General features: G+C 56.3%; 47 protein-coding genes and 1 tRNA gene. 31 read left to right on the top strand and 17 right to left on the bottom strand.

Features of this window, described 5'->3' with window-relative positions; genetic code table 11:
- From PKC81_RS08990 to PKC81_RS08975, 4 genes are all read left to right on the top strand, one after another.
- Positions 1-1,035 (top strand): methylmalonyl-CoA mutase family protein (locus PKC81_RS08990; RefSeq protein WP_324335246.1); only part of this gene is annotated, 1,035 nt, incomplete at its 5' end.
- Positions 1,032-2,039, top strand: a complete 1,008-nt coding sequence (gene bioB / locus PKC81_RS08985; RefSeq protein WP_324335244.1) for a biotin synthase BioB — start codon at positions 1,032-1,034, stop codon at positions 2,037-2,039. The genes PKC81_RS08990 and bioB, both read left to right, overlap by 4 nt.
- Complete coding sequence (locus tag PKC81_RS08980) at positions 2,036-2,443, top strand: hypothetical protein (protein WP_324335242.1); 408 nt, start codon at positions 2,036-2,038, stop codon at positions 2,441-2,443. The genes bioB and PKC81_RS08980 overlap by 4 nt, the downstream gene beginning before the upstream one ends.
- A 3-nt stretch (positions 2,444-2,446) precedes the next feature.
- Positions 2,447-4,453, top strand: coding sequence for an acetyl/propionyl/methylcrotonyl-CoA carboxylase subunit alpha (locus tag PKC81_RS08975; RefSeq protein WP_324335240.1), 2,007 nt, complete (start codon positions 2,447-2,449; stop codon positions 4,451-4,453).
- Between the two features lie 115 nt (positions 4,454-4,568).
- Here PKC81_RS08975 and PKC81_RS08970 read toward each other — a convergent pair whose 3' ends face one another.
- Both PKC81_RS08970 and PKC81_RS08965 read right to left on the bottom strand, forming a co-directional pair.
- Complete coding sequence (locus PKC81_RS08970) at positions 4,569-5,246, bottom strand: DNA alkylation repair protein (RefSeq protein ID WP_324335239.1); 678 nt, start codon at positions 5,244-5,246, stop codon at positions 4,569-4,571.
- A gap of 5 nt (positions 5,247-5,251) precedes the next feature.
- Positions 5,252-6,622 carry a peptide MFS transporter gene (locus PKC81_RS08965; protein WP_324335237.1) on the bottom strand — a complete coding sequence of 457 codons (1,371 nt, stop codon included), beginning with the start codon at positions 6,620-6,622 and terminating at the stop codon, positions 5,252-5,254.
- 132 nt (positions 6,623-6,754) lie between these two features.
- On the opposite strand from PKC81_RS08965, the gene PKC81_RS08960 reads away from it, so the two are divergent.
- On the top strand, positions 6,755-7,159 hold the full coding sequence (locus tag PKC81_RS08960) for an MAPEG family protein (protein ID WP_324335235.1): 405 nt from the start codon (positions 6,755-6,757) through the stop codon (positions 7,157-7,159).
- On the opposite strand, the gene PKC81_RS08955 is transcribed toward PKC81_RS08960, so the two are convergent.
- From PKC81_RS08955 to PKC81_RS08945, 3 genes are read right to left on the bottom strand one after another with little or no spacing between them, the layout of a single operon-like run.
- Positions 7,156-7,923 (bottom strand): cyclase family protein, encoded by a 768-nt coding sequence (locus PKC81_RS08955; RefSeq protein WP_324335233.1) that lies wholly within the window; start codon positions 7,921-7,923, stop codon positions 7,156-7,158. The two genes, PKC81_RS08960 and PKC81_RS08955, sit on opposite strands and share 4 nt — an antisense overlap.
- Positions 7,920-8,996 (bottom strand): aminoglycoside phosphotransferase family protein, encoded by a 1,077-nt coding sequence (locus PKC81_RS08950; protein ID WP_324335231.1) that lies wholly within the window; start codon positions 8,994-8,996, stop codon positions 7,920-7,922. The genes PKC81_RS08955 and PKC81_RS08950 overlap by 4 nt, the downstream gene beginning before the upstream one ends.
- A complete protein-coding gene (locus PKC81_RS08945; protein WP_324335229.1) occupies positions 8,993-10,096 on the bottom strand; it encodes a hypothetical protein in 1,104 nt (367 codons plus the stop codon). Before PKC81_RS08945 ends, PKC81_RS08950 begins: the two co-directional genes overlap by 4 nt.
- Positions 10,097-10,219: 123 nt before the next feature.
- Between PKC81_RS08945 and PKC81_RS08940 the strand changes: the two genes are divergently transcribed.
- From PKC81_RS08940 to rnr, 5 genes are all read left to right on the top strand, one after another.
- Positions 10,220-11,809, top strand: coding sequence for an MFS transporter (locus PKC81_RS08940; RefSeq protein ID WP_324335227.1), 1,590 nt, complete (start codon positions 10,220-10,222; stop codon positions 11,807-11,809).
- Entirely contained in the window at positions 11,806-12,849 is a 1,044-nt protein-coding gene (gene alr, locus PKC81_RS08935) for an alanine racemase (protein ID WP_324335225.1), read from the top strand. The genes PKC81_RS08940 and alr overlap by 4 nt, the downstream gene beginning before the upstream one ends.
- 78 nt (positions 12,850-12,927) lie before the next feature.
- A complete protein-coding gene (gene phaR, locus PKC81_RS08930; protein WP_324335224.1) occupies positions 12,928-13,485 on the top strand; it encodes a polyhydroxyalkanoate synthesis repressor PhaR in 558 nt (185 codons plus the stop codon).
- A gap of 48 nt (positions 13,486-13,533) precedes the next feature.
- Complete coding sequence (gene proS / locus PKC81_RS08925; protein WP_324335223.1) at positions 13,534-15,060, top strand: proline--tRNA ligase; 1,527 nt, start codon at positions 13,534-13,536, stop codon at positions 15,058-15,060.
- Between the two features lies 1 nt (position 15,061).
- Positions 15,062-17,350, top strand: coding sequence for a ribonuclease R (gene rnr / locus PKC81_RS08920; protein WP_324335221.1), 2,289 nt, complete (start codon positions 15,062-15,064; stop codon positions 17,348-17,350).
- 182 nt (positions 17,351-17,532) lie between these two features.
- Here rnr and PKC81_RS08915 read toward each other — a convergent pair whose 3' ends face one another.
- Entirely contained in the window at positions 17,533-17,988 is a 456-nt protein-coding gene (locus PKC81_RS08915) for a universal stress protein (protein ID WP_324335219.1), read from the bottom strand.
- A 143-nt stretch (positions 17,989-18,131) separates the two neighbouring features.
- Here PKC81_RS08915 and PKC81_RS08910 point away from each other — a divergent pair, with 143 nt between their 5' ends.
- The 9 genes from PKC81_RS08910 to PKC81_RS08870 all read left to right on the top strand — a co-directional run bounded on the left by PKC81_RS08910 (position 18,132) and on the right by PKC81_RS08870 (position 27,012).
- Positions 18,132-19,460: a pyruvate dehydrogenase complex dihydrolipoamide acetyltransferase gene (locus PKC81_RS08910; RefSeq protein WP_324335218.1), complete on the top strand. Its 1,329-nt coding sequence runs from the start codon at positions 18,132-18,134 to the stop codon at positions 19,458-19,460.
- Positions 19,457-20,119: a hypothetical protein gene (locus tag PKC81_RS08905; protein ID WP_324335215.1), complete on the top strand. Its 663-nt coding sequence runs from the start codon at positions 19,457-19,459 to the stop codon at positions 20,117-20,119. The genes PKC81_RS08910 and PKC81_RS08905 overlap by 4 nt, the downstream gene beginning before the upstream one ends.
- Entirely contained in the window at positions 20,112-21,503 is a 1,392-nt protein-coding gene (lpdA, locus tag PKC81_RS08900) for a dihydrolipoyl dehydrogenase (RefSeq protein WP_324335213.1), read from the top strand. The genes PKC81_RS08905 and lpdA overlap by 8 nt, the downstream gene beginning before the upstream one ends.
- Before the next feature lie 150 nt (positions 21,504-21,653).
- Positions 21,654-22,955: an amidohydrolase family protein gene (locus PKC81_RS08895; protein ID WP_324335212.1), complete on the top strand. Its 1,302-nt coding sequence runs from the start codon at positions 21,654-21,656 to the stop codon at positions 22,953-22,955.
- Between the two features lie 121 nt (positions 22,956-23,076).
- The gene (locus tag PKC81_RS08890) at positions 23,077-23,427 is read left to right on the top strand and encodes a hypothetical protein (protein ID WP_324335209.1); all 351 of its coding nucleotides are present in this window, start codon (positions 23,077-23,079) and stop codon (positions 23,425-23,427) included.
- 451 nt (positions 23,428-23,878) lie between these two features.
- On the top strand, positions 23,879-25,030 hold the full coding sequence (locus tag PKC81_RS08885; RefSeq protein WP_324335207.1) for a hypothetical protein: 1,152 nt from the start codon (positions 23,879-23,881) through the stop codon (positions 25,028-25,030).
- Positions 25,031-25,068: 38 nt separating this feature from the next.
- Positions 25,069-25,986, top strand: coding sequence for a hypothetical protein (locus PKC81_RS08880; RefSeq protein WP_324335205.1), 918 nt, complete (start codon positions 25,069-25,071; stop codon positions 25,984-25,986).
- On the top strand, positions 25,986-26,618 hold the full coding sequence (locus PKC81_RS08875) for a DUF1629 domain-containing protein (protein ID WP_324335203.1): 633 nt from the start codon (positions 25,986-25,988) through the stop codon (positions 26,616-26,618). The genes PKC81_RS08880 and PKC81_RS08875 overlap by 1 nt, the downstream gene beginning before the upstream one ends.
- Positions 26,619-26,640: 22 nt before the next feature.
- Positions 26,641-27,012, top strand: coding sequence for a hypothetical protein (locus tag PKC81_RS08870; protein WP_324335201.1), 372 nt, complete (start codon positions 26,641-26,643; stop codon positions 27,010-27,012).
- On the opposite strand, the gene PKC81_RS08865 is transcribed toward PKC81_RS08870, so the two are convergent.
- Both PKC81_RS08865 and PKC81_RS08860 read right to left on the bottom strand, forming a co-directional pair.
- Positions 26,944-27,369, bottom strand: coding sequence for an Arm DNA-binding domain-containing protein (locus PKC81_RS08865; RefSeq protein ID WP_324335199.1), 426 nt, complete (start codon positions 27,367-27,369; stop codon positions 26,944-26,946). The genes PKC81_RS08870 and PKC81_RS08865 overlap by 69 nt on opposite strands.
- 137 nt (positions 27,370-27,506) lie before the next feature.
- Positions 27,507-27,596 (bottom strand) — tRNA-Ser (locus PKC81_RS08860).
- A 136-nt stretch (positions 27,597-27,732) separates the two neighbouring features.
- On the opposite strand from PKC81_RS08860, the gene PKC81_RS08855 reads away from it, so the two are divergent.
- The 9 genes from PKC81_RS08855 (at position 27,733) to mazG (ending at position 36,359) form a co-directional block, all read left to right on the top strand.
- Entirely contained in the window at positions 27,733-28,833 is a 1,101-nt protein-coding gene (locus PKC81_RS08855) for a lytic murein transglycosylase (RefSeq protein WP_324335197.1), read from the top strand.
- 4 nt (positions 28,834-28,837) lie between these two features.
- On the top strand, positions 28,838-29,785 hold the full coding sequence (locus tag PKC81_RS08850) for a septal ring lytic transglycosylase RlpA family protein (protein WP_324335195.1): 948 nt from the start codon (positions 28,838-28,840) through the stop codon (positions 29,783-29,785).
- 105 nt (positions 29,786-29,890) lie between these two features.
- Positions 29,891-30,970, top strand: coding sequence for a D-alanyl-D-alanine carboxypeptidase family protein (locus PKC81_RS08845; RefSeq protein WP_324335188.1), 1,080 nt, complete (start codon positions 29,891-29,893; stop codon positions 30,968-30,970).
- Entirely contained in the window at positions 30,967-31,596 is a 630-nt protein-coding gene (tmk, locus tag PKC81_RS08840) for a dTMP kinase (RefSeq protein WP_324335186.1), read from the top strand. The genes PKC81_RS08845 and tmk overlap by 4 nt, the downstream gene beginning before the upstream one ends.
- Entirely contained in the window at positions 31,593-32,549 is a 957-nt protein-coding gene (locus tag PKC81_RS08835; RefSeq protein ID WP_324335184.1) for a DNA polymerase III subunit delta', read from the top strand. The genes tmk and PKC81_RS08835 overlap by 4 nt, the downstream gene beginning before the upstream one ends.
- 31 nt (positions 32,550-32,580) lie before the next feature.
- Positions 32,581-34,140: a methionine--tRNA ligase gene (gene metG / locus PKC81_RS08830; RefSeq protein WP_324335250.1), complete on the top strand. Its 1,560-nt coding sequence runs from the start codon at positions 32,581-32,583 to the stop codon at positions 34,138-34,140.
- A 3-nt stretch (positions 34,141-34,143) separates the two neighbouring features.
- Complete coding sequence (locus PKC81_RS08825) at positions 34,144-34,926, top strand: TatD family hydrolase (protein ID WP_324335182.1); 783 nt, start codon at positions 34,144-34,146, stop codon at positions 34,924-34,926.
- A complete protein-coding gene (locus PKC81_RS08820) occupies positions 34,919-35,512 on the top strand; it encodes a TIGR02281 family clan AA aspartic protease (RefSeq protein WP_324335180.1) in 594 nt (197 codons plus the stop codon). Before PKC81_RS08825 ends, PKC81_RS08820 begins: the two co-directional genes overlap by 8 nt.
- A 73-nt stretch (positions 35,513-35,585) precedes the next feature.
- Entirely contained in the window at positions 35,586-36,359 is a 774-nt protein-coding gene (mazG, locus tag PKC81_RS08815; RefSeq protein WP_324335177.1) for a nucleoside triphosphate pyrophosphohydrolase, read from the top strand.
- On the opposite strand, the gene hflX is transcribed toward mazG, so the two are convergent.
- The 7 genes from hflX to dusB form a co-directional block, all read right to left on the bottom strand.
- Positions 36,356-37,672 (bottom strand): GTPase HflX, encoded by a 1,317-nt coding sequence (gene hflX / locus PKC81_RS08810; protein WP_324335175.1) that lies wholly within the window; start codon positions 37,670-37,672, stop codon positions 36,356-36,358. The genes mazG and hflX overlap by 4 nt on opposite strands.
- A complete protein-coding gene (gene hfq / locus PKC81_RS08805) occupies positions 37,669-38,166 on the bottom strand; it encodes an RNA chaperone Hfq (protein ID WP_324335173.1) in 498 nt (165 codons plus the stop codon). Before hfq ends, hflX begins: the two co-directional genes overlap by 4 nt.
- A 143-nt stretch (positions 38,167-38,309) precedes the next feature.
- Positions 38,310-39,707, bottom strand: coding sequence for a sigma-54 dependent transcriptional regulator (locus tag PKC81_RS08800; protein WP_324335171.1), 1,398 nt, complete (start codon positions 39,705-39,707; stop codon positions 38,310-38,312).
- Between the two features lie 9 nt (positions 39,708-39,716).
- Positions 39,717-41,957 carry an ATP-binding protein gene (locus PKC81_RS08795; protein WP_324335169.1) on the bottom strand — a complete coding sequence of 747 codons (2,241 nt, stop codon included), beginning with the start codon at positions 41,955-41,957 and terminating at the stop codon, positions 39,717-39,719.
- 71 nt (positions 41,958-42,028) lie between these two features.
- Positions 42,029-43,465 (bottom strand): sigma 54-interacting transcriptional regulator, encoded by a 1,437-nt coding sequence (locus PKC81_RS08790; protein WP_324335167.1) that lies wholly within the window; start codon positions 43,463-43,465, stop codon positions 42,029-42,031.
- Positions 43,462-44,565, bottom strand: coding sequence for an ATP-binding protein (locus PKC81_RS08785; protein WP_324335165.1), 1,104 nt, complete (start codon positions 44,563-44,565; stop codon positions 43,462-43,464). The genes PKC81_RS08790 and PKC81_RS08785 overlap by 4 nt, the downstream gene beginning before the upstream one ends.
- Complete coding sequence (gene dusB, locus PKC81_RS08780) at positions 44,555-45,550, bottom strand: tRNA dihydrouridine synthase DusB (RefSeq protein WP_324335163.1); 996 nt, start codon at positions 45,548-45,550, stop codon at positions 44,555-44,557. The genes PKC81_RS08785 and dusB overlap by 11 nt, the downstream gene beginning before the upstream one ends.
- Before the next feature lie 106 nt (positions 45,551-45,656).
- Here dusB and PKC81_RS08775 point away from each other — a divergent pair, with 106 nt between their 5' ends.
- The 3 genes from PKC81_RS08775 to PKC81_RS08765 are packed head-to-tail and all read left to right on the top strand — an operon-like array spanning position 45,657 to position 47,921.
- Entirely contained in the window at positions 45,657-46,823 is a 1,167-nt protein-coding gene (locus PKC81_RS08775) for a bifunctional 2-C-methyl-D-erythritol 4-phosphate cytidylyltransferase/2-C-methyl-D-erythritol 2,4-cyclodiphosphate synthase (protein WP_324335161.1), read from the top strand.
- A 10-nt stretch (positions 46,824-46,833) separates the two neighbouring features.
- Positions 46,834-47,415, top strand: coding sequence for a hypothetical protein (locus PKC81_RS08770; RefSeq protein WP_324335159.1), 582 nt, complete (start codon positions 46,834-46,836; stop codon positions 47,413-47,415).
- A 5-nt stretch (positions 47,416-47,420) separates the two neighbouring features.
- Entirely contained in the window at positions 47,421-47,921 is a 501-nt protein-coding gene (locus PKC81_RS08765) for a CinA family protein (RefSeq protein WP_324335248.1), read from the top strand.
- On the opposite strand, the gene PKC81_RS08760 is transcribed toward PKC81_RS08765, so the two are convergent.
- Positions 47,897-48,340, bottom strand: coding sequence for a type II toxin-antitoxin system RatA family toxin (locus PKC81_RS08760; RefSeq protein WP_324335157.1), 444 nt, complete (start codon positions 48,338-48,340; stop codon positions 47,897-47,899). The two genes, PKC81_RS08765 and PKC81_RS08760, sit on opposite strands and share 25 nt — an antisense overlap.
- A gap of 21 nt (positions 48,341-48,361) precedes the next feature.
- On the bottom strand, positions 48,362-49,120 hold a 759-nt coding region (gene lipA, locus PKC81_RS08755; RefSeq protein ID WP_324335155.1), incomplete at its 5' end, for a lipoyl synthase.

Genomic DNA, 49,120 nt, shown 5'->3' with positions numbered 1-49,120 from the left:
CGCAACACGCAGATCGTGATCCAGGAAGAGACGGGCATGTGCAATGTCGTCGATCCGCTGGGCGGCAGTTACTATATCGAAGCACTGACGCAGGAACTGGTCGACAAGGCGTGGGAGATTATCGAACGCGTCGAAAGCGAAGGAGGCATGGCCAAGGCCGTGGCCGCTGGCTGGCCCAAGGCGATGATAGAGGAGGCCGCCGCTGCCCGTCAGGCACGCGTCGATAAGGGCGATGACGTCATCGTCGGCGTCAACAAGTACCGCCTTGCCAGCGAGGACCAGTTGGAAACGCTGGAGGTGGACAATCACGCTGTCCGTGAAGGACAGATTGCCCGCCTGAAAAAGATGCGCGAGACGCGTGACGAGGCGAAATGTCGTGCAGCGCTTGCCGCCTTGGCCGAGGGCGCCAAAGGCAATGGCAATCTGCTCGAACTCGCGGTCGAGGCCGCACGCCACCGTGCTTCGCTTGGCGAGATTTCGGATGCGATGGAAACGGCTTTCGGTCGCTATGGAACGACGCCAACGCCAGTTAAGGGCGTTTATGGCGCGGCCTATGATGGCGATGCGCGCTACAATCAGGTGCTCGAGGGCGTCGCTGCCGTCGAACGCCGCCTTGGTCGCAAACCCAAGCTGCTGGTCGCCAAGATGGGGCAGGACGGTCATGATCGCGGGGCCAATGTGATCGCCTCGGCCTTTGCCGATATGGGTTTCGATGTCGTTTCCGGCCCATTGTTCCAGACGCCCGAGGAGACGGTGGTGTTGGCATTGAGCGAGAATGTAGACATTGTCGGCGCTTCGAGCCTTGCCGCCGGGCACAAGACGCTGATCCCCGAACTGATCAACCGCCTGCGAGAAAATGGCCGCAGCGATATCAAGGTGATCGCCGGCGGTGTCATCCCGCCGCAGGATTATGATTACCTGCGTGATGCAGGCGTGCAGGGCATTTACGGCCCCGGCAGCAATGTCGTTGAGTGCGCGGCCGATGTGCTCACCCTGCTCGGTCACAACATGCCGCCATTGGGAGAAGCGGCGTGACCGTTCGTAACGATTGGACACGCGAAGAAATCGCGGCGCTATTCGACCTGCCTTTTGATGAGCTGGTCTATCAGGCCGCGACCGTGCACCGCGCGCACCATGCTGTCGGGCAGATCCAGCTATGTACCCTGCTCAGCATCAAGACCGGCGGCTGCCCCGAAGATTGCGGCTATTGTAGCCAGTCGGTGAAGGCCGACAGCGGCGTTGAGGCCACCAAGCTGATGGAGGTGCAGCAGGTCCTCCAAAAGGCCGCGCAGGCCGCCGATGCGGGCAGCAAACGGTTCTGCATGGGTGCCGCCTGGCGCAACCCCAAGGATCGCGACATGCCTGCGATTGTCGAGATCGTAAAATCGGTCCGCGCGATGGGCATGGAGACCTGCATGACACTCGGCATGCTGACGCCCAAACAGGCGGATATGCTCGCCGAGGCGGGGCTCGATTATTACAACCACAATATCGATACCTCACCCGAGCGTTATAATGACATCATCACCACGCGCACGATGCAGGACCGGCTCGATACGCTCGATCATGTCCGCAAGGCGGGGATCAATGTGTGCAGCGGCGGGATCGTCGGCATGGGCGAAACGCGCGCTGACCGGGTAGGCTTCATCCACACGCTGGCAACATTGCCCCAGCATCCGGAGAGCGTACCCGTGAACGCGTTGGTTCCGGTGAAGGGTACTGTGTTGGGCGACATGCTCGCGGATACACCGCTAGCGAAAATCGACGATATAGAATTCGTTCGCACCATCGCGGTTGCCCGCATCACCATGCCGCTGAGCATGGTGCGCCTGAGCGCTGGCCGAGAGAGCATGAGTGAGGCAACGCAAGCACTCTGCTTCATGGCAGGGGCGAACAGCATCTTTACCGGCGACAAGTTGCTGACTGCCGCAAATGCGGGGGACGATAAGGATGCGGCGTTAATGGCTAAGCTCGGGCTGGTGCCGATGGAGACTGAGGAGCCTTTGCGGGCCTGCAAGGCATTGGAGGCTGCGGAATGAAACGAGCGGTTCTGGTCTCCTTTGTTGTCTTGGCCGGATGCGGCTCTGGCGACCCACTGCCCAAGGTTGCCGCCAAGTGTCCAGCTACCCTCGTCCAACAAAGGACCATTGATGCACAATCATCGGACATCGCAGTTGTTGGCAAATGGAAATCGCTGGGGTCAAACTTAGTTCCAGAAGCCGGTGTCGCAATTGGCAATATCGCAGTGTCACAGACATTGCGCGGAGCATTAGAACCGGATGAATTGGTTGGCATTGTGACCGGAGATATATCAGACCCGCAGGGCAAAACGGTTCAATGTGGACAAAAAGCACCCGCAGCAGATCAAGAATATATCTTCTACATTTCGCGCGGCGCGAACTCACTTCAAGTCATCGATTATCGACCGAACTCCGAAAGTTAAACCATGTTCAAAAAAATCCTGATCGCAAACCGCGGGGAAATTGCCCGCCGTGTTATCAAGACCGCCCGTCGCATGGGTATCCAGACGGTTGCTGTCTATTCGGATGCCGATGCACGCGCGCCATTCGTGCTCGATGCCGATGAAGCAGTGCATATCGGTCCTTCGCCCGCTGCGCAGTCTTATCTGATCGCTGAGAAGATCATCGAGGCATGCAAGGCAACTGGCGCCGAAGCAGTGCATCCGGGCTATGGCTTCCTGTCTGAACGCACGAGCTTTGCCGAGGCGCTGGCGGCAGAAGGCATCGCCTTTATCGGACCGCCGGTTAACGCGATTGCGGCGATGGGCGACAAGATTGAATCCAAGAAGCTCGCGATGGAAGCAGGTGTCAATGTCGTCCCCGGCTTTGTCGGTGAGATCGAGGATACCGAGCACGCCGTGCGCATCTCGAACGAAATTGGCTATCCGGTGATGATGAAGGCGTCTGCCGGCGGCGGTGGCAAGGGGATGCGGCTTGCCTATAGCGAGCAGGAAGTGCGCGAGAATTTCGAAAGCGTGAAGCGCGAGGGCCTCAACAGCTTTGGCGATGATCGCGTGTTCATCGAAAAGTTCATCCTCAATCCGCGCCATATCGAAATCCAGATCCTCGGCGATAAGCACGGCAATATCCTCTATCTCAACGAGCGCGAGTGCAGCATCCAGCGCCGCCACCAGAAGGTGGTGGAAGAAGCGCCGTCACCCTTTGTCACGCCGAAGATGCGCAAGGCGATGGGAGAACAATGCGTCGCCCTCGCCAAGGCGGTTGGTTATTACAGCACGGGTACAGTGGAATTGATTGTATCGGGTGCAGATCCGACCGGAGAGAGTTTCTACTTCCTCGAAATGAACACCCGCCTGCAGGTTGAGCACCCCGTCACCGAGTGCATCACCGGTATCGACCTTGTCGAGCAGATGATCCGCGTCGCCTATGGCGAGAAGCTCGCCATGACGCAGGATGATATCAAGATCGATGGCTGGGCAATCGAAAACCGCGTCTATGCCGAAGATCCCTATCGCGGCTTCCTTCCCTCCACCGGGCGCATCGTGCGCTACAATCCGCCGGTGCCGGGCTGGGCAGGGGATATAAGAGGCGTTGATGGCGTGCGTGTTGATGATGGCGTTGCCGATGGCGGCGAAGTCAGCATGTTCTACGACCCGATGATCGCCAAGCTGATCACCTGGGGCAAAACCCGCGACGAAGCCGCTGACAAGCAGGTTGCCGCGCTCGACCGGTTCGAACTCGAAGGCCTTGGCCATAATATCGATTTCGTCTCCGCAATCATGCAGCATCCGCGTTTCCGCTCGTGCGAGCTAACCACCGGTTTCATTGCCGAGGAATATCCCGATGGCTTCGCAGGCGCACCTGCGTCTGAAGACCTGATTCGTAAGTTATGCGCGATTGCCGGTGTGGTCGCGACAAGCAATTCTGAACGTGCGCGCCATATTGACGGGCAGTTGGGCGATAACTTGCCTGCGATCCGCAACTGGCTGGTGTCGGTCGACAAACAGAAGCATGATGTGATCGTCCACAACGGTCAGGTGACCGTCGATGGGCAGAAGATGGAGTTGCAGACCGACTATGTCCCCGGCGCGCGGATGGTGCATGCAATCGCCGACGGCGAAAGCCTTGCGGTCAAGGTTGCCAAATCGGGGTCGGGCTTCAAAATGACGACGCGCGGTGCCAGCCACAGCGTGGTCTGCCTGCCCGAACATGTTGCACCGCTATCGACGCATATGATCGAAAAGATCCCACCCGATCTCTCCAAATTCCTTATCTGCCCGATGCCAGGCCTGATCACGGCTGTGCATGTCGATGTCGGTGACAAGGTGGAGGCGGGTCAGCCACTCGCGATTGTCGAGGCGATGAAGATGGAAAATATCCTGCGCGCCGAGAAAGCTGGCGTGGTGAAATCGGTCAACGCCAAGGCTGGAGACAGCCTGGCCGTTGATGCAATCATATTGGAGATGGAGTAACCTCCGTCGACTGTTTAGTCCGCAATGCTGAGCCTGTCGAAGCACCCTCAAGGGTTTGGCCAACCTGTGAGACGCCTTTCGACAGGCTCAGGGCCACGGTATCACCAATCAAGACTCATAGATGTTTCAGGGCTTCACGCTTGCTGAGCGGGCTCAGTCGTTCTTCATTCGTCGTCACATAGCGCCGCACTTCGTCCGGATCGGTGCGCGCATATTGGCGCAGCACCCAGCCGATAGCTTTGCGCAGGAAGAATTCTTTTGAAGTGATAGACGGCTCGAAACAAGCGTAGAGCAGTTCGAGATCCATCTTCGCCTTTGCATGCAATTGGCACAATATGGCGCTGCGCCTGACCCACATATTATCGTCCTTGGCCCAAAGCAGCATGGTTTCCCGCATCGCATCACGCTCGGCTTCGAGAATGTCCCAAAGCCGGTGCGGTGCAATGGCGTCGATGATGTCCCACCAGCCACCGCTCTCGATCATCTCGCGGTACATGGGCAGCGCATCCATGCGTTGGAACGGGCGCGCATAGCGCATCCCTGCTAGCTCGATGGCGGCGTAATATTCCTCACGATAGTGCGCGCCGCGCCAGATCGCCAAAATGTCGGCGCGCCAGTCATCGGCAGTGGAATATTCCAGCCCGGCAGAGACCGCTCTTGCTGTTCGTCGGATGTCGGCAGACGCCACGCCCATATAGGGCATGGCTGACTTCATATAAGCCTGCATCGCTGGTGCGCGGGCACGGTCAGCCTTTTCAAGCAATCGCGCGCGCAATTCCGCCGCGAGCGACATGGATGTCAGCTGCCCAAAAGCCGTCTGGCGAGGAAAAGCTTGAAGATAACGAACGCAACCAGCCCGACTGCAGCGGTTCCGACATGGAACAGCCAGAAGGTCGGCGTCGCCATGGTTTCATACCATGTGCCGACTTCGCCCACGATCTTGTTCGCCGCGAAGAAGGACAGATAATAAATGCCTATGATCGTCGCGTTTAGCGCGCGCGGTGCCAGCTTTGTAAAGAAAGCAAGGCTGACGGGCAGGATATGCGCAAAACCTATGCTGTTAAAGATGTGGAACATCAGCGGCCAGAACAGACCAATCTTGCCGTCTCCCTGCGTGACTGCTGCCATATAAAGGCAAAGACCGCCCGCGATGGTGAAGAAGCTGCCGATGATCATCTTGCCGAGTTCGTCGGGCTCTTGCCGCCTTTTGCCATACCAGACGTAAAAAGCCGCAACCGCCGCCAGCATGCTGAAGCTGGCTATCGCATCGATGGTGATCATCCAGCTGGTCGGCAGCTTCTGGCCAAAAAAGGTCAGCTGGAACTGCGTGTCGGCCCATACCAGATATGCGTTGAAAATCTGCTGGTTGGTCAGCAGCGCCACGGCCAATATCGGGACCAGTGCTACCACTGCAACAATCCGCAGCCAGTCCTGACGTGTGAGCGGCTCTTTGACCGCCTTTGCCTCGCTGGCCTTAGCAGGGCGATTGTCAGCGGGCAGCCATGGCCCGGCCATGATGTAGAGGATCAGGCCAATCACCATCACGGCGCCTGCGGTTCCAAAGCCCCAATGCCAGCCCACCCGCTCTCCCAGCGTACCCGCGACCAGCGGCGCTGCAATCACGCTGACATTGATCGCGATGTAGAAAATCTGGAATGCCATCGCGCGGCGCAGGTCTTCGGGCTTGTACAATTCTCCGACCTGGCTCGCGATGTTGCCCTTGAAAAGGCCGACGCCGACGATCAGCGCCATCAGGGCGAAAAGGAAGCTACTTTCAAACGCCATCAGGAAATGGCCCAGCGTCATGAATAGCCCGCCTAGGATCAGCGTCGTTCGCCGCCCCAACCAGCGGTCGGCAATCAGACCGCCGGCTATAGGGGTCAAATAGACCAGCGAGGTGTAATCACCGAAAAGCTTCGACGCCAAGGGCTGACCATCAAGGCCATACCAACCCTTCATCCAGTCGAGACCGATTACCCCCGCAGCATTTTCCGGCAGCAGCAGATATTTGACCATGTACAGCACGAGCAAGGTCTGCATCGAATAATAGGAAAAGCGCTCGCAACCCTCGACAAAGGCCAGATAGCCCAGCCCCTTGGGATGGCCCAAAAAGGCGCGATCGGATCGGTCGGTCAGATCGATTTCGGGTGTCGCTTCGGCAATGGTCATTCTGTAACTCCCCCGAGTAATATTCTTTCATCCGCCATATCGTTTCGCGCAGCGTTTGCCAGTAAATTTCGATGATTGGCGTTGGCGGCATTAGCAGTTAAGCTGCAACGGTTATCAGGGGGAGACAATCACATGCCAGTTCCGGTTACCGCTTTTGTTGCAGCCATTTGTGCGCTGCTCCTTCTCCTCACCGCAATCGACACAGTTCGCCAGCGCATCCGCGCAAAGGCCGCCTTTGGCGATGCGGGTGATGCCAAGCTGATCAGCGCTAGCCGCAGTCATGGCAATCTAGCGGAACATGCACCGATCGTCATCCTGCTGCTCGCCTTCCTCGAACTCGCACATGCCTGGCATATGGGCTTGATGGCCATCGGCGCGCTCTTCCTCTTTGGCCGTGTGATTCACATTTGGGGGCTGTATTTACCCGCAAGCACCAAGCCGCCGCTGCCTCGCTCACTGGGCGTAATCATCACATGGCTGACACTGGCCATATTGAGCGGGTGGACGCTATATTTGCTGGCTACACAGAACCTCTAATCGATCAGAGCCACAGCCCTTATCCAGCCAGCGCTTGCGCGTTCTATCTTGACTGGAAAGCAGCTGAGCTTCCAACCGAAAGGCGGGAGCGAGGCTAAATTGGTCAACTTCTCGATCTGGTAGTAAGGCTGGATGCGTCCGGCCTTATGGCCTTCCCAGATGATCGACGGATCGCGCGTTTCGGCCCAGCGTCTGGCAGTGTGACTGAAGGGCGCGTCCCAGCTCCATGCATCGGTGCCGACGACTTTAACGCCGCGTTCGGTCAAATAAAGCGTGGCTTCTGCGCCCATGCCGCAACCCTGATCGGTGAAGTTGTCGGTTCCATAAACCGCACCCGATTGGACCAGCACAATGTCGAGCGGCTGCAGTTCATAGCCGATCCGCGCCAGTTCGGCTTCGACCTCGGCAGCGCTGACGACATGACCATGCGGTTTGTTCGAGAAATCGAGCTTTACGCCGGGACGGAAGAACAGGTCGAGCGGGGCCTCGTCTATCGAAGGGGCGGGGGAGGCCCCGCTGTCGGTGGTCGAATGGAAATGCCAGGGCGCATCCATGTGGGTGCCGTTGTGCGTGCTCAGCGTCAGGCTTTCGACTGCCCAGCCTTCGCCATCGGGCAAGTCGTCCTTATTCAAGCCCGGGAAAAACATCGCTATCTGCTCCCATGTATTCTCATGGGTCATATAGGTTATCTGCGGACGCATTACCGGCGGATCGGAAACCACATCATTGGTAATCGGTATCGAAAGGTCGACAAATTGGGTCATTGCGGCAGCGCCTTGTCGCCGTGGTCAAGTACCATAGCCGCCGAACGCCGTGCCATGGCGATGAACATGTCGTCGCCTCGATCGGTCCGTTCGACCACCATTGCAGCGGTTACACCCATCAGGAAGCCTGCGACCGCCGAGCGGCAATAATCGTCGTGAATATGAGCCAAGTCGGTCTCCGGCACGCCGCGTGCGATCAGTTGTGCTTTGTAGCGAGCGAGCAATTCCTCTTCGATGTCACGACGATGCCCCGCATCGAAGGCTGTGCCAGTATAATAGGCAATATCACCCACACCAATGCCCACGCCGGTTGTTTGCCAGTCAACGATCACGATTGGTTTAACCCGATCACCGACATTGAACAGCATATTGTCTGGCCTGAAATCGTTATGCGTCAGGCAGCGCGGGCTTTGGCGGGTGTCGTAATTGGCGTTGAGCTTGCCGAGGAAGGCCTCGCCCACCGTGCGCATATTGGCATCGACGCGATCGCCATAACGGTCGCAAAATGCGGGCCAGAACATGCCGAACAGCATATCGCTGTCGAGTTGTGGTGGAACCGCTTTGGTTCCGTTGGGCCAATCGAGCGTGTCGATCATCGGATCGCCCCACCATGCGGCATGAATGCTGGCAGCGGCATCGACCGCCAGCAATGCTTCTTCCCTGCTTGGCTCGCCGAGCTGGTTGCCCTGCACATGATGGGGCAGATCATGCATGATCAGCGTAAAGGCGTGGCTATCTTCATCAAAGGCAATGTAGAGATGGTCGGGTACCGCCATCGGCTTCTTGCCCGCAAAAGTCTGGTAAAAGCGGCTTTCGCGCAGATAAGTGAGGTGTGATTTGCCCGTTGTCCGGCTCAACTCATCATTGGACGGCAGTTTGGCGACAATCGTTGGTGGAAAACCGTCGGGATTTGCGTCAAAGTTCAAGGCGATACGATAGGTCGCACCTACCTGACCAGTGCCGATAGCTTTGGCTTCGATCGAAGCAATGGCAACGTCATGGCCTTTGCCGCGCAGCATCCCGGTGAGCCAGTCGGCGGTGATTTCATCGCGTGACAGGACTGGCAGACTCATGCGCCCGCCCCGTCGTTAAGCCCCTTGAAGCCGCTCGGGCCATGTGGACCGAAAACAAGCTGTTCGACAATGCCGATGCCTTCGGAACTTGCCCCGCCACCTTCGTGCCGCGCCCGCGCAACATGCTGGATATGCAGGTGGGGCATTAAGAGGGGATCGAGATCGGCAGGGCGGAAGTCTTCGCGTTCAACCGCCAGTTCTCCCTTGAATCCACCATGCGCCCATTCGCTATGGCCATAGCCGATACCCTTCATCATGAAGGTGTCGATTGGCTGCCAAGTTACAACATGATCGCGCCCGCCATCGTCACGAACGTCTAGTCTTGCGGCGGTCGCATAGCGTTTGCCTGCAGCCCAGTTCATTGTGAAGCGGTCGTCATGGAAGTGCATTCCGCCTTCCTGATTGGCTCCGTCCATCATCAGTGTGGCGCGACGGTTCCAGGCTTCTCCCTTTTCATCCTCGTTGACATGGGCATAAAGCGACAGGTTGGGGAAGTTGGTGGGCGCCCACAGCCAGTAAAATTGCGGCATCGTCGTGGGGATGGTCGGCTGCGGGTCGGCTGCACCGATCGGACGAACGCCCCAACTCCGGTCACGCGTGCCAAAGGCCCCTTCATAGGCTTCGCGCTTGCCATCGACTTCGACCCAGCCCGAAACATGGCAATTCACAGTGAAACGGGTGAGATCCATCATCATCCGCGAACCGTTGCGGCGTGTGAATCGCGGCTCCTGAATCGGCGCAGAGCGGACTTCGAAGGTCAAATCTGCTGAAATGCCCTCATGATTGTCAACAATGAGACGCACCGTCTTGAGCGGCTCGACAACCTCAATGCGGATCGGCCCGCAATGCATGTCCATCCGTTCGAAACCCAATATGCGCGAGGCATGGATGCAGTGTTGCGTACCATCCCTGATGATCGAGAAATGCGCATCAGCAATATTCAGGTGCGGATAGACGCCAAAGGCAGCGCCGAAATAGCCCGACCCGTCCGGACGATAACCGCAGAAAAAGAAGCGATCGTAAAAATTCCGGTCGGTGCCTGAAAAGGCAATTGGCTCAGCCGTCTGGTGGATCGGGTACTCGTCGCCCTTGGTCAGCATCTCTCTCTCCTTAACTCTCTCGCACAAGTTGTTAATCGCTCGATTAAACAAACGCAACAAGGCTTGAACGCTACGGCGTTGCAACTAAGAGGGAGCGAAAGGCGAGACAGGGAGGGGGAACCCATGGCGAGTACAGCAGAGGCTGACGAAATCGTAATTGATCCCAAACGCGATCGGCTGGTGATTACCGCATCGTCACTGGGCACCGTGTTCGAATGGTACGACTTCTTCGTCTATGGCATTTTGGGCGCGCTGATCGGGAAACTGTTTTTCCCTTCCGACAATCCGACAGCGGCCACTCTTGCCAGCCTAGCTGTTTTCGGCGCCGGTTTTGGTGTCCGGCCATTGGGAGCAATCCTGTTCGGCTATTTCGGCGATAAGATCGGTCGGAAATACACATTCCTTGTGACCATAACGCTCATGGGCGGCGCCACTGCGGCAATCGGTTTCTTGCCGACCTTTGAACAAGCCGGAATTTGGGCCGCGGTACTGCTTTTGCTCATGCGATGCCTACAGGGATTGGCGCTTGGCGGTGAATATGGCGGTGCAGCAATTTATGTCGCCGAGCATGCCCCCAAAGGAAAGCGCGGCCAGTATACGAGCTGGATTCAGGCTTCCGTTGCGGGTGGATTTCTTCTTGCCGTTCTGGTCGTGCTCGTCACGCGGACGATTGTCAGCGACCCCGCTGAATTCGAAGCTTGGGGATGGCGTGTGCCCTTCATCATTTCCATTCTGCTTCTCGCGATTTCGCTGTGGATCCGCCTGAAACTCTCCGAAAGCCCGGTTTTCTCAGCGATGAAAGCGGCTGGAACGGTTTCAAAAAATCCCTTCACCGAAAGCTTTCGCTATCCCGGGAATGTCAAGCGCATCTTGGTCGCTATGTTTGGTGTCGCTGCAGGTTTGACCGTCATCTACTACACCTCACAATTTTATACGCTCTATTTCCTGACTGGCACTGCCCGAGTGCCAGAGACTGACGCGCTACTATATATGGCGGTGGGTGCTTCAATTGCGGCACCGCTTTATGTTGCAGCGGGATGGATGTCCGACCATTTCGGCCGCAAGAAGATTTTGTTGATCGGTTATGCCCTGTCGATGTTGCTGACATTTCCCTTGTTCTGGACGATGGCAGATGCAGCCAATCCGGCGTTATCAAAGGCCACCGCATCGTCTCCGGTAACGCTTGTTTCGCCGGAATGCGATTTCAACGTGTTTGCCAGCAAACATGAAACGGAATGCGCCAAGGCTTTGAATTTCCTTTCCAAACGTGGGATCAGTTATTCAAAGTCTATTGGACAGGATACGATATTGAAGGTCGGTACTGCCGAGGTGAAAGGCTTTGATGAAAAAGCCTATATAGCTGCTTTGGAAGCAGCGGGTTATCCAAATGAATCGGATCCGGAGCAGCGCAATGGGTTGGTCATTATTTTGGTGGTCGCCGCACTAGTAGCCCTGTCCGCTCTGACTTATGGGCAAGTGGCCGCAATATTGGTGGAAATGTTTCCGGCGAAAATTCGTTACACCTCCATGTCGATACCCTATCATATCGGAACCGGCTATTTCGGAGGATTTCTGCCGCTAATCTCGCAGTATATTGTAGTCAAAACCGGCGGTGCTTTTAACGGCCTTTGGTATGGGGTTGGCGTGGTGGCTATGGCCTTCATAGTGAGTCTGATCTGGCTGCCCGAAAATAGGGACAAGGAACTCGATTGACCTTAATTGCCCCATCGCGCTTGCGTTTGGACAGCAGCGCACTGATTGCCAATTGGAAAACCATGGCCCGCATGAGCGGAGCGGCTGCCACCGGTGCAGCGGTAAAGGCAGACGCCTATGGCTTGGGCGCTTGCGAAGTCGTGCCCAAGCTGTGGGAGGCAGGGTGCAGGGATTTTTTTGTAGCCCATTGGAGTGAAGCGGCCGCAATCGCGAAATTGGTACCTCCGGGAAATATCGCCGTCCTAAACGGCATTTCATCGGATGACATGGCCGCAGCAAAGGAGATCGGTGCGATACCGGTCCTGAACACGGCGAAGCAGATTTCAGCTTGGAAGGCCGGGGGTGGCGGACGATGCCACTTGATGCTCGATAGCGGGATCAACCGGCTTGGCCTAGGGCCGGACCAGATTGATGCCCAATTGTTGGAAGGTTTGGAAATAGACATATTAATGTCCCACCTTGCGTCGGCCGATGAGGATGTTGACCAAAATCGCCGCCAACTCGCGATGTTTCACCAAGCTAGCCAGAATATTTCGGCCCGGCGCAAAAGTCTGGCGAACAGCGCAGGGATAGCATTGGGTAAAGATTATTGTTTTGATCTGACAAGGCCGGGACTGGCCGTTTATGGCGGTGTTCCGCGTAACGAATTGTCGTCTGAAATAAAGCAGGTTGTTTGGCCGGAGGCTCGCATCTTGCAGATCAGGCAGCTCGATGCAGGAATCCCTGTCGGGTACAATGCGACTTTCACAACGCGTGAATGCTCGGTTCTGGCGACTATTTCTGTCGGCTATGCTGATGGCTATTTCCGGGGCTTCTCCAATTCAGGTTTTTGCCGATTGGACTTGGATCGCTTTCCAGTGGTTGGGCGCGTATCGATGGATCTGGTGACTGTAGATATTTCGAATAGCAGCAGCCAACTGGCCGAGGGCGATTGGCTGGCTATGGAATTTGAACTGAATGGTGCCGCGGCCGCATCAGGTGTCAGCCAATATGAATTGCTGACCGGGTTAGGGCGTCGATATTCCCGGCACTGGATTTAAGGTTTCACGCTCAAATGTTGCAGTGCAAGAAAAAGTGGTGCAAGGCGGGCTCGAACACATTTCACCGGGAACGCATGAATGGCACGGAAATCCGCAACGAGCGAAGACGGCCCGATCATAATCAAGAAATATGCGAACCGGCGCCTGTATAACACGCAGTCGTCCAAATATATCACGCTCGACTATTTGGCCGAGCTGACCCGCAAGGATATCGAATTCAAGGTTGTCGATGCCAAAACGGGCGAGGACATCACGCATAGTGTGCTGACGCAAATCATCATGGAAGAGGAAAATGGTGGCAAGAGCATGTTACCGGTCAATTTCCTGCGCCAGATTATCGCGCTTTATGGAGACTCCATGCAGGGTCTGGTCCCGCAATTCCTGGAAAATTCGATGGACAATTTCAGGAAGAACCAGAAGCAGGTTCAGGATGTCATCGAGAATGCGCTGACTTCGGGCCCCTTCGGTCATATTGCCAAACAAAATATCGAAATGATGCGCGCTGCGCGCGATGCGTTGGTTCCCAATCTCGGCAATCTGGGAGGCAAGAAGGAAAAGTCCGACGAAAATCTTGATGATCTGAAACGCCAGATGGCCGAGTTGCAGGCCAAGATCGACAAACTCTCCAAGGAGTAAGCCGCCGCACGGTTGCGGTTGAGCCGTCAAGCCGCTAGGGGCTGGGCCATGAAACACGCGCTTTCCGTTACCCGCCAACAAAATTTCGCCGCCTGGTATCAGGAGGTCATTTCCGAAGCCGATCTTGCTGAAGAGTCGGGCGTACGTGGCTGCATGGTTATTCGCCCTTGGGGTTACGGCATGTGGGAACGCATCCAGAAGCTGATGGATGCGGAAATCAAGAAAGCCGGCGTTGAAAATTGCTATTTCCCGCTCTTCATCCCGCTATCCTTCTTCGAAAAGGAAGCTGACCATGTTGAGGGCTTTGCCAAGGAAATGGCGGTCGTCACCCATCACCGGCTTGTCGGCGACGGCAAGGGCAAGCTGATCCCTGATCCGGAATCGAAGCTCGAAGAACCGCTGGTCGTGCGTCCCACATCCGAAACCGTGATCGGTGCGGCGATGAGCCGCTGGGTGCAAAGCTGGCGCGATCTGCCTTTGCTGGTCAACCAATGGGCGAATGTTGTGCGCTGGGAAATGCGCACCCGCATGTTCCTGCGCACGAGCGAGTTCCTGTGGCAGGAAGGGCATACCGCGCATGTCGATCGCGAAGACGCGATGAAGGAAACGATGCGCGCACTGGAAATGTATCGCGCATTTGCCGAAGGACCGCTGGCGATGCCGGTGGTGGCGGGTGAGAAGCCCGAAAATGAGCGCTTCCCCGGCGCCGTCGCGACTTATTCGATTGAGGCGATGATGCAGGATGGCAAGGCGTTGCAGGCCGGCACCTCGCATTATCTGGGCACGGGCTTTGCCGAGGCCGCGGGCATCAAATATCAGGATAAGGAAGGCGGACAGCAGTTCGCCCACACCACCAGCTGGGGCGTTTCGACGCGCATGATCGGCGGCGTGATCATGACGCATGGCGATGATGATGGCTTGCGCTGCCCCCCGCAGATAGCGCCCTGGCAGATCGTCATCGTTCCGATGCTGCGCGACGATGATGGCGATGCGGCCGTGCTCGATTATTGCCGTGAACTTTGGAAAGAACTGGGCGCGCTGTCGGCCTTTGGAGAGCCGGTGCGTGTGCTGCTCGATACTAAGGCTGCCAAGGCGTCGAACAAGCGATGGGCCTGGGTGAAAAAAGGTGCGCCGATCATTGTCGAGGTAGGGCCGCGCGACGTATCCGAAGGCAAGGCTGCGGTGCTTCGCCGTGACCGGCTGTACAAGGATGATGGCAAGCTCAACACTGCATTTACACTCAAGGATGAATTTGTTCAGCAGGCCGCAGGCATGCTCGAAGAAATCCAGACTGCGCTACACAGCGAAGCCAAGGCGAGGCTCGAAGCCAATATTGCGCGTGACGTCACCGATCTGGCGGCGCATTTCAAAGGTGACGAGGCCAAGTTCGCTGGCTGGGTCGAAGTGCAATGGGCTCGCCCAACCGGCGCAGCGCTTGACAAGATCGTTGAACAGTTGAAGGCGCTGAAGCTCACCATGCGCAACAGCCCGCTCGATGCAGCGCCGGTGGATGGCGCATGCTTCTTCACCGGCGAACCTGCGGTCGAGCGCATCCTCATCGGACGGACTTACTGATTTGGCGCGAAAGCCGCGCCATCAGCCGGGCCTTCCGACACGCGAGCAAATCCTCGAGTTCATAGAGGAATCCAAGGAGCCGGCAGGCAAGCGGGAAATTGCCCGCGCTTTCGGCTTGCATGGTAGCGACAAGATCGCCTTGAAGGCGCTGCTCAAGGATATGACCGACGAGGGGCTGATCGATGCTGCACCGGGCAGGGCGTTTCACAAGATGGGCGGCGTTCCCCGCGTTACCGTGCTCAAGATCGTCGACGTCGACGGTAACCAGCTGATCGCCATTCCGGAGCGCTGGGAAGCGGATGGCATTCCTTTACCCAAGCTCCGCGTGGTCGAACGCGGGCGCAAAGGTGCACTTGGCATCGGCGATCGCATCCTCGCGCGCACCGAAGAGGCTGGCAAAGGCTGGCTCGCGCACCCGATGAAGAAACTCGCCAAGGCGAGCGAGCAAATCATGGGTGTGGTTGAGGAAAGCGACAATGGCCGTTTCTGGCTGAAATCGACTGACAAGAAGGCGCGTTTCGATATTCCCTTGTTCGAAATCGGTGAGGCACAGCCGGGTGATCTGGTGCTGGCCGAACTTGGCGGTCGGGCAGGGCAGAAGAAAGCACGTGTTACCGATGTTCTCGGCGATCCCTTTGCTCCCCGCAGCTTCAGCCTGATTGCCATCCACAAATTCGGCATCCCGTTTGAAATTCCGGAAGAGGTGGAGGCCGAGGCAAAGAAGGTGCATGACCTGCCCGTCACCGCCGAAAAGCGCGAAGATCTGCGCCATTTGCCGATCATCGCCATCGATCCGAGAGATGCCCGTGATTTTGACGACGCGGTGTGGGCTACGCCAGATGACGATCCTAAAAATACAAATGGTTTCAAAGCTATCGTCGCCATAGCTGATGTCAGCTATTATGTACGCCCCGGCAGCGCGCTTGATCGCGAGGCGGCAAAGCGCGGGAACAGCGTCTATTTCCCCGATCGCGTTGTGCCGATGCTGCCGCACGCTTTGTCGTCGGACAAATGCTCGCTGCGGGAAGGGGAGGACCGTGCGGTACTCGCTTGCCACATGCAGATTGATGCAGGCGGGCAAGTGACGTCATGGCGTTTCACCCGCGCAGTCGCCCGGATTTCCGCCAATATTCCGTATCAGGATGCGCAGGATGCGATAGACGGGAAGCTCGATCATCCGATGCTCGAACCCGCGCTCAAGCCGCTCTGGGCGTGCTGCGACCTCCTCAAAAAAGCCCGCGACCGTCGCGGGCCATTGGAACTGAACCTGCCCGAACGCCGCATCACGCTCGATGAACAGGGCAGGGTAGTCGGCGTTGCCGTGCGCGAACATCTCGATGCGCATCAGGTGATCGAGGATTTCATGATCGCGGCCAATGTTGCGGCGGCAAAGGCACTGGAGGAAAAGAAATCCCCTTTGATCTACCGCGTCCACGAACCGCCCGCGCGTGAAAAGCTGGTGGCGCTCAAGGATTATCTCAAGACTTTCGACCTCGAATTCGCGCTGGGGCAGGTGGTCCGCCCGTCGACCTTCAATGCGATTATCGACAAGGTGCAGGAGCATGACGAAATCCTGCCGCAAATCATGGAGGCGGTGCTGCGCAGCCAGACGCAGGCCTATTATACCCCGCAAAATGCCGGGCATTTCGGGCTGGCGCTGGGTAGCTACGCGCACTTCACCTCACCGATCAGGCGCTATGCCGACCTGATCGTCCACCGAGCGCTGGTGAGCGCCTATGATCTAGAAATGCCTGTGCCCAAGGATGGTTCAATCAAGCCTGTCACTGGCCTGTCGGCCAGGGATTTCGAACGGCTTGACGTCACCTCCGAGATGATTAGCCGCGCCGAACGCCGCGCGATGGAGGCCGAACGCGAAACCACCGACCGCTATGTCGCGGCTTTCCTCTCGTCGCAGATCGGCCAGATAATCGATGCGCGGATCACCGGCGTTCAGAATTTCGGATTTTTCGCGACAGTAGAGTCAATTGGCGGCGATGGTTTGGTTCCGGTCTCAACTTTGGGGGCGGAACGTTTTTTCTACGACGAGGCGAGCCAGACGCTGACCGGCGAGGACAGTGGAGACGAATATCGCCCCGGAATGCGCCTCAAATTGCGACTTGCCGAAGCTAATCCGGTCTCGGGTGCGTTACGCTTCGAATTGCCCGAAGGCGGCAGCTACGCCCCGGCGCGGATGCAGCGACCGTCCGGCGTCAAGCATCAGGGCAAACATATGGCCGGAAAGCGCGGGCGGCCTTCGAATATCCGGCATCAGGGTAAGAAAAAGCGTTAGAAGGGTTTCACGCAGAGACGCGGAGTTTCGCAGAGACGCAGAGAAGAGTGTCTGCGGCGAAGCCGCTTTCAAATTGAACGCACCGCTTGGATTTTAACCGACAATAGTGAAATGAGCCTTAGGCTCAGGAAAAACTCTCTGCGTCTCTGCGAAACTCCGCGCCTCTGCGCGAAACAAAAAAATCAGCTCAATTCATCCAGCGCTTCATCGCTGAGCGACCCCGGTATCACCATCACCGGGCAGCGCAACGAACCCGCATTATTGCCGGTAAAGTGTGAAACCAGCGGCCCCGGAGCGCCCTGCGCCGCGGCACCCAGCACCAGCGCGGCGATCTCGGGATGCTCGTCGAGCATTTCCTTCACCACATCCACGCCTTCGCCATCCTTGATGGTAATGCTCGGCTGGATGCCGAGTTCGTCAAAGATCGAGCCCGCGGCCGCGCGAACCAGTTCTTCCGCCTTTTCGCGGTTTTCGGCCTCCATAGTCGCCTGCACGCCGCCCCAAGCGACAAAATCCGCTCGTTCGACCAACGTCAGGATATGCAAACTGCCGCCGGTTTTGGCGGTACGGCGCGCGGCAAAGCGGAGCGCGAGGCGCGCCTCTTCGGTCTCATCAATTACAACCAGATAGGTGCGCATCGCCGTTTCCCCGTCGCGGCATTCATGTATTCGTATGAACCTGCGTCATTTCCAATCGCAGTGCAAGCAATAGCCGCTTGACGCTGGGGAAACCAAGCCCTTATGCCGCTTCGACAAATCCAGACCATAAACAGGATGCCCTGATGCCCATCGAGCTCAAAATGCCCGCACTGTCCCCCACCATGGAGGAGGGCACGCTTGCCCGCTGGTTGGTGAAGGAAGGCGACAACGTGTCGTCGGGCGATCTGATTGCCGAGATTGAGACCGACAAAGCGACGATGGAGTTTGAAGCGGTCGATGAGGGCGTGATTTCGCAGATTTTGGTCGCCGAAGGCACGGACGGGGTGAAGGTCGGCACCGTTATAGCGATGATCCAGGGTGAGGATGAAGGGTCGGCGCCTGTTAAGGCTGCACCCGTCACCCCTGCGCAGGCAGGGGCCGTTGTTGTCGCTTCTCCTGCCCCCAAAGAAGAAACCTCCAGCGGTCCCGGCCTTCGCCGGGACGACGTTGTGGCCAAACCCGCACCTGCGGCACCGGTTGCAGCCTCCGGCGATCGCATCAAGGCCAGCCCGCTTGCGCGCCGCATTGCCGCCGACAAAGGCGTTGACCTCGCCGGTTTGACCGGCACCGGACCTAATGGGCGTATCGTCAAGGCTGATGTCGAAGGTGCCTCAGCCAAAACCGCTAGTGCTGAGCCTGTCGAAGCACGGGTTACAACCGAGAGCCGCCCTTCGACAGGCTCAGGGCTTGCGGTACAAAATCAACCGGTCCCCGATTTCGGCATCCCGCACGAGGTGGTCAAACTCAGCAATATGCGCAAAACGATCGCGCGCCGCCTGACCGAGAGCAAGCAGCAGGTGCCGCATATCTATCTGACGGTCGACGTCCGGCTCGACGCACTGCTCAAGCTGCGCGGCGAGCTCAACGCCAGCCTCGAAAGCCGCGGCGTCAAGCTGTCGGTCAACGATATGCTGATCAAGGCACTGGCGCTGGCACTCATTCAGGTGCCCAAATGCAATGTCAGCTTTGCGGGCGATACCATGCTGCAATATAGCCGCGCCGATATCAGTGTTGCGGTGTCGGTGCCCACCGGCCTGATCACCCCGATCATCGTCGATGCCGCGAACAAGTCGCTCTCGACCATCTCGACCGAAATGGGGGCACTTGCCGCCAAGGCGAAAGACGGCAAACTGCAACCCCACGAATTCCAGGGCGGCACCGCCTCTATCTCGAACATGGGCATGATGGGCATCAAGCAGTTTGAAGCCGTCATCAATCCACCGCAAGCGATGATCATGGCGATCGGCGCAGGTGAAAAGCGCCCTTATGTGGTCGACGACGCGCTGGCTATTGCGACCGTGATGAGCGCAACGGGCTCTTTCGACCACCGCGCGATTGACGGCGCCGATGGGGCGATGCTGATGAAGGTCTTCAAGGAATTGGTTGAGAAACCTTTGGGGTTGGTGGCGTGAATGACCTGAAGAAAGAACTTGTTTTTCCGACCGTGGTTGGTGTCGTAACTGGCTTAGTGCTGTTGCTTGGTGGCATACTCGTGGAGCAATTACGAAAGCCTGATCCCGTACCGCCTGCTGAAATCATTTATGGTCAAATAAGCACAGTTGTCAGCAAAGACGATTTGTCGAAGCGCTTTCCAGAAAAATTCAATGATGAGGAAGAGAATAGCGCCCTATATATATCAACTGTTTTCATCAGGAACAATTCTGGCAGATCGCTCAAAAACTTGAACTTCGTGGTTTCTAGTCGTATTTTTAGAACTCCACGCTGGATGGATTTAGACATTGATGTTTCTGATGCTATTTTGGAATCCGCAATTGACGCCAATTCTATTGATAGTAACGGTACGTTAAGATTTACAATATCAAAGTTTGATAAGGATGCTGATATTGAAATTACGTTTAAATCTGATGATTTAGCATTTTTTCCTGAACTAGACACAACAAATTCAAACATCAAATTACGTGACGTATCGATCCCGCAATACGTATACGCCGCATCCACCGACAAAACAGGTGTTCGCTGGGATTTTGTTCTGGCATTGATTGGCGCATTGCTTGCTGCAATTGGAGCATATTTTGCTACAAAACAAAATGGACCCCCCAGAAATGTCTAACTACGACCTAATCGTCCTCGGTTCTGGCCCCGGTGGCTATGTTGCCGCCATCCGCGCCGCGCAGCTCGGCCTGAAAACCGCGATTGTCGAGCGTGAAAATCTCGGCGGCATCTGCCTCAACTGGGGGTGCATCCCGACCAAGGCGTTGCTGCGCTCGGCGGAGATCTATCATTATATGCAGCATGCGGGCGATTACGGGCTGACCGCGGCGAATATCAGTGCGGATATCGATGCGGTGGTGAAGCGCTCGCGCGGCGTTGCCAAGCAGCTCAATCAGGGCGTCACGCATCTGATGAAGAAAAACAAGATCACCGTCCATATGGGCGATGGCAAACTGACCGCGCCCGGCAAGCTTACCGTCACCAAGGATGGCAATGCCGAAGAGCTGACCGCGAAGAATATCATCATCGCCACCGGCGCCCGCGCCCGCGACCTACCGTTCGCGCCCGCCGACGGCAAACGCATCTGGACCTATCGCCACGCAATGGTGCCGCCCGAAATGCCCAAGAAGCTGCTCGTCATCGGCAGCGGTGCGATCGGTATCGAATTTGCGAGCTTCTATAACGATATGGGCGCGGAAGTGACCGTTGTGGAAATGATGGACCGCATCGTACCGGTCGAGGATGCCGACGTTTCGACCTTCCTTGAAAAGGCGTTGAAAAAGCAGGGCATGACGATCCTGACCGGGGCAGGGGTGCAGTCGCTGAAGGCTAGCGCCACCGGCGTCACTGCCGAAATCAAGGATAAGGACGGGAAGGTCGCCAAATCCGAATTCACCCACTGCATCGTCGCCATCGGCATCGTGCCCAATACGGAGAATATCGGGCTGGAGGCGCTGGGTGTCGCAACCGAGCGCGGGCATATCAAGACCGATCCGATGTGCCGCACCAATGTGCCCGGTCTTTGGGCGATAGGTGACGTTACCGCGCCGCCATGGCTCGCGCACAAGGCAAGCCATGAAGGCGTAATTGCCGCCGAAGCCATTGCCGGCGGCCATCCGCACGCGATGGATCCGAAGAACATTCCGGGCTGCACCTATTGCCACCCGCAGGTCGCCTCGGTCGGGCTGACCGAAGCCAAAGCCAAAGAAGCAGGCTACGAAGTGAAGGTCGGCAATTTCCCCTTCATCGGCAATGGCAAGGCCATTGCGCTGGGCGAGGCGGAAGGTTTCATCAAGACCGTGTTCGACGCCAAGACCGGCGAGCTATTGGGCGCGCATATGGTCGGCGCGGAAGTCACCGAGCTGATTCAGGGCTATACCATCGGCAAGACAGCCGAACTGGTCGAGGCCGATTTCATGCACACCGTCTTCCCGCACCCGACATTGAGCGAAATGATGCATGAGAGCGTGCTGGGAGCCTATGGCAAGATGTTGCACATGTGAGTGAGCAACCGCTGCTGCCATAACATCGCGACACCCTGAAACAAGTTCAGCATGACGGCCTTCGATAATTGACGTCATCCGATTTTTCCTCTGTCCTACCGCCGTCCAATCTGCCTAATGTCCGGAAACGAGATTCGGGAGACAACAGACATGGGCATAAGCGTGAACTTTCTGAGAAATGCTGGGGTTTTGGCGATAGCGGCGCTATCCGTTCACTCAGCGCCCCTACTGGCCAACACCGTCATCACCGGTGCGCGGATGCTGGATGTGATCACCGGCAAGATGGTCGACTATCCTGCTATTTTTGTCGACGACAATGGCCGCATCACCAGCATTGCCGATGCCCGCACTGTCAAATGGGGCAGTGACGTCTCGCATATCGATCTGGGCGAAAAGACGCTTCTCCCGGGCCTTATCGACATGCATGTCCATCTTGATGGGCCTGCCGATATTGGCGGCTATCGCGGTCTTGAATTTACCGATAGTTTCTGGGGCATGACGGCTGTTGGCGCCGCCAAATCCATGCTTGACGCCGGCTTCACCACGGTACGCAATGTCGGGTCTGGTGACCGAAACGACATCGGCCTCAAGCAGGCTATCGACAATGGTTATGCGGTCGGCCCTCGCATAGTGCCTGCAAGCTATGCGCTGGGAGCGACCGGCGGCCATTGCGACTCCACGTTCCTTCCGCCGAGCCTGGAGAAGGACGGGAAGGAAGAAGGCATTGGCGACAATGCTGACGAGCTGCGCTATCAGGTCCGCCGCCAGCGCAAATATGGTGCCGAAGTCATCAAGGTCTGCGCAACGGGAGGGGTCTTCTCGCGTAACACCGAGCCCGGCCAGCAGCAGCTTTCGGAAGAGCATTTGAAGGTCATCGCTGACGAGGCGCACCAATGGGGTATTCGCGTCGCCGCCCACGCCCATGGCGGCGATGGAATCAAGGCCGCGATCAAGGCGGGTATCGATACGATTGAGCATGCCAGCCTGGTCGACGATGAAGGCATCAAACTGGCCGCTTCCCGTGCCCGCCCGGTCTGGTTCTCGATGGATATCTACAACACCGAATACACCCAGGCCGAAGGTGCCAAGAATGGTGTGCTTGAGGATAATCTGCGCAAGGATCGCGAAGTCGCCCAGATCCAGCGTGATAACTTCCGCAAGGCGCACAAAGCGGGCGTGAAGATGGTCTTTGGCTCCGATGCCGGCGTGATGCCGCACGCAGATATCGGCAAGCAATTCCGCGTGATGGTCGAATATGGGATGACCCCGCTGGAAGCGATACAGGCCGCTACCCGCAATGGTGCACAGGCGCTGGATCGTGAAAAAGATGTGGGCGCCATCGCGGTCGGCCGTTATGCCGATATTATTGCAGTCGACGGAAATCCGTTGAACGATGTCCGCGAACTCGAGTCGGTCGACGCGGTTGTAAAAGGTGGCAAACGCATCCGCTAAGCTGATGAGTTCAGCAATGATTCAGTTGCAATATGCAACATTGCGGCATCGTCGCAGATTATGATATTCATTGTCTGCGGGAAGACAACACGTTCGCTAAAAAACTGGGGAGCAACGTTTTATGATGTTTACAAGCATGGCGCTGGCCATGGCGCTCAACATGGCTGCCATGAAAGGTGATTTGATGGATGAAGCCAGAAAGAGCTTCAACAATTGCCTTATCAAAGAACATAATGAATCCGTCAAAATGAAGCGGAGCGGTTCGGAATTTAACGAGGCTATTCAGAAAGCATGCCCGACTGAAAAGCAGACCTATTTCGACATGCTGGTAAAATCTGAAAAAGGCTTTGGCTCCAAACAAGCGGATGCAGAGCAATATGCCCGCGAAGAGATCCAGATGATGATCGATGGGACCACCAGTGCCTTTGGTGAAAACCGCGACAACGGTGGTCAATTGGCCGAAGAGAAATAGAGGTTGGCGGACAGGGTGTCCGCCAAGGATTTGGTTTATCTAAATGAAAATAAATAATTTATTTTTATAGAGAGAACTCCTTTCCCTCAAATTTTCCCACATGGCTGTTCATGGGAAGGTGTGCCCAGCAGTTTATGATGCTTTAGCATAGCCGGATGCCACGATTTTCAAAGGCCGCTCAATCAGCCTGATATGCGTGTCGTTAGCTCAGCATTTTGCGGACTTGGTGCTGACAACTCAGTTGTCAGCGCGGAAAATATGATTCATAATTGGGTCGTTAAATCCTTCGGTCAGTCCCGAGGGTGAGGCGTGGAAACCTCTAACCACTAGCGCCGGTCAGACTTTGTCTGGCCGGGTGGCCGCTACGCATGTCCAGGGTCCGCCTAAAGGTGGCGGCGCTCTGTGCTAGTGCAGGGTTTCCAACACCCGGCTTGGGTCTGCCTCTTTCGTTATGGTGGAGGCAAAACCGGTGCAGAAACAATCAACGATCTTTGACGATAACGCCCTGCAGCTGCGCGCGAGTGACATTGTTGCTGCTTGGGATGCTGGCTACACTACTGGCGCTGAGCTGCGGACTCTCGCATCTTTGTTCTTTGACGAATTCGCCGAAGATTATCTCGCCGATATACACGGCTGCGGCATCGAAGAGATGCGTGGGATGCTTGGCGTAGACAAAATTGCTCCGCCTTTCCTTGCGATCCCGGTGGCGCGGCTTGCAGCAAATATCGAATTGCTTCTGGCCCATGCAGTCGAATGTCGAACAACTCCGAAAGTCGATGCCGATCCAGACGATGTCTCTGACGACATGTTCGCCCGGCATGACGATCTGTCGAAGATCATCCACGCGCATTGCGATAATGCGGAGATCAACCGCAACTATCCGCTTTATGCGACGCGTTGCTACCGGTTGATCCAGCGGGTGATGTCGGTGCTGATCCTTGCCGGTGGCGACGCGAAGGCCTTCGAGAAGGCGATTGCCGATGCGCAAAGTCGGGCAAGGGAAGAATGGGCAGGATCAGGCAATGAACCTGATACGTTGGTAACCAAACCCAACGGCGGGCCAATCTACATCCCGCTGTTCGATATTGGCGAACTTATTCTGCGCAATACCGACATCATCGCTGCCTGGGATCAGGGATTGATGACCTGGCCAGAGCTGCGGGTGCTCGCCGAGTTGTTCTACGCCGAGAATGCGGCATTTGTGCTGGCCAAGGCTTGTGGCAGCGATGCCGATGAAATCCACTGCCTTTGGAATAGCGAAGGCTTGGCCGATCCGTTTCTGGGTGTCCCGCTTGCCCGCTTTGCTGACAATGTTGGACAGATAATCGCCTTCGCAAATGAGCATGGCGCGCTTGAGCAACAGCATTTGCTGGGCAAAATCGGCAAGACGGCAGTCGACGCCTTTCAGAAACGGCATGGCACGGCCATCGAAGCCATAGCTTATGCGCCTTTGGCTTGCGATGAGCTATATAACGACCAGCCCAAATATGTGGCCAGTCTCAACAGTCTCTATCCGCCGATCTGGGCTCGCGCGCTGGAAATTGGCTATCAAGTCGGCGATTTCCAAGCTGTCATTGCGAAAGCGCAGCGAGGTGACCTGTGAGGGCTCTCTTGCTTATAGTCGTACCCTTGCTGGCGCTAATGCCGACATCCGTCTTGGCAACACCTGCCGAAGATGCGCTCGCGGCGTTCCTCCACAAGAAATACAACAAGTCGGGTGGTCTGCTTGGAGCAATCATTCCCAACACACCAACAGGCTATGCCGCTGACCATGAGGGCCGCAAAGACGATGGCAGCTATTGGTCCAGTGCCTATTTCAACGCGCTCAATGTCTCGACCGCAGGCGGGCCGCAACGTTCACTCGCCAAGCATTGCGAGAAGGCCATGCGCCTGCTCCTCGACGGCGGTGCAGGCGATGACTGGGTGTTTGCGCTGGGCGGGACGGGGGCGATCACGGTCGGCGGGGCTGGCAGCGACTTTCTGTACAACTCGAGCTACAAGGGCCAGCTGTGGGGTGACGGGCTTGATGGGCGCGGTGCGTCGAACACGGGGTCTGGCACCGACGATACCTTCTGGTGGAGCGCGGGCAGCTTCATCATGGATGCGGGGAAGAATGACCGGCTGCAGCTGTTCGGGCTGCCGATGGTGGGCGGGTCGAACGCGCTTTATTACGGGGTTGGCCTCGAACGCGCGGTGGCGCGCGATTTTCTGCTGCCCTGGGTGACCTATGGCGTGACCGAGAGCGGGCAGTTGCTGGTCGAGGCCAGCTTTGGCGAGCAGTTAAACCCGGCGATGGGCGAAGACGCGATCCTTGAGGTTGCGATGGTGGTCGAGAACTGGGATCCGGGTGATCTGGGGATCGAGTTCATCGTCAAGGGCGGCGGCGACGAGATGTCGCTGTTCAAAAGCCTGTTCAAACTGCTGGGCGCGCAGGCTGGTGCCAGATCAAGTAATAGCACAAGTATTAATGTAAATTATTCGGGAGCGAGTGGAAGGTGCCGTGCGGATATGCTTGAAGCGGCGAATGATAACGGGATGATTCTGCGAGGGGTTGCGTGATGGTTTACAGTATTGGTGTTAGATATCCCTACCCGATCAACATCGGAACCAGCTTCCCTGACGCAAACGAAGATGCCGACCGAGACGTCGCGTTTCTGAATCCGGAGGAGATCGACACTGTGTCGCTGAACCGGAAACGCGCCCTGACAAGCGGCTATCCCGTTGATCCCGCAACCGTTCCGACCAAATTATGTTGGGAAAGCAAGCGCTATGACCCGACAGATTTTATCGTGTCACGCGGTACGTTGGTTGTTTCGGAGCGTGTTCGCGAGATCATCGAGAGATTTGAACCCGGCGTACACCAGTTATTGCCGGTCGATGTGTATCGGCCCAAGGCGGATGCTCCAATTGCCCGCTATTATTGGCTGGTTGTGTGTAACCGCATTGATAGTGTGGATGAGAAAAAAACTACCTTCGTCTGGACAGGCGATAAGTCAAACGAGCGAGGTCTATGGCTGTCAGAAGGCGACGAATCACGCCAATTGGTGTTCAACAAGGCTCAAATCGATGCCCGTCACATTTGGCGTGACAAATTCCTGGCTGCGGGTGTGTTGGTTAGCGAAGAGCTAATGATGGCGTTTTCGGAAGCAGGCATTTCAGGCTTGGAATCAATGAAATACGCAAGCGTCTAATTGCGCTCGGGGGGCATATAATATGGTAGCTTTTGAAGAACTGTTGCGACCAACGACGCTGCTTGACCTGATCGGCCCGCGCGTTGGACGGCTGAGCGGTTTGCAGGGCGCGCACCTGATTGGCGAGAAGTTTTGGCTCGATAATCTCGGTTTCCTTGATGATCTCGGCTTCGGCATAGGCCGTAATGCTATCGCCAATGGCAGCCTTGCGCCGGAGACCGGACGCGGCGGCTATGCGCTGGGGGTTTCCGTGCACAGCGGACAGCAGCGCGGATCGTTTGACCGGCTCCAGTTCAGCACTTCCAATTTAGGTGGACCCAAGTTCCTAAATCAAATTCGCGAAAAATTGATTGCCGCCGAAACTGCCTTCGCCGACGATCCCATAGGCGTTTAGCGTCGAAAGCCATTGCGCGCGGTGCTTTGCATTTCGCCAAATCTTGTTGGTTTCGGCAAATACCTTTGCCGCAGCTTCCCGAAATGTCGGGACTCCTGCTTCTTTTCTCCGTTCAAAGATTGGATCGATACCCGCTTCCATCTGTGATCGAACTCGTCCCGCGCGCTCACGGGCCAAAGCTAAAGACACTTTCTTCGCGCTGCCCAAACCAATGTCTCGTCGTCTTCCGTCCTTTTGTATACGGCATACCCAAGATTGTGATCCGGTTCGGCCGACAACTAGAAAGAGTCCATCCCCGTCAGAATGGCGACCTGGCTTCTTAAGCGAACGAATCACGGAGGCAGTAAGTCGCGCCATATCTTTCCCACATTTTTTCCCACACTGCATACTGAACAACACTAAACACGAATGAACAAAGCTGCACAGAAATGAACATTATGTCACGGATAAACCGTGATTTATTGAACATATATGCATTTCGGGGAATAGCAAGATGGCGGACAGGGTGGGATTCGAACCCACGGTGAGCTTGCACCCACGCCGGTTTTCAAGACCGGTGCCTTAAACCACTCGGCCACCTGTCCGCGCTGCGGGTCGCCCTAGACAGGAATTGCCGCGCTGGCAAGCGTGGCTATGGGCAAAACTGTAGCCACGCGGTGCGCATTTTACGCCAGGGCGCGAACTTTTTTTAACCGCTGCACCTATTCCATGTTATCGTTAATGCGTTCTAAGCGTGGAGGATTTGTGGCGTTGCGTATCGGGAAATGGCCGGTCGACGGTTTGGCAGTTGCGATATTGCTGGCGGTGGCCAGTCCGCCCGCTGCGCTTTCCGCGCAGCAATCGTCTGAGATATCCGCCGAACAAAGCCATTCACACGCTTTTGCCCAATATCTGCAGACTGTCCGTGCCCGTGCCGAACGGGAAGGGGTCAGCAAGGCAACACTCGATCGCGTTATCCCGACGCTGACCTATCTTCCACGCGTTGTGCAGCTGGACCGGGGCCAACCGGAAACTCCAGGTGCAGCGCCGATCCCGGATTTCGAACCCTATCGGCGCAAGCATGTTGATGCCGCGCGCGTCAACCGTGGCCGCTCCAAATATACAGAGTTGCGCCCGTTGCTGCGGCGGATCGAGAATGAAACCGGCGTCCCGGAAGAGGTGATGATTGCCATTTACGGGCATGAAACGAATTACGGCGCCGTGATGGGCAATTTCCATGCGCCCGACGCGCTCGCTTCGTTGGCATTCGAAGGCCGCCGTCGCGACCTGTTCGAGTCGGAACTTGTCGCTGTTCTTAAGATGATTGACCGCGGTGTGCCCAGCTATGCGATCACCGGCAGTTGGGCGGGTGCACTCGGTCGTCCGCAATTCCTGCCTTCGGTTTACCTGCGGCTCGCCCGTGATGGCGATGGCGACGGCTATGCCGATATCTGGAAAAGCGAAGTCGATGCGATGACGTCGATTGCCAATTATCTGATGAATGCGGGTTGGCGCCGCAACGAACCCTGGGGCTTTGCCGTCAATGTGCCTGCCTCGCTCGACCGCAATGCTATCAAGAGCACCATGGTACCGACCCGCTGCACGCGCGTATTTGCCCGTCACAGCCGCTGGATGCGGATATCGGAATGGAAGCAACGCGGGGTCAGCGTGCAAAATGGCGTCTGGCCTGACGACACTATGCAGGCAGCTTTGATCGAACCTGATGGGGAAGGTCAGACGGCATATTTACTGGGCAGCAACTATCGCGCGATATTGGACTATAATTGCTCCAATTTTTACGCTCTTTCGGTGGGGTTGCTTGCAGATGCGGTTCGAAACTAGACTATTGACCAGCACAGCTGCGCTCTTGGCGTTGGCGTCGTGCGGCGGTGGCGGCGATGCCGTTGCAACTGCAAGTTCGACCTCGGTTGAACGAGTGAGCGATTATCCAGTGACGCTGGGAGAGCCGTTCACCGTTGGTGCGACGAAATATTCGCCCGAAGATGCCGCGCTCTATGACGATGTGGGTCTTGCCGGTATATATGGGAGCGAACCGGCAGGGAAATTGACGGCCAATGGGGAGGTTTTCACTGCTTCCACTATCTCTGCCGCGCACAAGACATTGCCGCTTCCAAGCTATGTTGAGGTCACTGCGCTCGATACCGGGCGGACCATATTGGTGCGTATTAACGATCGGGGGCCAATGACCAACGACCGGCTGATTGACCTTTCCGAAGGCGCAGCCCGGCAATTGGGTATCGTCGAAAAAGGCACAGCCGGCGTTCGGGTGCGCCGCGTCAATCCGCCAGAAAATGAAAAATCTGCCTTACGGGCAGGGCAGGCCGCGACATTGCGGATGGACACGCCGGAATCGCTTTTGAAAGTATTGCGCGACAAATTGGCAAAGCAGGCCAAGCCTATAATCGCCGTTGCTCCGCCGGATAATCCGGCGCCGGTGGTTCCCGTAACGAAAGAAGCTGCCAAACCCACGAAACCTGTGCTTGCGGCGAAAAAGGAAGCTGCCAAACCCGCACCGGCCGCGGAAAAGGCCAAAGCGGAAGTCAAACCCAAAGCTGCAACAGGCGGATCCTATGTTGTGCAGTTGGCAGCCTTCGCCTCTCGCGCCAATGCCGATGCGCTTGCCAAGAAACTGAACGCCTCTGTTGTGCCGACTGGTGATGGGAAACTGTTCAGGGTACGTTTCGGGCCTTTTGTAAGCGAGAAGGAAGCGCAAGCTGCTCTCGCCGATGCGAAAAAGCGCGGCTATCCACAGGCAAGGCTGCTCCGCGAATAGCTTTGACTGGCGAAGCGCGCATTCGCCGGTTATCGAGCCAGTATGCGTCTGCTTTTGCCTTTCATAATGCTTTGTGTGGCTCATCCAGCCTGGGCAGACGGAGCGATGTACAGGACGCAGGCCCCCATCGCCTATCTTGTCGATGCACATAGCGGCGTCGTGTTGCTCGACAAAGCGGGCGACAAGCGTATCCCGACCGCTTCAATGGCAAAAATGATGACCGCCTATATTGCCTTTGAGGCGATCAAATCGGGCAGGCTCGATCGGCAGCAAAAATTTGCCGTACGTCCGCAAAGCTGGGTCAAATGGAACAATCGCGGATCGAGCATGTTCCTTAAATCAAAACAGCAGGTCAGCGTGGAGGATTTGCTGCACGGCATCCTGACACTTTCGGGCAATGATGCGTCGGTGGTATTGGCCGAGGGGATCAGTGGCAGCGAAAAGGCTTTTACCGCAGAAATGAATGCAGCCGCCGAGCGACTAGGCATGCAAGATAGCCGGTTCGGCACTGCCAATGGGTGGCCGGACAAGGGCGGCACCTTTTCAACAGCGCGCGATCTGGGCGTGCTCGCCAAACGGATTATAGAGGACCATCCGGACCTGTTCCGCGAATTCTTTAGCCAGCGAAGCTTCAGATGGAACAATATCGTTCAGTCCAATCGCAACCCTTTGCTCGGCGCAGTCGACGGAGCGGACGGGATGAAAACCGGGCACAGCAGCGAGGCCGGTTATTGCCTGGTCGGCACCGCGCAACGCGGGCCCCGACGCTTGATAATGGTGGTTGCGGGTTTGCCAACAATGCAATCGCGTGTTGACGAAGCGCGGGCGATGATGCGCTGGGGCTTTGATAACTGGCAGGAAAAGCCGCTATTTGTAGAAGGACAGCAAGTAACGAAAATCCCCGTCCAACTTGGAACCGAGGCTGCTGTTGAGGCAATTGCTGCCCACAAAATATCGATGCTGGGATTGAAGGGCGCTCTCGCAAAACCCCGAATTACGATGCGCTACACAGAACCACTAAAGGCGCCGCTACGTAGAGGCGAAACGGTGGGCGTACTGACGGTTCATTATCCCGATGGTTTGCAACAAAAATTTCCGCTGGTTGCAGCGAATGATGTACATAAAGCCAACTTTATACAACGCGCGTGGAATGGCTTTATGTCGCTCTGGAGCATGGCAGCATGACTGAGGGGCGGTTCATTTCGATCGAAGGCGGCGAAGGCGCGGGCAAATCGACGCAGATTGCGCTGCTCGCCGAAAAGCTGAAAGCGCTTGGCCTGTCAGTCGATTTGACCCGTGAGCCGGGCGGAACCGAAGGTGCTGAAGCGATCCGCCAGTTGTTGCTCGGGGGAGGAGACGAACGCTGGGGCGCATCTGCCGAAGCCATGCTCTTCGCCGCCGCACGCAGCGACCATGTTGAAAAACGCATCAAGCCCGCAGTGGCACAGGGCATTTGGGTAATCTCTGATCGTTTCCTCGACAGCAGCCGCGCCTATCAAGGAGCCAGCCTGGGTCTGAGCGACGCCGTTATCATGGATCTACACCGGATCGGCAGCGGGGGTTATTTGCCGGATCGGACGATTATACTCGATTTGCCGCTTGAAGCTTCGCGCCTTCGGACACAGGCCCGCGATGGTGACAGTACGGACCGTATCGGAGGACGCGACGATGCATTCCACCAGCGGGTTCGCGACGCTTTCCATCAAATAGCGGATTCCGAGGCTGAACGTGTTCGATTGGTCGATGCCATTGGAACGCCGGAAGAGGTTTCGGGGCGCATCATTGCAGAGATTGCAGACCTTCTGCCATGACCCGGATATTCGGCCATGACGCGCATTTCCAAAACTTCGCGAATGCTTTGGCGAGCGGACGACTGCATCATGGCTGGATTTTGGCAGGACCGCGCGGGGTAGGGAAGGCCGGTTTTGCGCTGGAAGCAGCGCGAATGCTTGTCGATCCCGAAAACCGCTACGCTTCGATGGTCGAACACCGCACCCATCCCGACATCATTTGGGTCCAGCGACTGCCCAAGGAAGCCCCGAAAGAGGGCGAGGCAGCCGATCCCGATGCAGAGCTCAAGCGCAGCATCGCGATCGACCAGATCCGTAGCGTGCAACACAGCCTGACTACGCGGCCATCGATGGGGCCGAAGCGTGTGGTTATCATTGATGCGGCCGATGATCTGGAACGGGGAGGGGCCAATGCCCTTCTGAAATCGCTCGAAGAGCCCCCGGTAGGGACTTATTTCATTCTCATCAGTCATGCGAGCGACCGGCTACTGCCAACGATCCGCTCGCGCTGCCAGCTGATGCGCTTCGATGCGTTGAGCGATGCCGACATGCGACAGGCGTTGCAGCAGGCTTTGCCACAGGCTTCGTCAAACGAAGTCGATGCGCTGGTGCGTTCTGGTCGAGGATTGCCAGGGCAAGCAATGACACTTGCGGGGATGGATTTCGGCGCAATAGAGGGCATAGCTGATGAAATTGTTCGCAGCGGCGATCCCACCAACAAATTACGCACCAAATTGGCTGAGACTTTATCTGTGAAAAATGCGCAGGCCAGTTATGAGGCGTTCTTGCGCTTTGTACCGGTCAGGATAGCAACCATTGGCCGTACCCTCGATGCAGGAACGGCAATCAAGGCGGTTGATGCCTTTCACGAAGCCGACAGGCTTGCTGCGCGCGCCATCGGGCTGACACTTGATAAACAGGCGGTTCTCCTCCAAATGGGCAACCTGCTGGCCAGCCTGCAAAATCGCGGCTGATTGGCCCCCTTTTTTGCAGACAGAAATGACCATGTCGGAACCATATTACATCACAACCGCGATCGCTTACCCCAATGGCCGCCCGCATATTGGCCATGCCTATGAAGCGATTGCCACCGATGCCATCGCCCGTTTCCAGCGCTTGATGGGGCGCGATGTCCGGATGGTGACCGGTACCGACGAACATGGACTGAAAATGGATCAGACGGCGCGTGCCGCAGGGCGCGAAACGCTGGAATTTGCTGATGAAATGTCATCCTATTTCAAAAGTATGTGTTCGGAACTTAATATTTCCAACGACGTCTTCATGCGTACCAGCGATAAAAGGCATCACGAAGCCAGCATAGCGCTGTGGAAAGCGATGGAGGCAAGTGGCGACCTATACCTTGATCGCTATGAAGGATGGTATTCGGTCCGCGACGAAGCCTATTATGGCGAGGAGGAACTGTCCGAAGGGGAAGGGGGAGTCAAACTATCGCCCCAAGGCACGCCCGTTGAATGGACCGTCGAGGAAAGCTGGTTTTTCCGCCTATCCAAATATCAGGATGCATTGCTCGTGCATTATCGCGACCATCCCGAATTCATACGTCCTGAAAGCCGGAAGAACGAGGTTTTGCGCTTCGTCGAGGGAGGACTCAAGGATTTGAGCGTTTCGCGCACCAGCTTTGACTGGGGCGTACCGGTTCCGGGATCTCCGGGGCATGTGATGTATGTGTGGGTCGACGCTCTGACGACCTATCTTTCCGGGATCGGTTTTCCGGATAAAGAGGGAGATTTCAGCCGCTTCTGGCCCGCCAATGTTCACATCATCGGCAAGGATATTGTCCGTTTCCACGCTGTATATTGGCCAGCATTTCTGATGTCTGCAGGGCTACCGCTGCCGCAACAAATATTTGGTCACGGTTTCATTCTCGCCCGCGACGGCGCCAAAATGGGCAAATCTGCGGGCAACGCGGCCGATCCGCTCGAACTGGCTGAACGCTACGGCGTGGACCAGCTTCGTTATTTCCTGCTGCGCGAAGTCAATTTCGGGCAGGATGGCAGCTGGAGCGAGGAAGCAATTGTAACGCGGTCCAACGCAGAACTCGCCAACAGTTTCGGTAATCTGGCACAGCGAACCCTGAGCCAGATTTTCAAGAACTGTGACGCCTATCTGCCTGCGATCCACGGGCACACCGATGAAGACAATGCATTGTTTGACCTGGTAGGAAAAACGGTTTCGGAAACAATTCCGACGGCATTTGAAAATCTCGCTCTGTCGCAAGCGGCTGAAGCCTGGATTACTGCCGTAAGTGCCTGCAATGCCTATATTGATGCACAAGCGCCATGGGCTTTGAAAAAGACAGATACCGCTCGCATGGAAACGGTTTTGGCGACGCTGTATATCTGCATAGCCCAATTGGCCGTGGCGATTTCACCAATCATTCCAGCGGGCGCCGGTAAAATGCTCGATACGATGGGAGTTGCACCAGAATTGCGTAATTTCGCAGGGATAATGAGCCACTGGTATGCGCCGCTCGCCGAAGCCGATTTTAGACTGGAACAACCGCAAGGTGTCTTTCCACGACTGGAACTCCCGGCGGAAGAATAAGCCATGTTTGTCGATTCCCACTGTCACCTGAATTATAAAGGCCTGGTCGAGCAGGAAAGTGAAGTGCTTGAACGCGCCCGTGCGGTGGGGGTGGGCGCGATGCTCAACATCTCTACCCGCGAAAGCGAATGGGATGCCGTCATCGGCTTGGCGGAACGCGAGAAGGGGGTTTGGGCTTCGGTTGGCATCCATCCGCATGAAGCCGATCAACATGGTGATATAACCAGCGGAAAACTTATCGAAAAATCCCGGAATCCGCGCGTTATCGGGATCGGCGAGACCGGGCTCGACTATTATTATGATTATAGCGACCGCGAACAGCAAAAGGCCTGTTTCCGCCAACACATTGTGGCGGCTCGTGAAACCGCTTTGCCGATCATCGTCCATACACGCGATGCCGAAGAAGACACTGCGACTATCCTGAGCGAGGAAATGGAGCAGGGACCCTATCCCGGTGTAATCCACTGCTTCACCGCCAGTGCAGATTTCGCCCGGATTGCACTCGATCTGGGGCTCTACATATCGCTTTCAGGTATAGTCACCTTTAAAAATGCCAAGGATTTACAGGATATTGCGCGTACAATTCCAGACGACCGTTTGCTGATTGAAACCGATTCACCGTTCCTCGCGCCCGTTCCGCATCGTGGCAAAACCTGCGAACCAGCCTTTGTCAGCAATACCGCACAATTTCTCGCGCAATTGAAAAATGTTTCTGTAGAGCGGCTTGCAGAGACAAGTACTCAAAACTTCTTCAATCTGTTCAACAAAGCAAATCCCAATGGATAGGCTTGCGACGCCAGAAGCGGTCTACGCCATCATCATATTGGTGGTGATCGCCAGCGGACTGGTCGCAAGACGACTTCCACTGCGCCAATATGCTAAGATGATTTTTGCCTGGGTCGGCATTTTTGCTGTGGTCTTTGTCGGTTTCAGTTTCCGACCTGAACTGTCGATGATGTGGAATCGCGTTAAAGGCGAACTAACCGGCGCACCCCGTCAAACTATTGCAGGTGAAACTTTGAGGCTGGTTCGGCAGGATGATGGCCATTTCTGGCTGCGGGCGTCGATCAACGGAGTAGAAGCCGACTTCATGGTCGATAGTGGTGCGTCAACCACTGCGGTCGGTGCTGCTTTAGCCAAAGAAGCCAGAATTGAACTGGATGGCCGATCAACCGAACTGGAAACAGCCAACGGTATCATTGAAGCGAAACTTGGAGAGGTTCGTACATTCCGCGTCGGCGATTTGCAGATTGATGATCATTCGATCGTCATCGCCGATAATTTTGGCGACACCAATGTCGTTGGCATGAACTTCCTTGATAGCTTTGATAGCTGGACGGTGAAGGGCGATGTGATGGAGCTTAAGCCTTGATGGGGCTTTCCTCGCTCAGGCAAATATACAATTTAACATAATATATATTATCGTACTTAATTATGGATTGGCTATGACACCCCCCTCAATTGAAAAGCTTGCGGAAATCATGGCAAAACTGCGGACTCCGGTATCAGGTTGTCCGTGGGATCTGGAGCAGACTTTCTCGACGATTGTACCTTATACGATCGAGGAAGCTTATGAGGTTGCTGACGCCGTTCAACGCAATGACATGGCGGCACTCAAGGATGAACTTGGCGACCTGTTGCTTCAGGTCGTGTTTCACAGCCGCATGGCCGAAGAAGCTGATCTGTTCAATTTGCAGGATGTGATCGACAGCATCAGCGACAAGATGATCCGTCGCCACCCACATGTCTTTGGAGGCGTCGAAGCGGACACCGCAGATGCCGTCGTCACCAATTGGGAAACGATCAAGGCTGCCGAACGCCAGAATAAGTTGCCCGACACATCTGCACTTGCCGATGTCGCCTATGCACTGCCTGCGTTACTGCGCGCTCAGAAGTTGCAAAAACGTGCATCGCGCACAGGCTTCGACTGGGACAAGGTCGAAGATGCAATCGCAAAACTCGATGAAGAAGTCGGTGAACTGCGTGGCGCGGAAACAGCAGAAAATAAAGCCGAAGAGGCCGGCGACTTGCTATTCGCCGCTGTCAACGTCTGCCGATTGGCCGGCGTCGATGCAGAAAATGCCCTAAAGGCTGCTAACCACAAATTTGAACGCCGTTTCCGGGCCATGGAACAGATTGCTGGCAATGAATTCCAAAAACTGGATCTGGATGCCAAGGAAGGTCTTTGGCAGCGAGTAAAGGCTTCCGAACGGAGTTAAACGTTCGGGTATAGCTTTTCATATTGGCCCCAGCCACGCGGGGTCAGTATGGCTGTAATATGCAAAACTCCGTCTTTTTCTTCGACCGAACAAACTTGCCCTTTTGAATGTAGCCAGGCCAAAACGTCACCCTGCGCGGCATCCAGCACGAGGTCACGCTCTATTCCGTCGGACGTTATCCGAGCGGCCAGCTGCTCGACAAAAAGATCAACGCCCTCACCCGTTTGCGCCGAAATCAGGAAACAATTGGGGGTTCGCTTGGCTAATTCAGACAGTTGCCCCCTCTCTTCGGCAGGCAACTTATCGCATTTGTTCCACAATTCGATAATCGGGGGGCTATCCCCTTCCCCATTCTCCCCGATGCCAAGTTCACGAAGGATTGATAGCACATCAGATCGTTGTGCCTCGGTGGATGGATGCGCGATATCACGCACATGGATGATATAGTCGGCGCTTGTTACTTCTTCGAGCGTAGCCCGAAAGGCGGCGACAAGCTGTGTAGGGAGGTCGGACACGAAGCCCACTGTGTCTGACAAGATTGCCTTTTCTACGCCAGGCAGCCTCACCTGACGCATTGTAGGATCGAGCGTTGCAAACAACAGATCTTCTGCCAGCACAGATGCCTTGGTCAAACGATTGAAAAGTGTGGATTTTCCGGCATTGGTATAGCCGACGAGCGCAATGGTTGGCCAGGGAGCCTTTTTCCGTCGAGCCCGGTGAATGCCGCGTGTGCGCTGGACCTGTGACAGCTCTTTGCGCAAGCGAGCCATCCGGTCTCGAATCATCCGCCTATCAGCTTCAATCTGCGTTTCCCCCGGTCCACCGAGAAACCCGAAGCCACCACGTTGACGCTCCAAATGGGTCCAACTGCGTACAAGTCGGCCTGCTTGATAGTCGAGATGCGCCAGCTCTACCTGTAATCGCCCTTCAGCCGTAGCGGCCCGTTCGCCAAAAATTTCCAGGATCAGGCCTGTCCGATCGATCACCTTGGCTTTGACCCGATCTTCCAGATTGCGTTGCTGTATCGGCGTCAACGCACCATCTATGATGAGAAGTTCAGCCGATTCATTCTCAACCAGTTGCGCAAGCTCATCGACCTGCCCCCCACCCAACAGCGTCGCTGCGCGCGGAGAGCGAACCCGATAATGGCGCGCCTCAATAACCTCCAGCCCGATGGCTGCCGCCAATCCGATAGATTCCTCAAGCCGGTACTCTGCATTGCCTGACGGCGTCCCGGGCAATTCGGGATATGCAATTATAGTGGGGGTGCCGCGGGAAAAACCGTCGTCTTCGTTACGGTTGAAGACGCTCAATCATCCACTCCGTCAGCATCCTTATTATATTCCGCAAGGTTGACGGTGCGCAGGGGCTGAATGGTCGACACGGCATGTTTGTAGACCAATTGCATCGTGCCATCGCGCTCAAGAAGCAGCGAAAAAAGATCATAGGCTGCAATCGAGCCCTGCAACATTACGCCGTTCACAAGGAACGTCGTAACCGGCTCTTTCTTGTCGAGCATCGCATAGAGGAACACATCTTGCAGCATACCCGCTCGGTGTTGCACATTGGACATCATTGCATCGAACATCGCGCGATCTGGCGATTGCGATGGCATGATTGTCGAAATGCTGTGTTTGTAGACCAGCTGCGATTGGCCATCACGACGGAGAAGCACGGAAAAATTATCAAACCAGGTGACAACGCCTTGCAACTTGACGCCTTTTACAAGGAACATCGTAACCGGGGTTTTCGATTTGCGGAGTGAGTTCAGGAACAGGTCCTGGAGGCCGTTATTTTTTTCAGTCATTATGCTTTCCTATTATGCTTTTGGGTCGGGAGAACATACCACAGCTGCCAAATTGGCCGCATTTGTAATCTATAACATGATAATCTTGCGCCGCGAATATGAAAATTGCGCTACACCAGTTCACAAAGTTGCAACATTGCGCCTCAATAATCTTCGTCTTCTCCACCTTCGCTGCTTTTGCGCACGACGATGCCCAGCAATTTCAATTTGCGATGGAGCGCAGACCGCTCCATGCCGACAAAAGCAGCTGTTTTCGAAATATTGCCCGAGAAACGGCGTATCTGGACCTGCAAATATTCGCGTTCAAAGGCTTCACGCGCCTCGCGCAATGGAGAGCCCATAATCGAACTTATCTGGCTGCCATAACCCGGATTGATGCCGTTGATTTCGGCGGGGAGCATGTCCGCATCAATCTGTTGCAGCCGATCCGCCGGAGCCAGGATGATCGTGCGTTCGATTATATTGCGCAATTGCCGGACATTTCCTGGCCAGTCACAAGCCTGCAAGGCGGCTACGGCATCTTCGGAAATTGTTGGTGCCGGGACGCGATGCTCGACGGCGAAACGGGCTGCATAATGGCTTGCCAGTGCGGGAATATCCTCGCGCCTTTCCGCAAGCGGCGGGATGGCGACCGGCACAACATTCAACCGATAAAACAGGTCCTCGCGGAAACGGCCGTTGGCGATTTCGTCCTGCAAGTCGCGCGCGGTTGCCGAAACGAAACGCACATCGACGCGTACCGGGCGACTGCCGCCTACGCGAACGAAGCTTTGCTCGGTCAATACGCGCAATATCTTGCCCTGCGTCGTCCAAGGCATGTCGGCAACTTCGTCTAGAAACAGCGTTCCGCCATGTGCCCGCTCGAGCATGCCGGCTTGGATCAACTGCCCATTTTCTTCGACGCCAAACAATTCCTCTTCGAACCTATCTGGAGACAGGCGGGCTGCACTTACCGAAATGAATGGATCGTCCATCCGCGGGCTCCAGCTGTGAAGCAGGCGTGCGGCGACTTCCTTCCCCACTCCCGCGGGCCCAGTGATTAGAAGGCGGCTTCCGGTTCCAGCCACCTTTTTAAGCGTCGCCCGCACCGCGTTAATAGCAGCAGAAGTTCCGGTCAGCTCTTCAGCCTGCCCCAACAGCGCCTTTAATGATGCGTTCTCCAGTCTAAGCCGTTGTGTTTCGGTCGCTCTTGCAACGAGATGGAGCAGCTTTTCTGCTTCGAACGGCTTTTCAAGGAAATCAACAGCGCCCGAAGAGATGGCGGCAACAGCGGTGTCTATATTACCATGTCCCGAAAAGACGATAACCGGCACATTGGCATCGCGCGCCTTGAACAGTTTGAGTAGTTCGAGCCCGTCCATGCTCGAACCACGCAGCCACACGTCGAGCAGTACCAGGGAAGGCAGGCGGTCGTCGAACGCTTCGAGAGCAGCTTCAGCGGTCGCTGCTGTACGCGTGTCATAGCCGTCATCCGAAAGGACACCGGCCACCAATTCACGAATATCGTCTTCGTCGTCGACAATGAGTATGTCGAGTGCCATCGTCCGATCCTATTCTGTTTTTTCACTTTGGCGGCCGACACCGCCCGTGATCACTGCATCTAGCCGAAGCAGATCGAAGCACATGGTCACAGTTGCACCGCCGCTGGCATTGTCATCAAAAGTCAGCGTGCCCTGATGTTCCTCTACAATCTTCTGAACAATCGCTAGCCCCAGCCCCGATCCGGTCGCTCTGGTAGTAACATAGGGCTCAACAATCCTGTCCCGCTCGGGTGGCAGGCCTATGCCGTTATCAGCAATCTGCACCGACAATTTTCCATCGCCCGTTTGTAACCGGACTTCGACACGCCCTTGCGATGCCTCCTCACGCTGCTTGATCGATTCGACTGCATTTTTGAGGATATTCGTGACAGCCTGCCCCAGTTGCCGCCGGTCTGCGAGCATGGAAAGCGGGGTTGCAGGTGGCTGATAGTCAAATTCGATATCCGTATTGGCAACTTCAAACAGGAATATGGCGTGACCGACAATGTCGCCCATATCCTCGTCGCGGAAAACAGGCTTCGGCATACGCGCAAAGGACGAAAATTCGTCGGCGATGTTACGTAAATCACCAACTTGGCGAATGATCGTTCCGGTCAGTTGATCGAAAACATCTGCACCCTCGTCGATCTGCTTGCCAAAGCGACGGCGCAGTCGTTCGGCTGCCAGTTGGATCGGCGTTAGGGGGTTTTTGATTTCATGCGCAATCCGGCGGGCCACGTCGGACCATGCGGCACGGCGTTGATCCGACAACTGTTGAGTGATGTCTTCAAAAGTAACGACCTGACCGCCCTCACCATCCGAAATCTTGATCGCCAGAGTTTGTGGTTCGGTTCCGTCACCGACCTGCAATATGGCATGCGACCGACCGTCGGCGGGCAAATCCTTTACAAATGGCGCAACGTCGATCAATGTTTGCCCGACAATGCTACTGCCACCCTTTGAAAGCAGGCGTTCTGCGGTGCCGTTGGCCAAACGTATAGTTCCGTCCCGGTCGACATTGACAATTGCGGCAGACACGGACTCCAGGACGGTCTCGATAAAAGCGCGGCGGTCATCGAGTTGTCGGTTCGCAGCCAGCAGAGTTTCGGTTTGCGACTGAAGCCTCTCGGTCATACGATTGAACGAGCGGGAGAGGAAGCCGACTTCGTCCTTGCGAAGCCCCTCCTCCTCGACGCGGATGCTAAGGTCTCCATCCGCAATGCGTTGCGCCGCATCGACCAGATTGTTCACCGGGCGAACAAGTCTATCGGCCACAAACAGCGCCACCCATACTGCTACACCAATGATCAGCAGCGATACGACATAAAGCAAAGCGTTGAACTGCAATTGCAGACTGCGCGAGCGCGATTCCATTGCCTTATAGTCTTCCAGCACGCTCTGCGCCTTTTCGCCGAGCATGAACGACGGAACGCTGACTGTACGGCTAGCGTAAAGGAAAGTTTCCGGCTTATCGAACAGTCGACTGACCGCGACAATCCGGTCTGGCTGCGCCGTTACAATCTGATCTTGCCCGTCCCGCAAGCGTTTGAGTTCACTTGCACTTATCCAGTTGCCCTTGCGCTCCTCGGGTGAAGCGACAACCAATGTTTGCTGCCCCCCATTTTGCGTGACCGCAACGATGGCAGACTCGCTCAACTTGCGTCGCAAAACCTGATCATAATAGAAGCTCAGAAACTGGGGGTCGGTGGGCGCGGTCTGGTCCAATGCGAAGCGGATGTCACCTGCCATCGCAACCGTTTCATCGCCGACATCGCGCAGCTTTTCTTCATAATAACCCTTGGCGAGCGCGCCTGCATTTTCAAGCATGCCTTGCGCTGAATTCGAAAACCAGAATTGCACGCCGCTCTGGAACAGCACCGATGCAAAGATCGAAAGTAATAAAGCAGGCACTGCAGCAAGCAGCGAGAATATGGCCACCAGCCTGACATGCAATTGCCCTTCGCTTTCACCAATTGTGGATGCGCGCTTGATCGCGATACGCCGTCCGACCAGCATCATCAAAGTCGTTGCGGGAAGCAGATTGGCGACAAGAAGCGCCGCGGCAATGGGAGGCGAAAGTGGCTCCGACTCTGGACCTTGGCCGACCAACACCCATGCTGTCACCGCCACCATGACGAACAACACAGCCGCCGATCCGATTTCCAAAATCTTGACTATGTTCGGCGTACCCAGCCAGCGCACCGCCTTTACCCAGCGCGACGCCGATGTCGTGCCGTCAAATTCAATCTGGGGCTTTTGAACTGTTGCCATTAAGCAACTTGTGCCACGGCAAGAGTGGCATGAAAAGCACAATCAGCGTTGAAATTAACCAATTGACCGCATCAGCGACGCGCTTCACCTATCTTGGTACCGACCAGCCCATAATCGTTCAGCTTTTTGCGCAAGGTGTTGCGATTGATCCCCAGCATAGCGGCTGCCTGTAACTGGTTTCCGCGGGCCTGTTGCATGACGGCCTGCAGTAATGGCTTTTCAAAAGCTGCCAGCGCGCGCACATAAATACGCTCCCTGCCATGCCCGCGCTGACGTTGTTCGGCCATGAATTGGGCCACGGCCGCTTCAAAGCTGCACATGCCGCCAGCGATCGTGGGTTCCGCGTCTGCCGATCCGGCAATCTGCGTCACCGTCGCTTCCGAAATACAATCCTCGCGTGCCGTCAGCGTCAACCGGTAGATAAAGTTCTTCAACTCACGCACATTCCCGCGCCACGGCATTTGCGTCAGACGCGATATGGCATCCTCGTCAATCTGCTTGGTGGGAAGCCCCTCGTTGGCTGCCAGATTGAGGAAATGGCGCGTCAATAGTCCGATATCCTCAGGCCGGGCGCGCAGTGGTGGCAGGTGCACCGGAACTACGTTAAGACGGTAATACAGATCTTCGCGGAACTTACCCTCCGCAATAAGCGCTTCAAGGTCCTGGTTGGTTGCCGCAATAATCCGAACATCGAGGCGGATGCTCGCCTTGCCACCGATGCGGCTGATTGTGCCGCTTTGCAGCGTCCGCAACAGCCTGGTTTGCGCATGGTAGGGCATGTCCCCTATTTCATCGAGAAACAGCGTGCCGCCTTGTGCTTGTTCAAAGCGGCCAATCCCTTGCCCGACCGCTCCGGTGAAGGCCCCTTTTTCATGACCGAACAATTCTGCTTCTATCAGCTCAGACGGTATGGCCGCCATGTTGACGGCAACAAATGGGCCGGTCTTGCGATGCCCCAAATTGTGGATGGCCTCGGCTACCAGTTCTTTGCCAGTTCCGGATTCGCCAAGGATCAGCGCCGTCAGGTCATTGCGCAGCAGTCGCGCGACCATCCGATAGACATCCTGCATCGCAGGGCTTCGTCCGACCATCGGCATGGTCGCCTCAAGCAAAGTGCCGCCGTCACTTTGATTGTCGGCCCGCCGTTTTTCGATCCCCTGCTTTACCGCTAGAACCAGTTCATCCAGATCGAAGGGCTTTGGGAAATATTCAAAAGCATTGATCTCGCTCGCGCGTACAGCAGTATCCAGCGTATTTTGAGCCGACATGATGATAATTGGCATGTCGGGCGACTGCGCGATCACATCCTCAAGGCTGGAAATGCCGTCGCGATCCTTTAGCACGACATCAGTCAGCATCAGGTCATAGCGGTTCCCGGCCAGCGCCGCGTCACGCGCATTCGCGCTTTCGCACACATCGACTTCGATGCCTTCCGCTTCAAGCGCCGACCGCACCACCATGCCGATCGAAAGGTCATCCTCGACAATCAATACCTTGTCGGCAGTCATGTGCTGGTCTTTCTTTCAGCTAAAGGCAGGAAAATTCGGAATATGGTCCGTTGACTGGTGGTATCGCGTTCAACCGATATGCGACCATTCATCTGCGACAGATATTTGCGGACAATGGCGAGACCCAGACCCTGCCCTTCCCTTTTGGTCGTCACAAATGGCGAGAATAGCTCCGTCTCGATATGCGCAGCTATTCCTGGACCATTGTCGCTGATGGTCACTTCTACCGGCAACCGCACGCCCTTGTCCCCTTCGCTCCGAAGAGCCGCACCCATCACGAAACGGGTGGAAATGCCAATTTGCGGATCGGCGGTGTGTGCCAGTGCGTCGATTGCGTTCTGGATCAGGTTGATGAGAACCTGCACCATGGCATCGGCCTCAATCTGCACATCAGGCAGTGATGGGTCATAGTTGATATCGATCGCAGGCATAACCTTGTTCGCGGCACGCACTGACCGTATCGCGCGTTCGATCAATTCGTGGATATTCTCCGCCTGCATTTGGCCTGGCATCACCCGTCCGAGATTTTGCATCTGGTCGAGGAGCCGGGCAATGCGGTCGACTTCATGCACGATCAGTTCTGTAAGTGGGGCTTGTTTCGGATCGACTTTTCGCGCCAGCAATTGGGCTGCACCTTTGATACCCGCCAACGGGTTTTTGATCTCATGGCCAAGAATTGCCGGCGCACCCATTGCCTGCTGCTTGCCTCCGTCGGTCTGCTCGCCAATCTGGTCGCGGTCGGCTTGCCTTGGCACAAGGATGTAAAGACGGCAGTCGGGGTAGCCCAGCGGTGTGGAGATGTTCAGATCGACATAATTGGCCTGTGCCCCCGGTGTTTGAAACCGCATATTCTGGGCGCTTATGTCACTTTCGCGCACCTCGATCGCGCTGTTCAATCGTTCATTGGCAAAGCGAAGCAGCGATTGGGCCGGTTCGCCAATAATGCGACGACTGCTTCTGCCGAAAAAGGCCTCCGCTGCCTCATTGGCAAAAAGGATCAGATTGTCTGCGCCCGATAGCAGAAGTGGCAAGGATATGGTCGACAGCAACAGCCCGTCAGGCGGGCGGTTGGCTGCAATGGTCGTCGCCTCAGGCGGCATTTCGCATCAACAAAGGTTCGTAGAAACGGGCAAGTTCGCCGAGCACCTGGTTCGCATCATCGATGCGGTTGACCATGTTGCGAAACTCCGCCGATCCTACCAACCCTTTGGTGTACCAGCCGATATGCTTGCGGGCGCAGGGAACACCGACTTGTTCGCCATAATGCTCCATCATCGCGCGATAATGTTCGACGATCAGGTCATATTGGACGTCGATTGAAGGATCGGGACGGGGCTCGCCCGTGTTGAACCAGTGCATCACCTGCCCCAGCAGCCAAGGCTTGCCATAGGCACCACGCCCGATCATCACCCCATCGGCGCCGCTCTGTTCCAGCGCTTTGTCGGCATCCTCGATCGAGCAAATGTCGCCATTGACGATAACGGGAATTTTGACGGCGTCCTTTACCTTGCGGACAAAGGCCCAGTCGGCGTTCCCCTTGTACATCTGGTTGCGCGTGCGGCCGTGAACGGTGACCAGCTTTGCGCCCAGATCTTCGGCGATATGCGCCAGTTCAGGGGCGTTGAGGCTGCCATGATCCCAGCCCATGCGCATTTTGACGGTGACGGGTACCGAAACCGCCTTTACGGTCGCTTCAATCAGGCTGGCGGCGAGCGGAAGGTCACGCATCAGCGCCGAACCGGCATCGCCATTGACCACCTTTTTCACCGGGCAGCCCATATTGATGTCGATAATGGCCGCACCACGATCTTCGTTGAGCTTGGCTGCCTCTGCCATTTCCTTGGGGCCGCAGCCGGCTAGCTGCATCGACACCGGCTCTTCGGACATATGCCAGGCCGCCTTCTGCAGTGACTGACGGGTTTCGCGGATCATCGCCTGGCTGGCGATCATCTCGGTTACGTTCAGACCCGAGCCGAAACGGCGCACAAGCGTGCGGAAAGGCATGTCGGTCACGCCGGTCATTGGTGCGAGCACCACCGGACATGCAATTTCCAGCGGGCCGATCTGGATGGGTTTGAGCTTCATCTGTATCTCGAAAATTGTTTTGCAGTACGTAACTGCCTAAAATTTAGGCAGCGCCCTAGCGATATTCGCCTTGGCGCGCAAGCCTGCAACGTTTACGGCGCGGCACATGGACAAGCCGCCGCCCGAAGCTGCCGCGATAATTGTTGCCGCTGGCAGTGGAAGCCGGTCTGGCGGCCATATTCCCAAGCAATACCGCTTAGTTCGGGGAAAGCCCATGTTGCGACACAGTGTCGAGGCATTCCGGGCGCATCCGGCCTTTGAAACGATCATTGTGGTGGTTGCTGCGGACCAAAATGCCCTCGCCGTCGCTGCTTTGGGAGGATTGGATGACGTCATCGTCGTATCAGGTGGTGCAGAGCGTAGGGATAGCGTGAATAATGCTATTCAATATCTTGATAAAATTAACTTTACTGGATGTACGTTCATCCATGATGCAGCGCGACCGTTTCTCAGCTCCGCCGTTATTGCTCGCCTTCTCGATGCATTGACGTCATCCGACGGCGCAGTGCCTGCCCTCCCCGTTGTCGATAGTCTGTCTCGCGGTAATGCCGAAGGTGTTTTGACCGAAACCGTTGATCGAGAACATCTTTTCCGGATCCAGACACCCCAGGCTTTCCGTCATGACGTCATTTCAAAGGCGCACAAAGGTTGGAACATAGGTCAGATCCCCACGGATGATGCCCGAATGGCGATGGCCGCTGGCTTCAAGGTCGCAATCGTCGAGGGCGATGAAAATCTTGCCAAATTCACCTTTGCCGATGACTTTGACCGTGAGTTGGTTCAATCGACAACGATGCAAGATATCCGAACCGGCATGGGTTATGACGTCCACCGCTTCGCCAAGGGTGAGGAATTGTGGTTGTGCGGGCTGCGTATCGATCACGAATATGGCCTCGCCGGCCATAGCGATGCTGACGTTGCGCTCCATGCCCTGACCGATGCGGTTCTGGGCGCTGCAGCGCTCGGTGATATCGGTGATCATTTCCCGCCCAGCGATGCACAATGGAAAGGCGCGAGTTCCGACCGGTTCCTTGCCCATGCCGTCAAGCTGGCATCCGATGCCGGTTTTCGTGTGGCGCATCTTGACGTCACCATCATTTGCGAAGCGCCCAAGATCGGCCCTCACAAAAAGGCGATGCAAGCACGGGTTGCCGAGATAGCAGCTATCGAGGCCGATCGGGTTTCGATAAAAGCAACAACAACAGAAAAATTGGGATTTGCAGGACGCGGCGAAGGCATAGCTGCGCAAGCAATCGCCACTCTTGTTAAGTGAAGGGTTCGATATGAGAAAACTGTTCGCAACCGCCGTCGCACTTGCCGCACTTGGGTTCCATCAGGGCGCAATAGCTGCCAGTGCAGCCAAGCCCTGCATGAGTAATAGCGAATTTCAGAGTGTTGCCGTAACACTGCTTCCCGTATTGCACAGCCAAGCGGTAGCAAGCTGCAAGGCTTTCCTTCCGGCAAATGCCGGGCTGTTGGTGCAATCTGCCGAACTGACCGCGCGCTATGCATCTTCCGCAGAGCGCGAAAGGGTTGCGGCGGGTGAAATTCTTGCCCGCATGCTCGCAGATCAGCTTCCGGTTCCGATGTCTGGCTCAGCCATATTGCCCTTTGTAGAGGGCATGTTACCGGGAATGCTGGTGCAAGGCATAGATGCCGAAACATGTGAGGCGGCCAATAATATCTGGACAGCCATTGCGCCCCTGTCTGCGGAAAATATTGCTTCGACGCTGGGTGCAATTTTGGTCGCCGCCTCGAAAGACAAGAAGAAGGACGCCGGAGAGGGTGAAAAATCCAGCGCTCGACCGCTCGATGATTTTGCCGTCTGCCCCTATGTCGCTACCGCCGTGGCCGCGGGTTCGTGAACAGCATGCTGCCAAAGGACGTATACAAACTCGCTGAGGAGGTCGTCGCTTCCAACAAGGCGGCTGGCCGTATGATCGTGACAGCCGAAAGCTGCACTGGAGGCCTGGTTGCAGGTGCAATCACCGAAATCCCGGGCAGCAGCGCGGTGTTGCAGGCCGGATTCGTCACCTATTCGAATGAAGCCAAGATCAAGACTTTGAAGGTCAGCGAGGAATTGATCGATACCTTTGGTGCCGTATCGATTGCCGTCGCCTGGGCGATGGCGCAGGGTGCGCTGAAACGCAGCAGCGCTGACATTGCGGTTGCGATTAGCGGCGTTGCCGGCCCTGACGGCGGCACGCCACAAAAGCCGGTAGGAACTGTGGTATTTGCGGTCGCCGAGCGCGGCAAGGATCCCGAAGATGTGGTCGCCGACAAGATCCATTTCGGCGAGGACAAAAACCGATCAGAAATACGCAAAGCTGCTACGCTGCACGCGCTTCAGCTCTTACTGCCAACCCCGTAAAGCACCCCCGCCCGTTCGATGAAGGCGTCGGTCATCTTGCGCAGTGCGTGATCGAAAAACTGTCCGGCCAACGCTTCGAACATGCGGTTGTGGAAGGAAAAGTCGACGGTGAAATCGACAATGCAGCCGTCATCAGCTTCTTCGAACAGCCACTGATTATGCAAATGCCGGAGAGGGCCATCGAGATAGTCAACCTCAACCTTCGACTTGGGCGTTTTCAACACCCGCGAACTGAAGGATTCGCGCAGCGATTTGAACCCGACAATCAGGTCCGCCATCGTCTCTGTTTCACTGTCGGAGCGGATGCGCACCGCAGCGACCCAGGGCAGGAATTCGCCATATCGGCGGACATCGACGACAAGGTCGTACATCTGGTCTGCGCTATAGGGTAGCGACCGGCGTTCGTGATGATGCGGCATGCCCCTACCCCGCTTTGCCGATCAACCCGCCTTGGCGAGTTGCGCCTCGCGCGCGGCCTTCATCTTTGCGAAGTCATCGCCCGCATGATAGCTTGAACGCGTCAGCGGTGTGGCCGCAACCAGCACGAAGCCCTTGGCCCGTGCAATCGCTGCATAAGCATCGAATGCCTGCGGCGTGACAAATTCGGCCACCTTGGCATGCTTGGGCGTGGGCTGCAGATATTGGCCCATTGTCAGGAAATCGATGTCGGCACTGCGCATGTCATCCATCACCTGATGCACCTCCATCCGCTCCTCGCCCAGCCCGAGCATTACGCCCGATTTGGTGAAGATCGACGGATCATGGCGCTTCACCGATTCGAGCAACCGCAGCGACGCGTAATAGCGCGCGCCAGGGCGAATGGTCGGATAGAGCCTCGGTACCGTTTCCAGATTATGGTTATAGACATCGGGCCGCGCTTCGATGATCGACTCGACCGCACTCTCCACCTTGTTGCGGAAATCAGGGGTCAGGATTTCGATGGTGGTCGAGGGCGTGTTACGGCGCAGCGCCTGTATCACTTTCACAAACTGGCTGGCGCCACCATCGGGCAGATCGTCACGATCGACAGATGTGATGACGATATGCTCCAGTCCCATTTTGGCGGCTGCAATCGCCACATGTTCCGGTTCCAGCGGATCGACCGCACGCGGCATGCCGGTCTTGACGTTGCAAAAGGCGCAGGCGCGGGTGCAGACGTCGCCGAGGATCATCACCGTGGCGTGCTTCTTGGTCCAGCA

The sequence above is a fragment of the Sphingorhabdus sp. genome (assembly GCF_035329025.1).
Taxonomy (GTDB): Bacteria; Pseudomonadota; Alphaproteobacteria; order Sphingomonadales; family Sphingomonadaceae; genus Sphingorhabdus_B.
The sequence above is the reverse complement of the archived record's forward strand: the minus strand, read 5'-3'. Positions and strand labels throughout refer to the sequence as shown.

Coding starts and splice junctions, on each gene's coding strand:
- PKC81_RS08980 (WP_324335242.1), top strand. CDS start 2,036: ATGAAACGAGCGGTTCTGGTCTCCTTTGTTGTCTTGGCCGGATGCGGC.
- PKC81_RS08975 (WP_324335240.1), top strand. CDS start 2,447: ATGTTCAAAAAAATCCTGATCGCAAACCGCGGGGAAATTGCCCGCCGT.
- PKC81_RS08970 (WP_324335239.1), bottom strand. CDS start 5,246: ATGTCGCTCGCGGCGGAATTGCGCGCGCGATTGCTTGAAAAGGCTGAC.
- PKC81_RS08965 (WP_324335237.1), bottom strand. CDS start 6,622: ATGACCATTGCCGAAGCGACACCCGAAATCGATCTGACCGACCGATCC.
- PKC81_RS08960 (WP_324335235.1), top strand. CDS start 6,755: ATGCCAGTTCCGGTTACCGCTTTTGTTGCAGCCATTTGTGCGCTGCTC.
- PKC81_RS08955 (WP_324335233.1), bottom strand. CDS start 7,923: ATGACCCAATTTGTCGACCTTTCGATACCGATTACCAATGATGTGGTT.
- PKC81_RS08950 (WP_324335231.1), bottom strand. CDS start 8,996: ATGAGTCTGCCAGTCCTGTCACGCGATGAAATCACCGCCGACTGGCTC.
- PKC81_RS08945 (WP_324335229.1), bottom strand. CDS start 10,096: ATGCTGACCAAGGGCGACGAGTACCCGATCCACCAGACGGCTGAGCCA.
- PKC81_RS08940 (WP_324335227.1), top strand. CDS start 10,220: ATGGCGAGTACAGCAGAGGCTGACGAAATCGTAATTGATCCCAAACGC.
- phaR (WP_324335224.1), top strand. CDS start 12,928: ATGGCACGGAAATCCGCAACGAGCGAAGACGGCCCGATCATAATCAAG.
- proS (WP_324335223.1), top strand. CDS start 13,534: ATGAAACACGCGCTTTCCGTTACCCGCCAACAAAATTTCGCCGCCTGG.
- PKC81_RS08915 (WP_324335219.1), bottom strand. CDS start 17,988: ATGCGCACCTATCTGGTTGTAATTGATGAGACCGAAGAGGCGCGCCTC.
- PKC81_RS08910 (WP_324335218.1), top strand. CDS start 18,132: ATGCCCATCGAGCTCAAAATGCCCGCACTGTCCCCCACCATGGAGGAG.
- lpdA (WP_324335213.1), top strand. CDS start 20,112: ATGTCTAACTACGACCTAATCGTCCTCGGTTCTGGCCCCGGTGGCTAT.
- PKC81_RS08895 (WP_324335212.1), top strand. CDS start 21,654: ATGGGCATAAGCGTGAACTTTCTGAGAAATGCTGGGGTTTTGGCGATA.
- PKC81_RS08890 (WP_324335209.1), top strand. CDS start 23,077: ATGATGTTTACAAGCATGGCGCTGGCCATGGCGCTCAACATGGCTGCC.
- PKC81_RS08885 (WP_324335207.1), top strand. CDS start 23,879: ATGGTGGAGGCAAAACCGGTGCAGAAACAATCAACGATCTTTGACGAT.
- PKC81_RS08880 (WP_324335205.1), top strand. CDS start 25,069: ATGCCGACATCCGTCTTGGCAACACCTGCCGAAGATGCGCTCGCGGCG.
- PKC81_RS08875 (WP_324335203.1), top strand. CDS start 25,986: ATGGTTTACAGTATTGGTGTTAGATATCCCTACCCGATCAACATCGGA.
- PKC81_RS08870 (WP_324335201.1), top strand. CDS start 26,641: ATGGTAGCTTTTGAAGAACTGTTGCGACCAACGACGCTGCTTGACCTG.
- PKC81_RS08865 (WP_324335199.1), bottom strand. CDS start 27,369: ATGGCGCGACTTACTGCCTCCGTGATTCGTTCGCTTAAGAAGCCAGGT.
- PKC81_RS08855 (WP_324335197.1), top strand. CDS start 27,733: ATGCGTTCTAAGCGTGGAGGATTTGTGGCGTTGCGTATCGGGAAATGG.
- PKC81_RS08845 (WP_324335188.1), top strand. CDS start 29,891: ATGTACAGGACGCAGGCCCCCATCGCCTATCTTGTCGATGCACATAGC.
- tmk (WP_324335186.1), top strand. CDS start 30,967: ATGACTGAGGGGCGGTTCATTTCGATCGAAGGCGGCGAAGGCGCGGGC.
- PKC81_RS08835 (WP_324335184.1), top strand. CDS start 31,593: ATGACCCGGATATTCGGCCATGACGCGCATTTCCAAAACTTCGCGAAT.
- metG (WP_324335250.1), top strand. CDS start 32,581: ATGTCGGAACCATATTACATCACAACCGCGATCGCTTACCCCAATGGC.
- PKC81_RS08825 (WP_324335182.1), top strand. CDS start 34,144: ATGTTTGTCGATTCCCACTGTCACCTGAATTATAAAGGCCTGGTCGAG.
- PKC81_RS08820 (WP_324335180.1), top strand. CDS start 34,919: ATGGATAGGCTTGCGACGCCAGAAGCGGTCTACGCCATCATCATATTG.
- mazG (WP_324335177.1), top strand. CDS start 35,586: ATGACACCCCCCTCAATTGAAAAGCTTGCGGAAATCATGGCAAAACTG.
- hfq (WP_324335173.1), bottom strand. CDS start 38,166: ATGACTGAAAAAAATAACGGCCTCCAGGACCTGTTCCTGAACTCACTC.
- PKC81_RS08800 (WP_324335171.1), bottom strand. CDS start 39,707: ATGGCACTCGACATACTCATTGTCGACGACGAAGACGATATTCGTGAA.
- PKC81_RS08795 (WP_324335169.1), bottom strand. CDS start 41,957: ATGGCAACAGTTCAAAAGCCCCAGATTGAATTTGACGGCACGACATCG.
- PKC81_RS08790 (WP_324335167.1), bottom strand. CDS start 43,465: ATGACTGCCGACAAGGTATTGATTGTCGAGGATGACCTTTCGATCGGC.
- PKC81_RS08785 (WP_324335165.1), bottom strand. CDS start 44,565: ATGCCGCCTGAGGCGACGACCATTGCAGCCAACCGCCCGCCTGACGGG.
- dusB (WP_324335163.1), bottom strand. CDS start 45,550: ATGAAGCTCAAACCCATCCAGATCGGCCCGCTGGAAATTGCATGTCCG.
- PKC81_RS08775 (WP_324335161.1), top strand. CDS start 45,657: ATGGACAAGCCGCCGCCCGAAGCTGCCGCGATAATTGTTGCCGCTGGC.
- PKC81_RS08770 (WP_324335159.1), top strand. CDS start 46,834: ATGAGAAAACTGTTCGCAACCGCCGTCGCACTTGCCGCACTTGGGTTC.
- PKC81_RS08765 (WP_324335248.1), top strand. CDS start 47,421: ATGCTGCCAAAGGACGTATACAAACTCGCTGAGGAGGTCGTCGCTTCC.
- PKC81_RS08760 (WP_324335157.1), bottom strand. CDS start 48,340: ATGCCGCATCATCACGAACGCCGGTCGCTACCCTATAGCGCAGACCAG.